Source organism: Alloscardovia sp. HMSC034E08 (assembly GCF_001813415.1).
GTDB classification, from domain to species: Bacteria; Actinomycetota; Actinomycetes; order Actinomycetales; family Bifidobacteriaceae; genus Alloscardovia; species Alloscardovia omnicolens.
Genome location: NZ_KV812468.1, coordinates 1,007,877 through 1,065,547, shown reverse-complemented (window position 1 = coordinate 1,065,547; position 57,671 = coordinate 1,007,877). Strand labels below are relative to the sequence as shown.

The following is a 57,671-nucleotide window of genomic DNA, read 5'->3' as shown; positions in this document are numbered from 1 at the left end:
GTTATTCGCGATACCATTACGAATATCGAAAATAACGGTAAACCAAGCTTTAATATTCAGGATGTTCCAATCGACGATAAGGAAACATATAAGCTTCTCTCTCGCGGCGATACGCTCGGCGTGTTCCAGCTTGATTCGGATGGTATGCGAAACCTCCTGAAATCTCTTAAGCCGGATAACTTTAACGATATTTCTGCTTTGATTGCTCTGTATCGTCCAGGTCCAATGGATGTGGATTCGCATAATAACTATGCGAAACGAAAAAATGGTTTACAGCAAATTACTGCTATCCATCCAGAAGTAGCAGAACCTTTAGCAGAAGTTCTTGATGAAACCTATGGTTTGATTGTGTATCAGGAGCAGGTGCAGTCTGCAGCACGTATTTTGGCAGGTTATTCTCTCGGTCGTGCAGACGTGTTGCGTCGAGCTATGGGTAAGAAAAAGCCGGAAGTGCTTGCCAAAGAGCAGGTGCCGTTCTTCGAGGGTATGGCTCAGCATGGGTATTCTCGAGAAGCAGCTCAAGCTGTATGGGATATTTTCGTGCCTTTCGCCGGTTATGCGTTTAATAAAGCGCATTCTGCTGCTTATGGATTGATTTCGTACTGGACGGCTTATTTAAAGACGCATTATCCAACTGAGTTTATGGCTGCTCTGCTCGAAAATGCTAAGAACGATAAGAATAAAACTGCGTTATATCTCGGCGAAGCGCGTCGCATGGGCATTCAGGTGTTGCCGCCAGACATTAACGAATCGCAATTGCAATTCTCTGCAGTGGGGGATGTGGTGCGTTTCGGTTTGGCTGCTATTCGTAATGTGGGTGCAGATCGCGTAACTGAGATTATTAAAGAGCGTGAGGGCGAGAAAGGCAAGTTTATTAACTTCCTTGATTTTGTTAATCGAGCTCCTCTCAACGCACTGAATAAGCGCATGGTTGAATCCTTGATTAAGGGTGGAGCTTTCGATAATACCGACGGCAATAGGCGAGCTTTGGTTACTATTCATGAGGAAGCTATTGATTTAGCTGCACCAATTAAACGAAAAGAAGCAGAAGGTCAGTTCGATCTTTTTGCCGATATGAGCGGCGACTCCGATATGACGGGCGTAGAAGTAACCGTTCCTGATATTGAAGAGTGGGATAAATCCACGAAACTCAACTTTGAGAGAGAAATGCTCGGTTTGTATGTGTCCGATCATCCGCTCTCAGGTATGGAAAGTGTGCTAGCCGGATTGCGTGATATGTCGATTGCTCGACTGCTGAACTCTGTGGCGACTTTGGAGCCTCGCACTGTGGTTACTATAGCGGGGTTGATTACTAACGTGGAGCGTAAGATTTCCAAGAAAGGTAATGCCTGGGCAATTATTACCGTTGAAGATATGGAAGCTTCTGTGCAATGTCTCTTCTTTGGTAAAGCATATGAGGAGAATGCGTCGAAGCTCAATATCGATACAATTGTGCGTGTGCGAGGTTTTGCTGAAGCCCGCGAAGAGGCTGTATCTATTCGCGCTCAAGAATTGGAAGTGCCACGCATTGAAGATGCGGATACGTCTATTCTTCTGGTGCGCTTGCCTGAAGTGGCGTTAGTGGCTAGCCGTATGCAACAGTTTGCTGAAATTCTGCACATGCATCCAGGCTATAGCGAAGTGCAGCTGATGGTTGTGCGTCAGGATGGGTCGTGTGCTGTGGTGACAATGGGAGATAATTTCCGCGTGAAAAAAGATGCCTCCCTCTTTGGCGATATTAAAGCGATGTTTGGTCCGCATTCTATTGCATAAACCCAGGAGCGGGAGTGCAGTTCAGAGTGCGTGCTGAACTGCACTGAACCGTCTCCCGTTTCGTTTAATGAGATGTTTGTGTCTGCTCGTGCGTATTTAGTTGGGCGTTCCTATTACACTCAAACTATGGTAGAACAAATTATTCGAACAATTGATGTGCGCGGAACATCTCTGTCTCGCGCTGAACTTCTCGAAACCGTTCCTCGTGCTCAGATGGGCGTAAGCCAAGCAGAAGAACTGGTTGCCCCAATTTTGGAAGCAGTAAAAACACGTGGCGCTGCAGCCTTGCGTGATTATGCTGAAAAATTTGACCATGTTCGTCCTCGCAATCTTCGTGTTCCGGTAGAAGCAATGCAGCATGCTCTGGATACGCTTGAGCCACACGTACGTGCGGCTATTGAAGAATCGGTATCCCGTATTCGTGCTGTGTGTCAGTCTCAGGTGCCTCAAGACTTTTCCACGCCGTTGGCTGATGGTGCTCGAGTTTCTCAGCGTTGGATTCCAGTTGAGCGCGTAGGTCTATATGTGCCGGGTGGCAAGGCTGTATATCCTACATCCGTGATTATGAATGCGGTTCCAGCTCAGGCCGCTGGCGTGGAATCATTAGCTATTGCGACTCCACCATCTGCAGACAACCCCGATGGGCTGCCAAATGCTACGATTTTGGCGACGTGCGCAATCTTGGGCGTCGAGGAAGTTTATGCTGTGGGCGGTGCTCAGGCTGTTGCAATGTTTGCTTATGGTGCCAAGGGTAGTGAACCTCAAGATGGCGAAGTGCTGTGTGAACCAGTAGATATGATTACTGGTCCTGGAAATATTTTCGTGGCCACAGCAAAGCACATGATTTCGGGTGTATGCGGCATTGATGCTGAAGCTGGTCCATCAGAAATCGGCATTATTGCTGACTCTACTGCTAATCCTGCATGGCTAGCAGTAGATCTTATGGGTCAAGCTGAACACGACGAGCTGGCTGGTTCCGTGCTCATCACTGATGATGAAGCATTAGCACAGAAGGTTATTGCTGAACTGGAAGAGCGCGTTCCTCACACGAAGAACAGCGAACGTATGGCTACAGCTTTGCGCGGCACGCAGTCTGCTATTGTTCTGACCGATAATCTTGATCAGTCTATTGATGTAGCTAATGCATATGCTGCAGAGCATTTGGAAATTCATACTGCTCAGGCTGACGATGTTGTGAAGCGTATTCGCAATGCCGGAGCTATTTTCCGTGGACCATACTCTCCAGTTCCTTTGGGCGATTATATGTCTGGTTCAAACCACGTTCTGCCAACAGGCGGCACGGCTCGTTTCCAGTCAGGCTTGGGCGTGCACACCTTTATGAAGGCTGTTGAAGTTATTGAATATGACGAGCAGGGTTTGAAAGCACTTGCTCGCAAGGTCAATGATTTTGCAGTTAGCGAGGATCTTCCAGCTCATGGCGAATGTGTGCTGACCCGTTTTATCGACGATCCATATAATAAGGAGACCCTGGCAGCTCAGGAAGACGCTGCCGGATTGTAGAACAGTGCCATGTGTGGGGTTCATGCAACCCTACACATGGTTGTATTGTGGCATACACACATCTCAAGGAGAATTATGAGCTCAAGCATTTCACGCACAATTCCACTGCGTAACGATTTAGCAGGGGAGGAGCCTTATGGTGCTCCACAATTAGATGTTCCTGTATGTTTGAATGTGAATGAAAATCCATACGAACCAAGCCCACAAGTTATTGAGTCTATTGTTGAACGCATTCGTCAGATTGCGCCTACACTCAATCGCTATCCAGACCGTGAACACATTGCTTTGCGTGAAGCTCTGTGCACGTATCTGAAGCGTGAAACTGGCGTGAGCTTAGAAACCGAGCAACTATGGGCAGCAAACGGTTCGAATGAAATCATGTTGCAGATTTTCCAAGCTTTCGGCGGTTCTGGACGCACTGCTCTAGGCTTTGCTCCAACCTACTCCATGTATCCTGAATATGCACGCGATACCTTCACCACGTGGACAACGGTAAACCGAGCTGATGATTTTACTGTAGACGTAGAAGCTGGTATTGCTGCCATTAAAGATATTCACCCAGCGATTGTTCTGATTACCAGCCCAAATAATCCAACAGGAACACCTATAGATGTCGATGATATCGCCCGCATTGCTGAAGCGTGCCAAAACGTGGAAGTAGTTGGTGCTGCAGAGGGCGCACATCCTATCGTTATTGTGGACGAAGCATACGCAGAGTTTCGGCGCGAAGGCGTTCCTAGCGCGCATACGCTCATCGAGCGTTACGATAATATCGCTGTCAGCCGCACGCTATCCAAAGCTTTTGCATATGCGGGCGCTCGCGTAGGTTATATTGCAGGCTCTCAAGGCGCTATCGATGCGTTACGTATTGTTCGCATGCCATATCATTTAAGCGCGCTAACTCAAGCAGCTGCTCTAGCCGCGCTCGATCATACTGATGAACAGCTCAGCCAGGTACAGCACTTACGACAGACGCGCGATGAAACTGCCCAATGGCTATCTGAGCAGGTCTATCATGGCAAAAAACTACAGGTAGCCGCCAGCGATTCAAACTTTATTATGTTCGGTCGTTTCGATAACCGTCATCTTGTTTTCGAAAAACTGCTCGAACGCGGAGTACTTATCCGAGAAGTCGGTCCAGACGGATTTATGCGTGTATGCATGGGAACAGACGAAGAAATGGAAACGTTTAGAACAGCTTTTCTGCCGGTTCTTGACGAGTTAAATGCTTCAGGCTTATAAAGAGCATAGCACTCGCACGAGGAAAGAGGACGGATATGGTACGTACCGCAACAATTACACGTACAACAAGCGAATCATCAATTGAGTTGAGCCTTAACTTAGATGGCACAGGAAAAACTCAGATTGATACCTCTGTACCTTTTTATGATCATATGATGACTGCTTTGGGTAAGCATTCGTTGATAGATTTAACGATTAAGGCTACAGGTGATACACATATTGACGCGCATCATACAGTAGAAGATATTGCTATCGTTTTCGGTGAAGCTCTTAAGCAGGCTTTGGGAGATAAGCGCGGGATTACACGCTTTGCTGATTGTCTTGTGCCTTTGGATGAAGCATTGGCACAGTGTGTTGTTGATATTTCTGGACGTCCTTATGCACAGTGCTCAGGTGAACCAGAAGGTTTTGAATACGCTATGATTGGCGGACACTTTACCGGCTCCTTGGTTCGCCACGCACTGGAATCAATTGCCTACCATGCAGGTATCTGCTTGCATATGCGCGTGCTATCCGGTCGCGATCCTCACCATATTGCAGAAGCTGAGTTCAAAGCTCTTGCGCGAGCTTTGCGTGCTGCTGTCAGTATCGATCCGCGCGTCGATGGTATTCCAAGCACTAAGGGAACTCTCTAAATGACTAATAAGAAAAAAGACTCCTCTGATGATTTGAGCGATGCTCAGGTTAATGCTGCTTTTGCAGACATAGAGAAGCAGTTCTCTGATGATTTTGGCGCTCAACTCGATGATAATCTGATTGACCCACATTTTAATGACGAGCTAGAAGGAATTCTCGGTAATAAAGCGAAGGTAGCTCTTTTACTAACGAATGTAGCAAAAGCTGGTATTTTGGCGGCATTTTGTAAGGGCTGTGGAATTGACGCACATTGTGTGGAATACAATCAAGGTAGCTTTGCCATACTGCGCGATCTTGAAGACGATGGTCCAGAGCAGACAGCATCCATTATTTCACGAGCAATGGAAGGTGTTGGCGCTATTCTGTGTGTGAATCGTGCTGATAGGTTGAAGATTACAATCTGGTTCGCCGGTGAGTGCCATCCGGAAGAACAGATTGCACCTCTCTTCCTCGAAGCTTTCGACCCCACTATTGAAGATTTGCTGATTGGAGCTCAAAAAATCGAAGATCTCGATGTAGCAGGGTATGTGCAGGCAGATTCGCGTGACTTCCGTACTAATAAAGAAGCAAAAGAATTCCTTATGCCTTATATGGAATTCTTAGAAGACCACAACGATGAAGACGAAGAGTAGGAGAGCGTGTGCCTTCAGTAGTTGTTTTTGATTATGGTTTTGGAAATGTGCGCTCCATGGTGCGCGCTATCGACAATATTGGCGTAGACGTAGAACTTACAAGCAATCGCCAAGCAGCCTTAGACGCTGATGGTCTTGTTGTTCCTGGTGTAGGCGCATACGCCGCCTGCATGAAGGGATTACGTGCTGCTGGCGGTGACGATATTGTCTATGAACGTATTGCTCACTCTCAGCCAGTATTAGGTGTATGCGTGGGCGAACAGGTTATGTTTAACGAAGGAAACGAACGCTCAGAATATTGCGAGGGTCTAGGTTTAATCGCAGGATCAGTCAACCTCTTGGATGCTCAGGTCGTTCCACATATGGGATGGAATACTGTTCAAGCACCAGATTCCAGCAGCCTCTTCAACAATATTGCCTCTGAGCGTTTCTATTTTGTACACTCCTACGCTGCTCACGCTCATGCTGATGGCTCCCCAATCGGCGTGGCTACACATGAGGATGCCTTTACGCAGCCAGTGCAGGCGTGCATAACTACTGCATCATACGTTAACGATACTTTTATTGCGGCTGTAGAAAAAGGCTCGTTGACGGTCACACAATTCCATCCAGAAAAATCAGGTGAAGCCGGAGCACAACTTCTGAAAAACTGGATATCTACTTTTAACGAAAAACGATAAACGAGGGGGATTTCTATGCTCACTCTTCTTCCTGCTGTGGACGTGCGTAATGGCAAAGCCGTGCGCCTGCGTCAAGGTGAGTCAGGTTCGGAAACTGATTACGGCAGCCCTTTTGATGCTGCTGTGCAATGGGTAGATCAGGGCGCGCAATGGATTCACATGGTGGATTTAGATGCTGCTTTCGGAACAGGCAATAATCGCGCACAAGTCCATGATATTGTGGAACAGCTTGGATCGCGCGTTCATATTGAACTCTCCGGAGGTATTCGCGATGATGCGTCTCTTGAAGCCGCTTTTGAGGCTGGAGCTGCTCGTGTGAATATTGGTACTGCTGCATTGGAAAACCCTGAATGGACAGCGCAGGTTATTTCTCGTTACGGGGAGAAAGTTGCGGTGGGCTTGGATGTGCGTGGCACTACTTTAGCTGGTCGTGGGTGGACAAGCCAGGGTGGTGATTTATTCGAGATGATTAATGTGCTTAATCAGGCTGGCTGCTCACGCTATGTAGTAACTGATGTGAACCGCGATGGCATGATGTCTGGCCCGAATGTTGATTTGCTGGCTCAGGTTGCAGATCATACGGATGCGCGTGTAACGGCTTCCGGAGGTATTTCCACGCTTGACGACTTGAAGACACTGTCTACAATAGGTAAAGGTGTGGATGCTGCAATTTTAGGTAAGTCCTTGTATTCTGGCGCTTTTACCTTGCCAGAGGCTTTGGAATTGACACAGAACTCCTGAACACATAATAGAAACATTTGATTGAGATAATAGCGATATGAATAAGCAACAAGAATTCGCATTACGTGCTGTAGAAGAACGAGATATACGTTTTATTCGTTTGTGGTTTACCGATGTTTTGGGGCAGCTCAAGTCGGTGGCTATTGCTCCAGCAGAGTTAGAAGATGCTTTTGAAGAGGGAATTGGTTTCGACGGTTCTGCTATTGAAGGCTTAACACGCGTATCTGAAGACGATATGATTGTGCGTCCAGACCCAACCACTTTCCAAATTCTTCCATGGCGTGGCGGCCCACAAGGAACAGCACGTATGTTCTGCGATGTGCTCACACCAGAAGGTCAGCCATCTTTGGGTGATCCACGATATGTGCTTAAGCGCACATTGGATCAGGCGAAGGAAATGGGCTTTACCTTCTACGTGCATCCAGAAATCGAATTCTACTTATTTGAACATCAGGATGATTATTCCAAGCCTCCAGTACCTATTGATTCTGGCGGTTATTTCGATCATGTGCCACGCAGCTCGGGAATGGATTTCCGTCGTGCAGCAGTGAATATGCTTGAACAGATGGGTATTTCTGTTGAATATTCCCATCATGAGGCAGGTCCTGGTCAAAACGAGATTGATTTGCGCTATGCCGATGCTTTGGCTATTGCCGACAATATTATGACTTTCCGCACCGTGGTGAAGGAAATTTCCTTGGAGCGCGGTATTCATGCCAGCTTTATGCCGAAGCCATTGGTTGATCAGCCAGGTTCAGGTATGCATACACATTTGAGCTTGTTTGAAGGTGACGCTAACGCTTTCTATGAGGCAGGTCAAGAATTCAATATGAGCACAACAGCACGTCAGTTTGCTGCTGGTTTGATTTATCATGCTGCAGAAATTACTGCTGTTACTAATCAGTATGTTAATTCTTATAAGCGTTTGTGGGGCGGGGCAGAAGCTCCAAGCTTCATTTGCTGGGGACATAACAATCGTTCTGCTCTGTTGCGCATTCCACAGTATAAGCCAGGCAAAGGTAATTCCGCACGAATGGAGTTCCGCGGTTTGGATCCTGTTGCTAACCCATATTTGGCTTATTCTGTGCTTTTAGCTGCTGGTTTAGATGGCATTAAGCAGGGCATGGAGTTGGGAGAGCCAACCAGTGATGATGTTTGGGAGCTGACTGATTTAGAGCGTTTAGCTATGGGTATTCAGCCTCTGCCAGATTCCTTGGATACTGCTTTAAAGGTGATGGGAAAGTCCGACTTTGTAGCATCTGTGCTTGGCGAGCATGTTTTCGAATACTTCTTGCGCAATAAGCGCAAAGAGTGGGAGGAGTACCGTATGCAGGTTACTCCATATGAGTTGCAGAAGTATCTGCCTCGCCTGTAATTATTATTAGGGCTGTAACACGAACAGTGTTACAGCCCTTTGCTTTCGATTTCGAATATAACGCATGCAGTAGAGGTAACTCCTGCTGAAATCCGAAGTAGCTATTAATCCATAGCTTTGCGCAATCTCTTCAAACTGACAGGATACGCTGTTCCATATTCCTGCGCCCATAAGGATACAAGGAATTCTTCATACATCCAACGCACCTGTTCAGCAGTATGTTCAGCAGAATCATGAACAGGCCCTGCCGGGGTTTTATCAGCCCGAGCTCTGGCAGACTGAACAAGCTGATACGCTTCATCTGCCTGCCAAGCCCACTGCACATCGCGGTCTTTATTAACCTTCGCTTTCTCTATACGCAAGCAGTCAGCCTTCAAATAGCGAGCGATACGCGGCAAAGAGTCAGCAGGAGTACGCGCAATAAAACCATCATTAACCAGAGCATGAGCATGAGCGCGCACAGACTGCAGAACAGATAAAAGCGGTAAATCTGCCGTATCAGATACTAACTGCTCAACAGCAGCAAAGGACTGCAAAATCTGCATAACATCGCGTGCAACTGCATAAACAGTATCCTCAAATACGTTGATAATACCGGAAATATCTTCAGCTAAAGCACGGTCTGAATCAATAGACTCAATATGTGGCAGTAAGCGCTTAACCGCAGCCATCTGCATATCATTTATGCAAGCGTCTATAGACGAGTACGGCGCAGACGCCAAAATCAACGCTTCTGTGCCGAGCCAACGTGAGCGAATACGATCTGCAGGAAGTTTTACAGCATCGAGAGCGCTTGACCATAGCATATCTTGACGTAACTGAGTTGTTACGCCTGCGTTATGGAGCAAATCAACACGTTTGACTTCTTGACCGGCTTGGCTTGCCTGCTGAGCTTGACGAGAAATCGTGTGTCGCGCTGATTTTTGCGCTTGAGGGCTAAAACGTTGCTGCAGATCGCTCAAACTTTTTGACGTGGCAAGAACCTGAGCTTTCCTTTTGATTTTTCCGCGTGCAGAACGTACAGGATCTGACTCCACGGCAAAATTCAGGCGCACAAAACCAGGCAAACGTTCAATTTGATCTCGACTAAAATCTTCAGGATGCAGTTGCGCATTAGTCACAGAAATCGCAGCCTGAGTAAAAGCATGCGTAAAGTCAGGGATTTGCTCATCTAAAGCCTGCTCGCTACCTGGAAAAGCAGTAAAACGTTCATCTAATACAGCACGAATTTTCTGTGCGGTTTGGGGAGCAGGAACGAACTGCACGCGCAAAGCTTTAGGAAGCGACTTAATAGTGTGCACAATCAAATCGTCAAGAATTCCGGGAACAGTCCATGTAAAATCACTGTCTTGCACACGCAATAAAGCAGACAGAGGAATATGCACGGTTACGCCATCATCTTCAGCATGCGGATCATATTTATAGCTTAATTTAAAAGCAAAAGCAGTACCATCACTACCGCGCACATGCCAGCGGTCTGGATAATCCGCTAAATCCGTTGATTGAGTGTTTTGTAAACGCTCAACTTTATCAGGATTAAAAGTCAAGAGATGAGGATGCTCATGACGTTCCGTTTTCCACCAATGAGCTAACTGTGCGACGCTCGTAATAGTGGAAGGAAGAACATGATCATAAAAATCGTAGAGATCTTGATCAGAGACTACATCAGCAATTACGCGCGTACGATGCGTTTCTTCTTGAGCCTGCTCCAGCACATCCATATTCGACTGAATAAACTCGTCTCCAGCGAAGCGGCGCGTAATATCGACTTCAATCAGACCCTGACGAATTAATAGGTCGCGAGCTTCAGCAGGGTTAATACGACCCCATTGCACAGTTTTATCGGTAATAATCGGTAAACCATACAAATGAATTGTAGACGATGCTACAGCACTGCCAGCCGAACCAGACCAGTGAGGAGCTCCATACGAGGTGCGTGTTAAATCTTTAGCAAGATCATACGCCCAAGCAGGATCAATCGCAGCACAGGAACGCGCCCATAAACGCGAAGTTTCAACAAGCTCAGCAGCCATAACCCATGCTGGGGTAGATGATGCTACAGAAGAAGCAGGGAAAAGAGCAAAATGCGTTCCACGCGCACCCTGATAATCGTTCTTCGCCATCTTTGCTGCTCGTTTCATAGCACGAGCCCGAGCAGCGCCCTTTAAGCCTGCAAACTGTGAAGCTTTCGGCTCCCTCACCACCTGCATACCCATGCTCGAAAGTAAGCCAGCAAGCATAGCGCGGTGAATAGAATCACCATCCCACGAGTAGGCTAGCGCACCGGAAGCCTGTTGAGCCTGAGGAAGAGCAAGAATCTGCTTACTTGGTTGCCTAAGTGGATGAACTGTACCAACAGTCCACTTCATCTCCTTGCATACGCTACTGAGCTGTTCATACAAGTCATGCCATTGCCTCATGCGCATAAAATGAACAAACTCAGAGCGGCACAGCTTACGCATGGACGAACTCGATAGCTTGTGCTCAGGGTTATAGAAAAATATCCACAAATTCAAAGCAGTGAGGAAGTCGGAAGATGCATCTGTAAAACGCTTATGAATGCGGTCTGCTTCCTCTCTTTGCTCTTCAGGACGTTCACGCGGATCTTGCACGCTCAAAAAGGCCACAATAACCAGAATAGCGGCAAGTGTATCTGGGGTGGAACGGCTCGCCTCAATAATCATGCGTGCTAAACGCACATCTACAGGAATACGTGCCAACTGTTTACCAATACGCGTGAGAACCACAGAAGTGTTCGAACGCTGTGAAGTTTGCGAACGTGAACGCCGAGACGTGACGCGCTTAATGGCGCGCAACTCTAACAGTTCATTAAAACCGTCGCTTACCGCGCGCATATCGGGCGAATCAATAAAACCAAAATGAGTCACATCATCTGCTGTATGAGCTACGCCCACAGCCAGCATCTGCAAAACAACTGATCCCAAAGAGGTACGTACAATCTCAGGATCGGTAAAAGCAGGACGCGACTCGAAATCTTCAGACGAATACAAACGAATTGTTAGACCATCAGCAATACGACCGCAACGTCCAGAACGCTGATTAGCGCTCGCCTGAGAAATCGGTTCAATAGGCAAACGCTGCACTTTCGCAGTCTTCGAATAACGAGAAATACGAGCAAAACCAGGATCAACCACATAGCGAATTCCTGGAACAGTTAAGGAGGTTTCCGCCACGTTCGTCGCCAAAATAATACGTTGATGCGTATGCGCTTCAAAAATCTTATGCTGTTCTTTCGCGCTCAATCTAGCGAAAAGAGGCACAATCTCAATGAAATCTGAACGTTTAGCATCACTAGCTCGTGCGCCAAAAGCGCGACGAATAGCCTGCTCATACTCACGTATATCGCGCTCGCCAGCCGCGAATACCAAAATATCGCGTGGACCATTAGTATGAGTGGAATGAACAACCAGCTGAGCGCAGGCGCGTGCTACAGCAGTTGAAACCATCATATCGTCATCGGAAGAGTCAGCATCAGTGGTATTGTTCAAACCATTGAAAGCACTGAGGTTACGCACAACAGAGGGGGCAGAGCCCACAGGTTCATACACAATCTGAACAGGGTAAGTACGTCCGCTTACCTCAATAATCGGAACGTTTTTGCCTAAAACCGCAGCAAAATGTTCCTGAAATTTCTGCGAATCGATGGTTGCTGAGGTAATAATAAGCTTCAAATCAGGGCGTTTTGGAAGCAAAGCGGTAATATAACCAAGCAAAAAATCAATATTTAAGCTACGCTCATGTGCCTCATCAATCATAATGGTGTCGTAGGCACTTAAAAGCGGATCATGCTGAATATGAGCGAGCAAAATACCGTCAGTGGCAATAACCAAGCGGGTTTGAGCTGAACTTTCATCGGTAAAACGCACGCGGTAGCCCACCTGATCGCCCAGCTTAGTGTGCAGTTCCTCGCTAATGCGTTCGGCTACAGAACGCGCAGCAATACGGCGAGGTTGGGTAACGATAACTTTTTTACCATGCGAACCGCGACCCATATCCAACAGCATTTTCGGAATTTGTGTTGTTTTACCCGAACCAGTTTGTCCTGAAACAATAACAACCTGTGAGTTGCGCACTGCCTGCGTAATCTCGGACAAGCTGTGAGATACTGGCAGAGCATCGGGATAGCTAAAGTGCAGTGAATCCTTGGCTACTGATGGTGTGCTTATATTATCGTTCATAGTGGTATTCATAGTGTGTGCTTAGTGCGAGCGGTTATCTTGTTACTTAACTTGCCGCTTAGCGCGGGCGTTTGGTGCGGTGGAGTATCGCGAGCGTTTTGTATGAGCACTTATCCTGCCGTTTAGTGTGGGCATTTAGTGCGGGTATTTAGTGTAGGTGCTCCACCTCAATAATGCGGTAGCCCTTGGCAGAAGCGAATTTCGAAACTGCAAATGCAGGGCGTTCTTCTGTTGCAGTTGATGTTCCTGTCGACGTTCCTGTCGATTCGGTTGCGTTGAGATTCTCGTCGAGCCACGACATCAGCGAATCAGCGCCCAAATGTTTTTGCACCACCATAAAAGCATGACCGCCCACAGTCAGGCGTGGCAGATAAGTGAGTAGGAGAGTGTGTAAATCATTCTTTCCAATGCGAATTGGCGGGTTAGACCACATAAGATCGAAAGTAACGTTGCTCCACTCTTGGGCATAAGATGCAGCGAAACTTTCTGCTGTACCTGCTCGCACGTTGGTATACCCGGCGCGTTTTGCGTTGAGATCCGTAAGCTCTACGGCACGCTCATTGACGTCAAGAGCCCATACCACAGCGTTTTGTGGAGCTTCGGCTGCGGCTGCGATGCTGATGGGACCCCAACCGCATCCGATATCAAGGATGTGTGGCGTGTGCTGTGCACCTGTATCGCCTAGATAATCCGGTGAAGGAATGCGGTCAAGCAGCACCTTCGTTCCCAAATCAAGACGACGTGTGGAGAAAACACTGCGAGATACGGTTACCTCGTAGTCAGTTCCGCGTAGAGAAACAGTTATGTTTTTGCGCTCATCTTCGGTTGATGGTTGTGCGCTAAAGTACTGTTCGTTTGGCTTGTTCAGACTGTTTTTCGTGCTCACTGAATGTCCTGTCTATTCTGCTGCTTGCTGCTGTTTTCTACTGCTATGCGCTGCTTTTTGCTTTTTACGCATTTTACGGACTGCTTTCCGCGCTAATCTCTGTGTTGCGTTTGTGTTGCGTTTGTGGCGCCCCTTTAGCGCACGGATGCATATGATAACCGCAGTACTTCTCTGTGAAAATTGTACAAAATCCGGGCGAAATATCGTTATGCGAAGAGCTGTGAGAGAACATAATAGGGTTTAGGCGATGATAAGCGGAGCACGTATTTCGCGTTTGGATTGAGTTGTTGTGCTCAGGGGCAACTTAAGCGATTAATGCACCTGCTATGCCACGTATGAAGCCATTTTTGTGCATCAAAACTGGCATATCGGATGTATTAATCGCTTAAGTAGAATGTGGCTCCTGCATTTGGCTCTGTATTGACCACCTGCATTCGTCACCTGTATCCCGACACGTGTCCCCACCTATCAAAAAACGTGCTATGCTATACACTTATCCGATTGATTAAACGCTTAACCAAAGATGGGGAGCGTTGCGAGTAGGTTTATCGATGGAGGGCCTGCACAGCGACACATACGAGATGCGCGTGAAGCTCGTTCGGCATGGATGCGGTGATGAACGGTGATGAACAATTATCGTGACGCATAAAGAACGACATGAAGGGAATATCAAGTCCCGCCATGAAATCTCGCAGTGCCAGCAAACTCGCCGTTGATCGGATACTCGGCAGAACCGAAAGGCGATATTATGTCTCAGAAGATGATTTTGGATCTCGATACCGGTGTGGACGATGCTATGGCGATTGCCTACGCATTGGCAAGTCCAGAAGTGGAACTTATCGGTATTACCGGAACCTATGGCAATGTACTTATGGATCGAGGAACCCGTAATGCTTTAGCTATCACCGATATTTTAGGGCATCCAGAAGTTCCTGTATTCCGCGGTATTGATCACTCGCGCTCCACAGAATCTTTCGAAGTCCTCGACATCTCGGCATTTATTCACGGAAAGAATGGCATTGGAGATGTTGACATTCCAGATTCTCCACGTCACATTGAGCAGCAAGATGCTGTGGATTTCATTATTGAATCTGTGCACAAGTATGGCAAAGATTTAGTCTACGTACCAACAGGGCCTGATACGAATATTGCTGCGGCAATAGAAAAAGACCCGAGTATTATCGATGAAATTGGCAATATCGTGATTATGGGTGGAGCTCTTACTGTTCCAGGCAATGTGAATGCATGGACTGAGGCAAATATTTCGCAAGATCCTGAAGCTGCCAATATTTTATTCCGCTCTGGTGCTCCAGTAACGATGATTGGCTTGGATGTGACACTTCAGACCTTGCTGCGTTATGAAGATACGCAAAAGTGGCGCGATATCGGCACAGATTCCGGTAAATTTTACGCGGATATGGTTGATTATTACATTAAAGCTTATGAAACTACATCTCCACATTTGGGTGGCTGTGGTTTGCATGATCCTTTGGCTGTGGCTGTTGCTATTGATCCGAGCTTGGTTACTTTGATCGACATCAATATGAAGGTAGATGTTGAGGGTGCTACACGCGGTCGCACTATTGGTGATGAAACGCGTTTGAACGATCCAGTTAAAACCATGAAGGTTGCTGTGGGGGTGGATGTTGAGCGTTTCGTTCATGAACTGATGACGCGAATTGGCACTCTGGTTGCAGAACATTAAGGAGTAGGAGAGAAGATTATGGCACTTTCGAATGCATTTGTGGAGAAGAAATCTCCCGCTATGACGAGCGAGCAGGCTGTTACTGCTTTGATTCCTCTGTTGATTACTTTTATTTTGGGAACTTTGTGCTTGCAAGGATTTAACCTCGTTTTCGAACAGGTTGGACAGGCTGTGGGTGCTGGAAGTCAAGCATCTATGATTACAGCAATTCCAGGTATTGTTCTGGGGATTGTGTGCTTCGTCTATGGTTCTTTGGGTGACTTTGTTTCTTTGAGAAAGCTCGTAACCATTGGTATTGTTACGCTTTTTATTGGTTCGGTTTTCGGCTTTGTTGCTGGATACTTCTTCCATCCTAATGTGTGGATTGTTATTTTTGCTCGCGTCTTGCAAACCGCAGGTGAACAGGTTGCGGGTTCTGCATTCCTTGTTGTAGCAACCAAATATCTCAAGCCATCGTTAAAGGTTGTTTTCTTTGGTCTGTTTACTGCTGGTTATCAGTTCTCTGCAGCTATCGGCGTTTTTGCGGCCGGTTTCTTTAGCTCCATTCACTGGTCCTATCTCTTCCTGATTCCAACTGTTACCATCTTGCTCCTGCCAATTTTGCTGAAGAATCTTCCTGACGCATCCGGCACGGGAGAGAAAGTTGATGCGTGGGGCTTTGTTATTTTCGGATTAGGTGCAGCCTTCTTAGCTCTCTTCTTCTCTGATATGAAGTGGTGGTATATGGTCGCTGCTATTGCTGCTTTCCTTATTTTTGCTGTGTATATTAATAAGGCTAGCCATCCTTTTGCTACACCAGAGTTCTTTAAGAATACAAATTGGTTGATTGCTACAGGCTATATTTTGCTGTTCTACTTCCCAAATTACTTCTACTCACCAATGTTCAACAATGTGGCAGCAGGAGTATATAAGATGGATACCAGCACAGCCTCTCATTACATTGTGTGGGCATTTATTGTTGCTGCAATTGTGGGCACAAGTTCCGGCTGGATTGTTGGAAAAATTGGACGTCACGCCACGATGATTACTGCATGCATTTTGATGGCTTCAGGCTTTATTATCGGCGCTTTTGTTTTGGCGATGGGACCTTTGGCTCTGACTGCTTCTGCCTGCTTGTACTACGGAGGCGCAGGTATGCTGTATTCTCCAGTCGTTTCCCTCGTTTTGGGAACTCTTACGCAAGATGAGTCCGGTCGTGGTGTGGGTATGAACGATCTGTTTATGAACACCACAGCGTCGATTGGTATTGCGATTTTGGGTACTCTTATGGGGTCGAATGCCTTGTCTCATGTAGGTTTGATCGCTAACGGCTCTGTAGCAGCAAATATGTCAACGTTGTTCTTATGTGCTGGCGCAGTAGTCGTTATTGGCTTCATTGTTTACATGTGTACGCATAAGAAAATTACTGCATAGTTTCTTGCATTATTCCCTCAGCTAAGCCACTCGTATTCTTGTGATACGGGTGGCTTTATTATAGAGGGAGTAGGTGTGCGTTGTAACGGAAAGGATTTATGGAAGACAAGGTCTTAGAACCCACTTCTTTCTTAGGGGAACACTCTGAAGTTCTGCTCGACCAACATCGTGTCGATGAAGCTGCGCGTGAAGTTCAAGGACTGTCAGGCGAACAAATTTGGGAAGAGCGCGAAGGGCGTAACAAACTTCGTCACGTAACAGGTCTCGGTGAGCTAGAAGATATTACTGAGGTTGAATATCGTAAGGTTCGCTTGGAACGTGTTGTGCTCGTGGGAGTGTGGTCGAACCGAGAAACTACCTTGGCACAAGCTGAGGAATCACTACGCGAGTTGGCTGCTCTAGCGCGAACAGCAGGTGCAGACGTCGTTGATGGCGTACTGCAACATCGTTCACGTCCAGATAAAGCTACATACATCGGTTCAGGTAAAGCAAACGAAGTAGCTGGAATTGTTGCTGCTACACAGTCAGATACGATAATTGTGGATGCTGATCTTCCTCCAAGCCAGCGTCGCGCTTTAGAAGATGTAACGAAAGTGCACGTAGTTGATCGTACCGCTGTTATCCTCGATATTTTCGCTCAACACGCAACCAGTCGTGAGGGAAAAGCTCAGGTTGAACTCGCTCAAATGGAATACATGCTTCCACGTTTGCGCGGTTGGGGTGGCTCGCTGTCTCGTCAGGCTGGTGGTCAGGCTGCTGGACAAGCTGGCGGTATCGGTTCGCGCGGTCCTGGTGAAACAAAAATCGAAATGGATCGTCGAGTTATTCGCACGCGAATGGCGAAGCTACGTAAACAAATCGAACAGATGGCTCCTGCTCGTGAAGTCAAACGTGGCTCTCGTCGTCGTTTTGGTTTGCCTTCAGTAGCAGTTGTGGGGTATACGAATGCAGGTAAATCGTCACTGATTAACCGTTTAACTGGTTCAAGCGAGCTCGTAGAAAACGCTCTGTTTGCCACTTTGGATACTGCTGTGCGCGGTGCACAAACAGCTCAAGGGCGAAACTTTACGTATGTGGATACTGTTGGCTTCGTGCGCAAATTACCTACTCAGCTTGTTGAGGCTTTTAAATCAACGCTTGAAGAGGTTGCTCAGTCGGATGTTATTGTGCATGTTGTTGATGCTTCTCATCCTGATCCGTTCTCGCAAATCGATGCCGTCAATGATGTTTTAGAAGATATTGATTCTATAGCAGGCATGCCTACGGTTATTGTTTTTAATAAGATTGATTTAATTGATGACGCTGCTTTAGAACGTTTACGTCAGTTAGCTCCTGAAGCTTTCTTTGTATCTGCTGCAAGCAGTGACGGCATAGAAGAACTCAATAATTATGTGGAGTCTTTGCTTCCTACCCCAAGTGTTCGTGTAGAAGCAGTCATACCGTATAATCAGGGACAATTAATCTTTCAAGCTCGAGAAAATGGCATAGTTCACGAGATTGAGTATCGCAATGAGGGAACATATATCGTGTGCGAAGTAGATAACGTTTTAGCTGCTGCTTTACTTGCCGCACATGCGCAACACGGTATTTCTGAGCTTTAGTGATATCAGTCACAAGAGCAAAGAAAAAACTGTTTTTCGTAGAGAGCTATCGCTAATCTAAGTAATGAAGCTTTCGTATGGAATACACATAATCCATCATGAAAAAATAATGAAAGAAGGGTTAGTAATGGCAGTTTCGCCAGTTAAGCCAACTAAACTTGCTATCGTCGGTGCAGGTGCTGTTGGTTCCACAATTGCATTCGCAGCAGCTCAGCGTGGTATTGCACGTGAAATCGTGCTTGAAGACCTTAACCTCAAAAAGGTGGAAGCTGAAGTTCTCGATATGCAGCACGGTTCTAGCTTCTATCCAACCGTTTCTATTAGCGGTTCTGATGATCCAGAGATCTGCCGCGATGCGGATGTAGTTGTTATTACTGCTGGTGCTCGTCAGCAGCCAGGACAGACTCGTCTTGAACTTGCAGGCGCTACCATCAACATTATGAAGTCCATCATTCCTAACTTGGTTAAGGTGGCTCCTAATGCAATCTACATTCTCGTCACCAACCCAGTAGATGTTGTAACTCAGGTTGCTTTGAAGCTTTCTGGTCTTCCAGCAAACCAGATGTTCGGTTCTGGTACTAACTTGGATTCTGCTCGTTTGCGTTTCTTGATTGCAGAGCAGACTGGTGTAAACGTAAAGAACGTTCACGCCTATATTGCTGGTGAACACGGTGATTCCGAAGTAGCATTGTGGTCGTCCGCAACTATCGGTGGCGTACCGATGCTCGAGTGGAAAGAACTTGAAGGCCATGCTCCTTTGACTGCAGAAGTTCGTGAACAAATTCACCAGGACGTGAAGAACGCAGCATATAAGATTATCGATGGTAAGGGTGCAACTAACTACGCTATCGGTATGTCTGCTGTAGACATCGTAGAATCTATTTTGAAGGATTCTAACCGTATTCTTCCAGTATCTTCTTTGTTGGATAACTTCCACGGTATTTCTGACGTGTGCATGTCTGTGCCAAGCGTTTTGAACCGTGAAGGTGTGAATACTCGTTTGAACACCCCATTGAATGATGTTGAGCTTGCTGCTTTGACTCGCTCTGCTGAGACATTGCGTGCAACAGCTGCTGAGTTCGGTTTCTAATAACTGATACTTTCAGATATGCAAAATGCTCTCCTTCGGGAGAGCATTTTGCATTCTTCGTACTGTACGTTAACGACGAAGAAGACTAGATTTTTCTCAAAACCGTTACGACTTTACCCATAATGGTGGCATGGGTGCCATCAATAGGAGAGAAGGCGGGATTATGAGGCATAAGCCATACGTGACCGTTATCTTTACGGAAAGTTTTAACCGTGGCTTCGTCGTCGAGCAAAGCAGCCACAATATCTCCGTTATTCGCTGTGGATTGTTCGCGCACAACAACAAAGTCACCATCGCAAATAGCAGCGTCTATCATTGAGTCACCGTGAACTTCCAGCATAAAAAGATTTCCTTCGCCGGTAAGACGTTGCGGTAAGCGCATAACATCGTCTACATGTTGTTCGGCGGTAATAGGTGAGCCTGCTGCAATACGACCGACTAAAGGAATATCGTGTGATTGAGCAATAGAATCGCTGATATCTTCACTAGATGCAATGCGCTGTGGGAATGGATAAACAGTAGCTTTTGCAGTCGGTACATTATTCTTCTGATCTTCCTGCTCAGTGGTAGTAGCGTCTGGGGACGTAGAAGAAGACTCAGGTTCAATAAGCTCTATTGCACGCCCTTTACCGGCGTTAATGCGCAGAAGTCCTAATTCTTCTAAACTGTGCAGTTGATGCTTAACCGATGAAGGACTCTTAAGACCAACCAATTCACCAATCTCTCGCAATGTTGGCGCAAAACCGTGCTCTGCAACATGAACGCGAATAGCCTCATAGACTTGAAATTGACGTGCAGATTTCACGCCTAAGTCGGCTGCGCGTTGCGCATCTGAATCACTAGAAAAAGCATGCAGGGCAGTGGTAGTCATAAGTGTCCTTCCGTATGTAATGTCCACTCTATCGTGAAAATTCCGTAAAATCAAACGGATGTTCGAAAATCATCTTGAATTTGTCGAACATATGTGCGACTATTAGAACATGCGTTCGATAGAACAAATGTTCGAAAGGGATTGAGATGAATACAACATCAGTACGTAGTCAGGGTATAGGGCTAGGTAGCGTACGTTTGAATCGTCGTGGAAAAATTGTTGTGTGGGCTTTAGGTATTGCTCTTGCTGTTGGTTTTGCGGGCATAACCATACCTTTTGCAACAGCTCAAGATGAAGTAGTGCACACAGTCAGTTACACTGTGCAACCACACGATACCTTGTGGAACTTCGCAGCAGATATCACTCCACGGGGAGGAGATGTGTATGAGGCAATGGAATATATTAAAAAATTAAACCATTTAGATACGGATCAATTGACTGCTGGGCAAACACTTATTGTACCTGAGGCTTAGTCTCTGTTATTGTTAAGGCATGCATTGTCCTTTTTGTCAAAGTCAAGAGACCAAAGTTATAGACACGCGTGTAAGCGAGGATTGTTATTCTATTCGTCGCAGACGTGAATGTATTGTATGTTCTAAACGCTTTACCACCCAAGAATCAATGGTGCTTATGGTGGTTAAGCGCGATGGGAATGCTGAACCATTTAATCGAGAGAAAGTAGTATCGGGTGTACGCAAAGCCTGCAAGGGAAGACCTATTGATGAAGAGGAACTCAAGCTCCTAGGAATTCGCGTTGAACGAGACCTGCGTTCGCGCGGAGTTTCGGAAGTAAAAGCTGAAGAAGTTGGTCTGGCTATTTTGGAACCTCTGCGTCAGCTTGATGAGGTTGCTTATATGCGATTTGCATCTGTGTATCAGCATTTTAACTCGTTAGATGATTATTCGCAGGCTATAGATTCCTTAAAGAAAGCACGTTCGCAGGAATAGTAGCATTTAACTTAAATTGAGGTGTTTTGCTATCTACGTAGATAGCAAAACACCTCAATTGCATGTAGGCCGCAAAGATGCGAGAAATGTGCTACAGATTTTACATAATATGTACACGCACAGTGCCGTTAATTGCTTCTACTGCAGCAATATCCTCGTCATGCAGCGTGCCAGTAATATCTGTTACTACGTAACCAAGATCGCCCTCAGTTGCCAAAGATTGAGCAACAACATTGAGGTTCTTAGCAGACAAAGCATTGTTAAGCTGTGCGAGCATACCTGGCAAATTGGTGTGCAGATGAGCAATACGTGTAATCTTCTCACTTGTGCTTGTGGCTTCACCATCACGTGTTTTGCGTGAATTACGTGCCTCCACATTAAGTTGTGGCATATTTACCGACAGAGAGGTATTGCCTTCGGTATAGTAGTCATAGAGTTTGTGTGAAACGAATTCGCCAATGGCTTCTTGAGCTTCCAATGTAGAGCCACCCACATGAGGAGTGAGAATAACATTGGCAATCTCTGTTAATGGAGTAGAGAATTCATCGCCAACCGTTTTTGGCTCGGTAGGGAATACATCAACAGCTGCTCCACTCAAGTGTCCCGACTTAAGATGGTTATACAATGCATTGACATCAATAATAAAGCCGCGAGAGAGGTTCATAAACACGGCATCTTGCTTCATTAAGCTAAAATAGTGCTCGTTAAAGAAGTTTGTATTAGCCTTACGTCCATCAACATGAATTGTTACAGCATCAGAGATGCGTAACAATTCTTCCATGGAATTCATGCGTGTGGCATTGCCCAAAGCTAGTTTTTCTTCTACATCGTAGAAGACCACATTCATACCTAAAGCCTCAGCCAGAATGGATACTTGAGATCCAATATTACCGTAACCCACAATGCCCAAAGTCTTGCCACGAACTTCATGCGATTTCTTTGCAGTTTTATCCCAGGTATGCTCGCGAATAGATAAAGTATGCTCAGGAACTCGACGCATCAGCGCAATAATGTCGGAAATAATAAGTTCCACCACAGAACGTGTATTCGAGTAAGGTGCGTTGAATACGGCAATACCATGCTGTGCAGCATAGCTTAAATCAACCTGGTTTGTGCCGATGGAGAAGCAACCTACTGCGCGAAGATGAGGATGTGCTTCTAATACTCGAGCTGTAACAGACGTTTTAGAACGAATACCAAGTAAATCTACACCATCAAGAGCTGCAATAAGTTCATCTTCGTCTAAAGCTCCTTGAGCTGTCTGTACGTCAATTCCTTTGCTGCGCAGAAAATCAGCAGCGCATGGATGAATATTTTCTAACAATAATGCTTTGGTCATGTCTACTACCTTACAAAGAAATACGCTCAGTGTCTTCTTGAGTCTGAACTATGACTAATTTTTGAGTTGGTCGCGTCATAGCCACATATAAATCAGCAGCAGCAGTTAAACGCGATGGGCTATTTTCAGAAATCAAACCTGGCTCCATAAGAACCACAGCATCAAATTCTAAGCCCTTGACTTCAGTAGGTGTATAAACACCAATTTGAGCATCCCAACGAGGCTGTGATGTTAATCGATCAAACTCATTCTCAGAAATAGCATCAGTATTTTTCAGAGATAAACGCAACTGTTTATCTACAGCATCGCGCACACTCTCGTCACAAATAAGGGCAACGCGACCAGATCCATCACTAGATACATATTGAGTGAGTAAATCAACAGTATGGAAAATAGAGGAGCTGATAACAGCAGGCATATCGCTCAACTTTTTAATAACTACACTATCGTCTACCGCACGTACAGCTGACACAGTAGAAATATATAGTCCTTCAGAAGCAGCAAAACGTCCCGCAATATCAGAGACTTCTTGTGGATTACGGTAGTCAACGGTAAGCTCATGCATATCCCACCCATCAGCTCCGAAAATGCGGTCGAGCATATGGTTCCATGAGTGTGTTCCACCAAGAGCAGAGGTTTGTGCCACATCGCCTACAATCGTAAAAGAACGAGAAGGGCAGCGGCGCATCAGCATACGCCAATCCATTGCAGTAAGCTCTTGAGCTTCATCTACCACAATATGACCATACGTCCATTCGCGGTCTGCTCCAGCACGTTCTGCCAAACTCGAATCATCAGAGTTGTTCATATGAGAAAGCACCGTTTGAGCTGAAATGCCAGAATTCTTCAGGCCGAAAGAATCCATCATCTCATTCACATAGCGTTCTTCAGCACTCTGCGCTGAAGAACGCGCATTCGCCTTTTGCTGTTCGAGTGGATCTGGTCCCAAAAGTTCGTAGGCCTCATCAAGTAAAGGAATATCCGATACTGTTAAAGCGGAACCTGATGGTCGAATCAAAGCTGCAATATCGGTGTCGGTCAGCCATGGAGCACACTGCTTAAGGCGGTGAGGCTTGGAGAATAAATCATTAATCAGCCATTGTGCGTTCATTGGCAGCCATGCGGTATTCAGCGTGCGCTTCACGCATTCACTCATGCGAATAGTTTCATGCGCATTTTCAACCTCAGAATATTCGGGCTCATAATCCAACTGTTCCTTAAAACGATTCGTTAACAAAGAAATCATGGATTTTACAAAAGTATTGCGTGCAAGATTATGCGGTTGGCGCGAACGATGAGCATTGCCTTGAGCTTCTTCAATATCTGCACGGGTAATTGGCACACGAACACCATTAATTTTCAACACTGGCAACTGTGAAGGAATACGCACGCGCATAGATACTGCATGAGCAATAACATCGGCCATGCGGCAATCGCCTTTAAGCCTGGCGGCAAAAGGATTATCAGTTACATCAGTAGATATACCTGGTAGAAGATTTCCTAAAGTACGCGAAATAACGCCAGTTTCACCCAATGATGGTAAAACCTGATCAATATAGTGCAAAAAAGCAGGGGATGGTCCAACAACTAAAACACCAGAACGTTGCAAAGTAGAACGATGTGTGTATAGCAAATAAGCAGCACGATGAAGAGCAACTGCTGTTTTACCTGTTCCTGGTCCTCCCTGAACAACAAGAGGGCGTTTGGCAGAACTGCGGATAATGCGGTCTTGCTCACCTTGAATAGTTGCTACAATATCACTCATTTTCCCTGTGCGACGTGTGGCAAGGGAAGCGAGCAAGGCACCTTCACCTGTTAGTGTGCCGCTTGCAGACGCTTGTGAAACTTGACTTGAATCTATATTTAAGACTTCGTCTTCTAAAGCAATAACATCACGGAACTTCAATGTAATATGGCGACGCATGGCAATATTGCCACGGTGTAAAGGAGTTGCCTCATAAAATGGACGTGCAGCTTCAGCGCGCCAGTCCACCACAATGGCCTCATGATCAGTGCTTTGTAAACCGATTCGACCAATATGCAAACGGGTGTCATCATCGGTATCTATGCGCCCAAAAACAAGCCTATCTTCCACTAAACGCAACTGGTATAAGCGATCTTCATACATAGTGGCAAAAGAGTCACGCTCAGAACGCTGTGTAGGTGAACCATGCGCTCCTCGTGAACGTACCTCGCTTAATCGATCTTGAGTTTGCTTGCGGATTTCATCGAGCCTGGCATAGGCTACATCCACCATGGATTGTTCTTCGCGGAGTTGTTCTGAATAATCGGACACGCGTGCATTTCCTTGTGTTGAGTACGAGTGGCTTGACTCGTGTACAGAGTCAAAAACTGCCCTATAAGCATACTCAAAAGGCTCTACATCAAGATGATACATAGCGAGCGAATGCCTCATTCTCTCTCGCTATTCCTTCTCTTTCTTGCATTTTGTGCGAGTTAATCATAAGCAGTATCCACGGGCGGATATTTATCGACTTTTTTCAATTGCTCCTCAGTTTTTATTCAGCACAGCCTCATTAATCCTTAAATTCTTAAAAATTTTGTGTTTTGTGGGGAAAAGTGGAGAGAAGTGGAGTAAAGTGGGGAACATTGTGAGTGTATTTTCGCATACCTGAAGATGGTTATCTGGTTGAAAGGAGGGGAGAATGCCTGAAAATACTGGTGTTGGCGATGTTTTTGCTACTCATGGCGGCTCTGCTGAGTTTGGCGAGCCTATGGGTAATGGAGCACAGAACACGCAAAATGAAGGGAAAAATCTCCCTCTACCAGATTTGCTGCTCGGTACGTACACTCCAAAAATCGATGCGAAGGGTCGTGTAGCTATTCCGGCTAAAATGCGCAGCCAGCTTGGAGAAGGTTGCGTGTTGGCGCGAGGTCAGGAACGATGCGTGTACATACTTCCCAATGATGAATTCCGTCGCATTGCTCAACAAATTCAACATATTTCATTGAGTAATAAGGCTGCACGCAACTATTTGCGTGTTTTTCTCTCTGGTGCTGTGGATTTAGAACCAGACAAACAGGGGCGAGTAATGGTGCCACAGATGCTGCGTTCTTATGCCAATTTAGGCGATGACGTTGTGCTTATTGGCGTGGGAACTCGTGCAGAACTATGGAATCGTGAAGATTGGGAGAAGTATTTGGCTGATCAAGAAGATGACTACAGCAATATGGCTGACGATGTGCTTCCGGTAGGTGATTTTGCATGGTAGATTCTCACAACTCTAGCCAGAACAATTTAAGTGCTCTGAGCGCTATTCACAAGCCAGTGCTTTTTGACGAATGTGTTGAACTTGTTACTGCACATGCCGAGGCTTCGGCACGCGCCGATGGACGTGATGTTCCTGTGGTTGTGGATTGTACTTTGGGCTTAGCAGGTCATACCAGTGGCTTCCTGCAAGCAGTTCCGAATCTTCGCGTTATTGGCATTGATAGAGATGAACAAGCTTTGAGCTTGGCTACTGAGCGTATTACTAAGCTGGGGCTAAGTAATCGTTTTACTCCGGCGCATGCAGCTTTTGATGATTTTTCGGATGTTCTTGAGCGTGCAGGCGTTACGCATGTTGATGCTGTATTTATGGATCTTGGCTTATCGAGTTTACAGATAGATGAAACAGATCGTGGTTTCTCCTACTCGCATAACGCTCCGTTAGATATGCGTATGGATACATCCCAAGAGCTAACAGCTGCCGATATTTTAGCGACCTATGATTACGCTGATTTAGTACGTATTTTTAAGGAGTATGGTCAAGAGCGCTTTAGCGGATCTATTGTGCGAGAAATTATTAGATTGCGTGAATCTCAGCAGGCAATTGAGACCTCTTTTGAACTTTCAGAATTAGTTGATCGCGTGGTACCCAAGGCAAAACGTCCAGCAGGAAATCCAGCGAAGCGTGTTTTCCAAGCCTTGCGTATTGAAGTCAACGGTGAGCTTACGAAACTTGCGCAAACTCTACCACAAGCCTTACGCGCTCTGTCGGTAGGAGGGCGATTAGTAGTGGAGTCCTACCATTCATTAGAAGACATGTGCGTGAAGAAATTCTTTATGCGTGGTCTGGTAGCACATGTCCCTCCCCATATGCCCGTTATTCCTCCAGAAGCTCAGCCATATCTTCGTGATTTAACGCATGGTGCTATGAAAGCCGACAAAGCAGAAGTAGAACGTAATTCTCGATCCGCTTCAGTGCGTTTGCGCGCAGTAGAGCTAACTCGTAATCCTCCTGCTTGGGCTTTTGAACAAGAGCCTTCACGCGCCGTCAATCGCTCAAAGCAGACAAAGCGCGGAACAAAAACAGCGCAACAATCACACTTCACAAATAACCGTCGTAACTCTCACAGTAAGGAACACTATGGCAGCCGCTGAAGCACGAAGCATTCGTTCATCGCAATCACGTCAATCCACGGTGCGTTCTACCCGTCCTGGCACGCGCTCTGCAGCTCCAGAACGTCCACAGCTGCGTGTGAGTTCACGTGAGAACCGCTTACGTCAATCTGCTTTTATGCAGCAAGTGCAGTCAGTGTATCACAGTCGTCAACGGTCTATGGCTATGATGATGACGTCAATTGTTTTTCTCGTAATGAGCTTAGGAGTAACGCTATTTTTGCGTACAGAAATGACTAAAAATGCTTATAGTATTACGGAAACTCAAAACACTGTGGTGCAGCTCAAACAAGATGTACAGCAAGATAGAGCTAAACTAAATGAACTAGAATCACAGCTGCCACAACGAGCAACCAATATGGGAATGCAACAGGGCTCGAGCAGCATGACTATTGATTTAGGGAATGCACAGTAATGGTCAAAAATGCTTCGCAGAATCGCTATGCTACCGCTGTGGCGCATGCTATTCGTCGTCGCACCATTGTAATTATCGTCTTATGGGCATTTTTGCTGGCTACATGCGTTGTTCAGCTAGCTAGACTGCAAATAATTGATGCAGCAGAGATTGCTCAAGAAGCTCAGAACTCCCGCACTGTTACTGCACGTGTGCAGGCGATGCGCGGTGCAATCGTTGATACGAATGGGGAAGTTCTCGCTCAAAGCGTGGAAGCATATAAGATTTATGTGGATCAAGTAGGGGCGAAAAATTTTACTCCCACATCCTGCACTGTTACGCGCACACGTTCTATGACGGATGAAGAGTATAAAGCCAAAGTTGCAAGTCGTAAAAATTCGTGTCACAGCATAGATGGTAAGGATGTTCCGGGTAAAGGCGCATCTGCTGTTGCACGTATTTTAGGTCCTGTTTTGCACCAGAACGTGCAGGAGCTCGGCGGTAAAATTGCTGGAAATACACGTTATGTGGTTGTAGCAAAAAGCGTAACTCCGAGCGTAAAACGTAAAATCGATAAGCTACATTTATCTGGTGTGGTTGGTGCAGAACTCATTAGCCAGAGGGTATATACGAATCCTACGCTTATCGGATCAATCTTAGGCGGTGTGAACGAACAAGATAAAGGTGTTGCCGGCGTTGAAGCGATGCAAAATGCATCCTTGCAGGGTGTTGATGGTGTAGAAAACTATCAGCAAACAAATCCTGCTTATGGTACGGCAAAAATTCCCGGAACCGAAGAAGTGAAATCTGTAGCAACACCTGGTGGCACGGTAAAACTCACTATTGATGCAGATGTACAGTGGTACCTCGATAAAGTACTCAAAGCCCGCGTTGATGACCAAAAGGCTCAATGGGGTATTGGTGTGGTTCAGGAAGTAAAAACAGGTAAGATTCTTGCCATCGCAGATTCAAATCAGTATGCTGCCAATTCCACCGATGCATTAACAAAGGGATCCATAGCCATGGAATCCACCTTCGACCCTGGTTCTACGGGAAAAATTATTACTGCTTCCGCTGTTCTTCAAGAAGGACTGCACAAGGCAACAGATCATTTTACTGTGCCGTATTCCTTGGAATATGAAGGACAGAGGTATCATAATGCTCTTCCTCATCCTGATGAGAATTTAACTCTTGCAGGCATCTTGTATCACTCATACAATACCGGCACTATTATGACCGCTTATAATTTGTCTGCGCAAAAGCGATATGACTATATTACAAAGTTTGGTTTAGGTCAGCCCACAGGTATTAATTTCCCAGGTGAGTCCAATGGTTTGCTCACGAATTATAAGAATTGGGATACTCGAACTCAGCAGACTGTGCTTTTTGGTCAGGGATATACAGTTAATGCTTTACAGATGACCAACGTTATTGCCGCCATTGCTAATGGTGGAGTGCATATGGGGCAGCGTCTTATTGAACAATCTACAGATGCACAAGGTAAAGATACAACACCAACTGTAACAAAATCTGAACGTGTGGTATCGAGTGAAACAGCAGCCACAGTTCTTAATATGATGGAGAATGTTGCTGAGGCATCTCCTGATTATGAGATTGATGGATACCGTATGGCTGGTAAATCGGGTACTGCAGAAGTTCTAGGAGAAGACGGTAGACTTACCAGTATTGTGGGTGACTATATTGTGGCTTTGCCTGCGGATAATCCTCAGTTTGTTATTTCGGTATTCCTTAAAGATGCTAGAGCGTACTACGGTGCTGCAACTGCTGGTCCTGTGGTTAAAAATGTGGCACAATTCCTTATTCAGAAGTACCAGATTGCGCCATCCGCACCGCGCACCGATGCTATTCCTATTACATGGTAGTACTCAGTGGTAATGTGATATAGATATGTCTAGCGTAAGTGAATCAATAACAGAGCACATCACTATTGGTGATATTCGACGTCGATACGGTATAGCTACCGCAGGGTCGCGTCACGATGCTGTTACTTTAACCTCCGTGGCTGATGCTTTAGAAGACATCACGCCAGGTGCATTGTATATTAGTGCAACTTCACAATACGATGAGCGCATCGTACATGCTGCTGCAAAACGTGGAGCATACGCCATTGTTTTTATGGTCTCTGATTTCTCTGAGACTGTAAAAACTCATGCTTTGCCCGCAAATACAGAAATACCTGTGCTTTTTGCTCAGCTGAATAACGATGCTCGTGCACGCATTGCCTCAGATATGGCAGGTCATCCGGCTTCTGCTATGGCTATTTTTGCTGTGCAAGGAGACCGAGATGGCGCGGTTATTGAGCAGTTGCACGATATTTTGCATTATCTTGGAAATCCTATGGGCGTTATTGATGGGCGCGGAGGAATAAGTCTCGATCGCAACATAGGGTTGCACACTCCTTTTTCTCCTTTAGATGTTCAGCGCATGCTGTCGATTATGGCTGAAGATGGAGCGACCTCAGTTATTATTCATATTGATGATGCAGTGCTCGAATCTTTGGCTCTCACACAAGTCAGCGTTGATGTATATACCAACACCATTCATGAATCATTGAATGTGCCTGAAATAGAACCTCGCAGAGCTTTTCTTAACCGCAAGCAAGCTGAGGAGAAGAAAACTGAGCTCAAAAAAATAGCCGAGCAAAATTTGCACACTTATGGAGCTGAAATAAGCGATGCCACGATGTGCGTAGAAACCACCGAAGAAGCACGCCTTCTAGTGAATGAAACACTGGGAGAAAAAGTGGCAAAGCAGCATAAGAGCATTGCAACTGCAGTAACTATGATTATGGCTGCAGGTGTAAAAAAGACGAGTATTAAAAGCGCTTTGCGCTTATCTCAAGAAATGAAAGCAGAGTAAGCATGATTTCTACACGCATCAGCGAATTGTTGGCTCATGATGTGGGGCAGCTTGTGCTCCATGGTCAGACAGTTCACATTGTGCCAGAGAATGACGATAAAGCGTTTGACCATGTAACAACTGATTCACGTGAAGTTCAAGAATCAAGTATCTTCGTTGCTATCGCAGGCGAACATGTAGATGGTCATGATTTTGTTGCTGATTTGCCAAGTAGCACTTTAGCCGTTGTTGATCGAGCAATTGAAGGCGCACAGTGTGCTCAGATTATTGTGCAGAACACGATTAAAGCTTTGGGAGAAATTGCTCGCTTGAATATTAGCAAGCGTAAAGCTTTGGCTGCACGAGGATTGAACGAGTTTACTATTATTGGTATTACTGGTTCGGTAGGAAAAACCACCACCAAAGATATGCTTCATGCGGTTCTTTCGCGTTTAGCTCCAACAGTTGCTCCTCAAGGCTCTTTTAATAACGATATTGGGTTGCCTCTTACCGCTTTGAAAGTTAATGAAAAAACACGTTTCTTTGTGGCAGAAATGGGAGCTTCAGCAGTGGGGGAAATTGAATACCTCACCACTATTGCACCTCCAGATATTTCTATTGTTCTTAAAGTTGGTGTGGCTCATCTTGGTGGATTTGGCAGCGTAGAAGCAATTCGCGATGCAAAATCTGAAATTGTACGTGCCTTAAGCAGCTCTGGCGTTGCAGTTCTCAATGCAGACGACGAGTATGTGCGCACTATGGCATCCATGACGAAGGCATCGAGCATTATTTGGTTTAGCCGCCACAGCGAGAATGAACAGCCTAAACCAAGCGTATCGGGTATGGTTTCTTCCGTTATTCTGCGTGGAACAGATACGATTGCAGATTCCACGAATCGCCCTAAATTTACTGTGCATCTGCCTGATGGCACAAGCTTTGACCTGCGCCTAGGTATGAGCGGTGAGCATAATGTTTTCAACGCTCTAGCAGTACTCAGCGTTATTTACAGTCTGGATATTCCAGAACATATTGCAGCAAGCGTGCTTTCGCAATTAGCCACAGTTAGTGCACATCGCATGCATATCGTGCCTGTGAATATAGATAATAAATCTTTTACTCTTATTGATGATTCTTTTAATGCTAATCCAGATTCTATGCATGCTGGTTTAACTGCATTAAGTCATTACCAAGCGGACGTGCCGAATACACGCAGAATTGCTGTGCTTGGTTCCATGTTAGAGCTGGGTAGTAGTGAGGATGAGAAACACCGCGCTATTGGTGCGTACGCTGCACAGATCAGTGATGTGGTAATTGCTGTGGGTTCTCAAAGCGATGGCACGCTTATGCATTTAGCTAGCTGCATTGCTCAGGGAGCGCAGGAAGAGATTGATCAGACACAGCACATCGCTGAGGTGATGGTGGTGAACAGTCCTCAAGAGGCTCAAGCACGCGTCTCTCAGCTTGCACATGAGGGTCACAACACAGAGAAGGGTAACAATACAGAGAATACGGTGGTTTTGCTCAAAGGTTCGCATGCTTCAGGTTTAAGCACGCTTGCTGATATATGGTTAGAGCACGCTTGCGCAGATGCGAATAAATGAATTGATCCAGTAGCACATCACATATTCTGCACGTACACGTGTGTACGTAAAAAGTAGCTAGACACTCAGAATTAGGGGAGTTAACTCGACATGATTGCCGTACTCATTGGTCTTATAGTCTCTTTGGTTGTCACTTTTGTGGGCACGCCAATAGTCACTCAGGTCATCCATAAACTGCATTATGGACAGTATATTCGTCAAGATGGTCCTCAGTCTCATCTCGTTAAGCGCGGAACCCCAACTATGGGTGGTATTGCTATTAACTTAGCTATTGTTCTGGGGTGGTTGGCTTCAGCAGCCTATCGCTATTTTTCTTTCGGAACCCCGTTCTCTCTTAACGCTTTACTCGTTTTGTTTATTATGCTCTCCATGGGAGCTCTTGGTTTTATTGATGATTTTGCCAAGGTCGCAAAAAAGCAGAATGAAGGCTTAAGCATTCCGGCAAAGTTTACGGGTCAGATTATTTTTGCCACAGCTTATGCCATTCTTTCTCTTACTCTGAAAGCTCCTGATGGTACGGTTTCTGCCCACTCAGGTGTTACTTTTATTGAAAAACCTTTTATTAACTTTGAATCTTTGGGCTTTATGCTCTCCACTATTTTGTTCGTTGTGTGGGTAAACTTCTTACTTGCTGCATGGACCAATGCTACGAATTTGACTGACGGCTTAGACGGTCTTGCCTCAGGTAGCTCTATGGTTGCTTTTATTGGTTTTGCTTTGATTAGTATGTGGCAAAGCTATCATCGCGTTCCAGCTCCTAGATCCTACAGTTATACTGTGCAGGATCCGAAAGATCTTGCCATTATTGCTTTGTGCGCAGTAGCAGCCTGCTTTGGATTCTTATGGTTTAATTCCAATCCAGCCACGATTTTTATGGGAGATACAGGTTCTTTAGCTTTGGGCGGTTTATTTGCTGCTCTGTCTATTGCCACGCATACAGAGGTTTTGGCAGTTATTCTGGGCGGATTATTCGTGTGGGAAGCTGCATCCGATGTTATTCAGATTTTCTCTTTCAAAGTCTTCCATAAACGTGTGTTTAAGATGGCTCCTATCCATCATCACTACGAGCTTAAAGGCTGGTCAGAGAATAAAGTGGTAGTGCGTTTCTGGATGATTGAAATGGTCTGCGTTATTATCGCTTTGGTTATTTTCTATATGGATTGGGTCATCCGTTCAGGCATATAATCAGCACAGCTAACGCAACTATATGCGCGCATAATCGTTAAAGCTTCTCTAATTTTCTTCGTAACAGCTAAGGCATGAAGGTAAGTATGAAAACGTATTTAGTAGTAGGTTTAGGAGTTTCAGGTGCCAGTGTTGTAGAAGTACTGCGCGCACAAGGAGAGAAAGTGCTGACTGCAGACGATAAAAAAACTGCAGATTATTCTTTAGCTCAGATTGGCAGCCCTGATTTTGATTACACGCCTATAGATTGCGTAATTACTTCGCCAGGATTTAAGCCTACGACTGATTTTATTGTACGGGCAACGGATGCTTCGGTTCCTGTTATCAGTGATGTGGAGCTGGCATGGCGCTTACATGAGCAGGCCGAGCAGGCTCAACGCTCTGGTCAGCAGTGGATTGGCATTACCGGAACGAACGGTAAAACAACGACCACAGAAATGACCGAAGCTATTATGCGCTCTGCAGGGCGTGCAAGCGCGGCTGTGGGAAATATCGGAAATCCTATCGTTCCTGCAGTAGCGAGCAATCAGCTCGATACTATCGTTGCCGAGCTGAGTTCTTTCCAACTGCACTACACAGACTCTGTGACCTTAGATTGCGCGGCAATAACCAACTTAGCTGACGATCATTTGGATTGGCACGGCGGTTTCGATAATTATGCTGCCGATAAAGCTAAGGTCTATAACGGAACACGTTTAGTCATGGTCTACAATGCAGATGATGAGCGCGTTACTCAATTAGCTAAACGCGCGTGGGCTAATCGTCAGGTTGATAGCTGTGCTCTCGTTGGTTTTACGCTTAAGCAGCCACGTGAAGGTCAAGTGGGTATAGAAAACGGCTGGATTGTTAACCGCAGCAGTCTTCCTACTCAAGGTCTAGAAAAACTTGCTCCTGTCAGTTCTTTCACACACTTAACAGAACCTGATGGCAGTGTTTATCCTCACTTACTTGCCGACGCTTTATGCGCTCTATGTTTAAGCGTGGGTGCGGGCGTAGATGTTGAGCACGCACTCGAAGCTCTCCAAGCTTTTGCTCCTAGCGGTCATAGAATTCAAACCGTTGCTGTTGCAGATACGCCACATGGGGATATTCGTTTTGTTGATGATTCTAAAGCAACGAATGCTCACGCAGCTGCTGCATCGTTAAGCAGTTATGGGGATGCATCCGTAGTATGGATTGCCGGAGGTCTTGCAAAGGGCGCAGAGTTTGGTCAGCTGGTGCGCAATCAGCATCATGTTATGGCTGCAGCAGTTATTATTGGTCGCGATCAAAAACCTATGCTTGATGCTTTTGCACAGTATGCTCCACAGATTCCACTAGCTGTTATCGATCCTGATTCATTGGACAATGAGCCTATTATGCAACAAGCAGTGCAAGCAGCGGCGCGCTATGCGCAAGAAAGAGCTCAAGAAAAAGCGCAAGAAAAAACTCAGCAAGAAGTGAAACAGGGTAAGCAAACGCAGGAAGCGCACGAAGCGAAGCAGCAAACGAAGCAAGAAGTCCAGCAGGAGAAGCAACAAGTAGGGCAGAGCATGGTTGTTCTCATGGCTCCTGCCTGCGCTTCTATGGATCAGTTCGTTTCATATGCAGATCGCGGTGACCAATTTGCTCATTATGCTCACGAATGGGTGAACTCTTATGGCAAGTAAGCGTATGTCTTCTTCTTCTTCCTCCTCTTCTTCGTCTTCGCTGTTTTCGACATTGGTGAGGGCAAGGCAAGCGTCAGGGAAATCTTCAGGGCAAACTTCAAGTAAACCTTCTGCTGAACGCGATCCTGTTCAAGTAGCTACTCGAGCATGGAATACTATTATTGACCGTATTGTTGGTTTCTTTACTGTGGGCTCGCGTTTAGAGCATGGAGATAATACGAGTCCGGCGCAGTATGACCGATGGCGCATGATTTTTAATCCAGTATATAGTTACTGGGCTTTAGGCGCTTCGACGGTATTTTTGACCGTTATTGGTTTAGTGATGGTTTTTTCTAGCTCCACAGCCAAGCTCGTGGGGACTAATCAATCCATATGGGCAACTCTTGCTCGTCAAGGTGTTTTTGCTGTTTTGGGTTACGCTGCTTTTATAGCTGTGCAAGTTGTGAAGCCAAGTATTATTGAAAAAAACAGCAGGTACTTCTTGGGGATTGCTATTGGTCTGCAAGCTTTAACTCTTTCAGGTTTGGGATCGAGTGCAGGTGGAAATGCAGGATGGATTGTTGTAGGTCCTTTGCGTTTTCAGCCAGCAGAAATCTTGAAGTTCGCCTTGTGCATTTGGCTACCGGCTGCGTTGTTAAATATGAAAAAAGCAAACAGGACCCCTCTTAAAGGAATTAAACAAGTTATTCCGTATCTGGGGCCTGCTCTTATTTTCGTCTTAGCCTTGGGGCTGGTTATTTTAGGCAAAGACGTAGGTACCGCCATGATTGTGGTGATTATTGGTGTATCTGCTTTCTTTGTTGCAGGTTTTCCTGTGCGTTATATGACAATAGCTGGGTCGTTTTTTGCCTTCCTGTTTTTCATGATTTTCGTTCGAGGTAGCGCCAATCGTTGGGCACGTATTCAAGCGACTTATGGAGGCTGTTCCACGCGTGAAGCTGCACAATCAAAAGCTATTTGTTTCCAGGCATTGCATGGAGATTACGCTTTAGCTACCGGTGGCATAACAGGGATAGGCTTAGGTAATTCGCGCGAAAAGTCATATCTTCCTGCACAAGATAACGATTATATTTTTGCCATCATTGGTGAAGAAATTGGTTTTATTGGAGCGCTTGTTGTTATTGTGCTCATTATGGTGATGGCTTGGTCTTTGATTAATCTGTCGATGCGTCACCAGGATATGTATATGCAAATGGTATTACTCTGCTTTGGAGTATGGTTCGCTGCTCAATCATTTATTAATATTTTTGTTGTGCTCGGCGTTTTGCCTGTTATGGGTTTGCCGTTACCGTTTATATCTTCTGGCGGTTCTGCGCTGATTATGTGTTTAGCTGGGGCAGGTGTTTGTTTCAAGATGGCGCGAGAACAGGAAGATGTGCGTGCAAGTCGAGGACGTGGGTAGGGCGGTCGCGTCATAATGGAATCTATGAATCAATCGGAAACTCTTCATATTGTTTTAGCAGGTGGCGGAACCGCTGGACACGTTAATCCTTTGCTCAGTATTGCTCGCAGTATTGAACAATTAAATCCACAGGCTCAAGTTTCTGTGATTGGAACTGCAGAAGGATTGGAATCACGCTTAGTTCCGCAGGCAGGTTACGAACTCGATACGATTGATAAAGTTCCTTTCCCGCGCTCTGTGAAGCCATCTACTTTTGCTTTTCCTGTCCGTTTTATGAAGCAATTGCGCATGGTTAAAGAGATTTTTACCCGCCGTCATGCCGATGTTGTTGTGGGCGTGGGCGGTTATGCTGCTGCTCCTGCGTATGTGCAAGCGCATGCTATGCGTGTGCCTATTGTAATTCATGAACAAAACGCTCGTGCAGGCATGGCGAATAAATTGGGAGCACGGTGGGCAAGTTTTGTGGGAACCACATATGATGAGTGCGGTTTATCCGTGCGAGGTACTGATGCTCGTATGGAGCGCGTGGGTTTGCCATTACGCACAGTTATTGCCAAGCGTGCTGAAGCATTGCGTAAAAATCGCGAAGAAGCTAAACGTCAGGCAGCTATTGAGATTGGTTTAGATCCAGATATTCCTATTATTGCTATAACAGGTGGCTCTTTGGGAGCTGTGAACGTCAACACAGCTGTTGCTAATGCGTGTAGAGAGCTTTTAGCTTGCGCTCAGATTGTTCATTTAACGGGCAAAGGCAAGAGTGCTTCTGTGCGTGCTGTGGTATCTACCTTGGCAGGGGAGCAGGCTCTGAGCAGTCTTGGTACTTCTGAAGATTCTGCGCATACTGGAGCAGGCGATTACCATATTGCTGAATATTGGGAAAATATGGATGCGGTTATGGCAGCAGCAGATCTCGTCTTATGCCGTTCAGGTGCTGGAACAGTAGCTGAGCTTACTGCATTAGGCGTGCCAGCAGTCTATGTGCCTCTTGCGATAGGCAACGGAGAACAAGTTTTTAATGCTCAACCTGTTGTTAATGCTGGCGGCGGCATGATTGTTCATGATGATGATTTTACTGCTGACTGGATTAAAGAGCACGTAGTGCCGTTAATTACGGATGAAACAAAGCTTTCCGAGATGAGCGCTGTGGCGTGGGAGTATGGCAGGAGAGATGCGGCAGAAAAGATGGCACGCATTATTCTTGACTTAGCACAAGCAGCAGTATCAAAAGTATCAGAGGCGAAAACAGCAGAGGCGAAATAATGAAACAGATTGTATTAGACCCAACCCATCAGCCAATTGACTATTCCCAGGTCGATATTACGAAATGGGAGCACGTGCATTTTATTGGCATTGGTGGAGCAGGCATGAGCGTGCTGGCAGAAATGCTTCTCGAAGAGGGTGTATCTGTGAGCGGTTCCGATGCACATCGCAATGCGAAAACTGATAAGCTCGAATCTTTGGGTGCCACGATTTACGAAGGGCAAGAGGCGCAGAATGTGGATGGTGCGTCAATCGTAGTGTATTCGTCTGCAATTAAGCCTAACAACCCTGAGATTGTGCGAGCTTTTGAACAGGGTAGCTTAGTGATGCATAGGTCTGATATTTTGGCTACTTTGATGGCGCATAAGACCTCTATTACTGTGGCGGGAGCGCATGGCAAAACCACGACAAGTGCCATGATTACGCAGATTTTTGCTAGCGCCGGGCGCGCAGATTTAGCTGATCCGAGCTATGCGATTGGTGGGTCTATTCATACGCCTGAGGGGTTGCGTGATGGTGGTCATGCTGGGCATGGCTCAATTTTTGTAGCAGAGGCAGATGAATCTGATGGCAGCTTCCTGAAATATAGCCCAAGTCTTGCTGTTATTACCAATGTGGAACCAGACCATTTGGATCATTATGGTGATGCTCAAGCTTTTGCTCATGCTTTTATTGAGCATGCGCAACATGCTCAGCAGCATGTTATTGCTTGTGGTGATGATGAGGGTGCTCTTAAGGTAGTGCGTTCTTTGAATGATCAGGAACGTAAGCGTGCTATTGTTTACACGACTAATCCAAATCTGAGTTTGCAGTATGCGCAAGTCGTGCGTATTCATACGGATAATGAGAGCACGTTTGATGGTGGACAAGATTTTTCTATTCAATGGTTGGAACGTTATGGTGAAGAGATGCTTCACGCTCATATCCGTGTTCCTGGCGAGCATAATGTGCGCAATGCTACGGCAGCTTTGATTGCAGCGCTTGTGGCTGGAGTGCAACCTCTTGATGCGGTGCGTGCGCTTGATGATTTTCGTGGTGCGGCTCGCCGTTTCGATATTAAGGCTGTTATCCAGGGTGTAACAGTTGTTGATGATTATGCTCATCATCCAACTGAAGTGAATGCTTTGATGGATGCTGCTCGTGTGCGTTATCCACATGAGCGTATTCGTGTCCTTTTCCAGCCGCATCTGTTCTCGCGTACTCATTTTTTTGCCAATCAGTTTGCTCATGCTTTAGCTAAGGCCGATGAAGCAATTGTTACTGGTATTTTCCCTGCTCGAGAGCTTGAGAAAGATTGGCCAGATATTTCATCTCAGACTATTCCTGATGCTGCTGTTGGTCTTCACACTCAGATTCGTGCTATTGATGATATGAATGAGGCAGCACGGTATCTGGCTGATTCAGCGCAGTCAGGAGATGTTATTTTTACTGTTGGTGCAGGCTCTATTACCACGATGGCAGATAATATTGCAGAACGCTTATCTGAGCGCGAGGTTGAACAGTGAGTTCTGAAAACTCGAAGAATTCGAAACGTCAGCCACGTATTATTCGTGCATCAAGCTTAAGTTCTTCAGCACATCGCGCGGTTTCTGAGAATGTGAGTATCGATGCGCGAGATGAGTTACGCATACGTACCAAAAAGATTGATTTTGAGGAGCGTAAGAGAGAGCAACGCGCAGCTCATCGCCGTTATTGGTTTATTCGCATAGGCATAGGAATAGTGAGCTTTTCGCTCGTGTCTTTTATTCTATGGGCTCTTATTTTTTCGCCATGGTTCAAGATTCGGTCGCAGGCAGTTCGTATCTCTGGCGTAAATAAGTGGGTGTCGGTCACAACAATTGAGAAATATACGAATCCGCTTATTGATTGTTCTCTTATTACTACCTCGGAATCGCAGCTTGAGCAACAACTCGATAATATTCCAGGTATTGCTGCAGCAAAAGTTACAAAAGAGTATCCGCATGGTTTGATTGTGAAGCTGACCGAGGAAACTCCTACAGCTTTGTTGTATACGGAAGACAAGAAAAACTACGTTCCGGTTGATTCCCAAGCTAGACGTTTACGAACAGTCAAGCAGGCTGAAGCAGGAATCCCGATTATTAATGTGCCGACAGTAAAAAGTGGTTTACGCAATGAAACGGTACAGCAAAGCATTAAAGTTTTGGCTGCTCTCGATAAAGATTTGCGTTCACATATAACCTCTACTGAAGCGAAAACACAAGACTCTATTACCACCGTTTTGGATTCAGGATATACCGTGGTGTGGGGTAATGCTTCGTCCATGAGTACAAAGCAGAAAATCGTTACGGCAATTATTGCGCAACTACAAGCCGAAGGAACCGCTACAGGAACCATCGATGTATCCGCTCCATCACGACCAATCGTGAAGTAGGGATGAGAGTTACTAGGAAAAAGAGCAGGCGAAAGTTGTGCTCAATTGTGCGATGCTTGTGAAATCTTATATTTTATTGCCTGTTTGAGGATAATCGTTGAAAGACAAAACGCTCAGATAGAAAGCTGTCGAAGAAGTGTGGTGGTTGATGATGGTACGTGGTCGTGGCGGTCTTGGGATAAGGATTCGAAGACTGTTGAGGGTGCGGACGTGACGTTCACGGGTACATGGGTGTTCACACCGAAGCCGGAGCCGAAGACACAACCTAAGGCTCAAACAGTAAAACAAAAGATAACGCCTAAACTGAGTCCTGTTATGGTACGCCATACACTTGCTAAAACTGGATTTACAGGGGGGTTGAAGCACTTGTATTATCCGTCTTGGTTATGAGTGCTGCAGGATTACTCTTGCTACTTCATAAGAGAGAAATTGAATAATAAAATTCACTGAATTTTCCGAGAAGTAGTTCAGGAGTAGCCCTTTTCAAGGCAAAATCTAACGGGATCGGGTGTAACAGTTGTAATAATACAGCCAATGCACCCGATCCCGTTTTTATATATAAAATGGGGACACACAAACATGTGTCCCCATTGAATTCGTGGAGCCGCCGGGAATTGAACCCGGGTCCGATGACCGTACCTCTAGCCTTCTACGTGCGTAGTTTGCTGACCTTATGGCAATTTGTCTTCCTCAAACATCGTCGCAAACCACGGTTTGCAGGAATAGTTGCAGTAAAAGTCCTTTATATGCCCTGAAACTCAGCACATAAAGCAAGTCTTTACATGACGTTCAGCATCTCCCCAAAGACATGAGAGAGTGAACGGAGTTGAACACTCAGCTGGTTAAACCCTAGCGCGAAGCTTAGGCAGCGAGTGCAAACTCAGTGCGATTAGATTTAGCACTTATTTTTTACGGGTGGCACGTTAACGAGTGGACCCCGCGTTCTCGGCACGCTTCTCTACAGCGAACAGATCACCGTCGAAACCAATCGACCCCATATTCAGTTGTAAAACCTTGTATACGTAGATGCACACAAGTCTCTAGTATACACAGAAAAACTGTTATCTCCTCTCTCAGAGCAAAATAATGCCGATAAATAACGTATCAGCGCAAAAATCCCGTGTCTGAGTGCGCTACAATAGTAGGAAAGCTCTCGCGTGAGGCAAAGGTGCTCTCGTGAAGTTTTTTCAACGCTGGAGGGGGCGTGTGACTACCACACAAACGCACACGAAGAAAAGATTTTTTAAGATAACCGTTCTGTTTATCTTACTGTGTTTGCGCACACATATTTTTATGCCTCGAAATGTTGATTTCACACGAATCAATCCTGCTGATTATCGCTGGGTTTTGCTGTCCAAGAAATATCGGAGCGGCTCTATTGCTCCCGAAAACGAACAGGGATATCTTTTCTTTGTGACAGCAGATGGTCGCTCGACTTCCGTAAAAATAGAAGATGCTTATAACGGTAATGTCGTGTGGTCTTCTCAGAGCTTTTTCTATAGTGATAACCATGTTCAACGTTGGCTGAGTAATCAACGTAATTCCCTGCGAGTTAGGCAGGCAACAGCTTCACCGCTCGGCATTGTGCCTTTAACAGATGGTCTAAGTCAAGCAATTCTCTACGAGAATTATTCCCAATCATCTGGTAACAACTATCAGCTGATGATTGCGAATCCGCACAAGATAAGCACACATAATATTCGTTCGGATCAACGCTACAATGCCATGAGCGGGTGTGGGAACAATGTTTTTGCTGTAACAGCAGAAGCCCCAGATGCTACTTCTCATGTGCAGCTATCTTTTGACCGTGTTCTTAAAGAAGAGCAGTTCGATTCTTCACGAATAGCCTCTCAATCCACACAGTTTGACGCAGCTTCTCTCGGACAATCAGTATTACCGTGCTACAAGTCATCTATTATTATGCTCGCTCATTTCTCTGTGCACTTGTTGAATAAACAGAGCGACTTAAATATAGATCCTTCTTTAATCCGCACGGATCAGCGAGGAAGCGAATATTTTCTTGCTCTTGTAACAATGAATACTGTGACGGGAGATATTGCTGTACATCCGGTAACTGATTCTCAGGGAGCAGCGTTAGGTGCGGATATGGTCAGTAACTTTCTCATGCAATATGATGCGCATTCCGTAACCGATGACGGCTCGCTTATATGGGTGGCAGACAACGGATCTGTGCTGAAAACACGTATTGCGGATGGGCAGACTACCATATTTTCTGATTCCATACGAGATAGAACATACTATTCTCATAACCAGAAGTACTTTTATTGTGTGTCGGGCACGGATGCAACGCTTGGGGTGCTCATATATGAGTCAGATTACGCATTACATAATCCGCATATAGTGAGTTTGTCTAAACAGAATGGTCACACGATACGCGATATAACTATTTTGAGCAATGCGCAGTTGGGAGCGAATTTTTATCTTCAAGACCTCGTCACTAATCCCTCTAATCCCTCAAACAAAGAATAAGTAATATAGTCATCTGCGTAATTTTCTACTTATAGTGTGCTGCCGTGCTAGCATGAGTGGCGAAAGAAAATAAGGGAGTTTTACGTGAACGACACATCTCAAAAATCGAGCGGATTAGCTCTTCTACCCATTATCGTCTTCCTCGTCATCTACTTAGGTGCGGGTATTTACTTTGAATACATCAACCCTACACATGGGCAAAAGGGCTTTTACGTCATGTCCGTTGTTGTAGCCTTCTTTGTAGCGCTTATTGTGGCGCTTTTACAAACGCGCGGCAGCAGTTTCGACGAGAAAATCCGGTTATGCGCTCGTGGTATTGGCGATGAAAACATTGCCATTATGATTTTTATTTTTATTGTAGCAGGATGTTTCAGTGGGGTAGCGCAGGCTGCAGGTGGAGCTGAATCCACAGCGAATATGTTGCTCACTATTTTACCAGGACGTTTTGCTCTGCCAGGACTTTTCCTTATTGCCTGCTTAATTTCCATGGCTATGGGAACGAGTGTAGGAACAATTACAGTTTTAGCTCCTATTGCGATGAACGTTGCTCAAAGCACTGCGTTATCTGTTCCTTTGAGCATTGCCACGGTTGTGGGTGGCGCTATGTTTGGCGATAACCTCTCCTTTATTTCCGATACCACGATTGCTGCTACAAAAACTCAGGGCGTGGCAATGATTGATAAGTTCATTACAAACTTTAAGATTGCTCTGCCAGCAGCTATCGGTTCCTTCGCTATCTTAGTAATTATCTCTTTTCGCACTCCAATGAACGTTGTTTTACACTATGACTTCAACGTGTGGCAAGTGATTCCATACATTGTTGTGCTCGTCGCATCTTTGTGTCGTTTTAACGTCTTCGGTGTGCTGTGTGCAGGCGTTGTGCTGTTCTCTACCGTCGGCTTAGCTACTGGCTCTCTCGATACCATTAGTATGCTCACGGCGTTTAAAGACGGAACAGCGGGCATGAACGAAACAATTATCGTCGCTATACTGGTAGCCGCTATCGGCGCGCTGATTAAAAATAACGGTGGCTTCGTGTGGATCGTAGAAAAAATCAAAAAGCATTTTAACGGTCGACGTGGTGGAAGCTTCGGAATTGGCTTGCTCACCCTGTTTATGGACATTGCCACAGCAAACAATACGGTGGGTATCGTTATGGCAGCGCCGATTGCGCGCGATATTAGCAAGGAATTCGATATCGAGCCACGCCAAACGGCGTCTTTGCTCGATACCTTTTCCTGCATCGGTCAAGGTATTATTCCATACGGCGCTCAACTGCTTATCGCGTCAAGTATCGCCAACATTAGCGCCGTAGCTATAATCCCGTTCCTGTTCTACCAGTTCTTGCTGCTCGTGTGCGTCGTTATTTCTATCCTCGTTATGCACAAAAAGCAAGCGAATTAGCCGCGCATAATTGCTGAATCAACGATAATAGTTACTGGACCATCGTTAGTAAGCGACGCGTGCATATGCGCGCCAAAAATACCGGTTTTCACCTCAATGCCATACTCCTGCTCGAGTGTGGCATTGAAGTGTTTCCACAGCTTATGCGCATAATCAGGCGCGCCAGCCTCGGTAAAACCAGGACGATTACCTTTGCAAATATTTGCATACAAGGTAAACTGCGAGACAGATAAAATACTGCCGTTCACGTCGAGAAGAGAGCGGTTCATCTTACCGTTCTCGTCCTCGAAAATACGCATATTCGCAATCTTTTTGGCAGTCCACGCCACGTCTTTGTCGGTGTCGGCATCTTCCACACCGACGAGCAGTACAAAACCGTGCTCAATACTGCGCTCGCTCAGCGCTTTCGCATTAAAATCGAGAGTTTCGGGCAACTGTGCGTCCGGATCGATGGTTATGGACGCGTCGGATACTTTTTGTAAAACAATTCGCATAACACTCAAGCTTAGCTTGAGCCCTGAAAAGCCGTGAATATCGTAGAATATTCATATGAATCGACGAGAGTTATGGTTCTTTATCGAACCGGACGCAGACGAAGATGTGTCGTCATACGATAAAACCATGCTAGTGGTTATTGCCGTCAGCCTTATACCGCTGATGGTAGTTACCCATATTCCGCTGTGGATGCAATGGTTCGACGGCATCGCCACTTTCATTTTTGTGGTCGACTATATTTTGCATTGGATCTGCGCCGATCTCTCCGAATCGCCACAGCATCAGGGCAGGTCACGCTGGAAGAGCTTCCTTCTCTACCCGTTCCGCCCGATGGCGATTATCGATCTGCTCTCCATTCTGCCTGGTTTCTTCCCAATAAATCACGGGTGGCGTGCTTTCCGTCTTATCCGCTTGCTGCGTATTATTCGCGGCATGATGGTGTTTAAGAACCTACGCCGACGCCATTCAGTCGATTTGATTGTGACCGCGCTTAAAAAGCAGCGCGAACCTTTTACGATTATCTTCTGCATAGCGGTAGGCTATATTTTCATCTCTGCTCTGATTGTGTACAACGTCGAACCAGGAACGTTCAAAAACTTCTTTAACGCTTTGTATTGGGCGACTGTATCGCTCACTACGGTAGGATATGGCGATTTGTATCCGGTAACGGTAGTGGGCAAGATCTTTACGATGTTTTCGTCTATTTTGGGTATAGCCGTTATCGCACTACCATCGTCGATCCTTACTGCAGACCTTATGATTATTCTCAACGACAGCGATGACGACGATTCCAACGATGTGAGCGCACCGCCAACACACCCGGCGCATCATGCGATGTCGCAGATAAAACTAGAAGCGCCGTCCCAGCCAGACCAGAACGACGCTTCACAAGGAAAGTAAGAAAACTTACTTCTGTGGCTTAACCATAGTGTAGGAAATAATCAAAGCTACACCATACAGGGCTGCCACAATAAGGAAGACAAGGTTATACGAACCTGTTGCATTCAAAACTGCAGCAGTAATCTGGTTACCTGTTAAACCTGCGAGAGCCCATGCAGACAGTGCTACATCGTGAATTCCAGAAATCTTATCCATACCGAAACGGCTGGAGAGAAACGCTGGAAGGGTGCTAAAGTCGCCGCCGTAGCTAGCGTTAATAATAGCCGCGGCAAGCTCACTTTTACCCATCTTCTTAGGTATCTCAATATAAGCAGTATTAAACTGACGGTAACCATTCGGTTTAACCACGCCAAACAAGTCCCTGATAATCTGCTCCTGCCAGTCAAGGAGCTTAAAAGGCTTACCGGCCCACGTGCCTTTCGTGTGCGTTAAACATTCAATAAAACTCACAGCATAATCCGCTAAATCCTTACTATAAGTTGAATCTTCTTTTTTAAACTTAGTAACCTCATACGCTTGCAACCTAAGCTCCTCCTTCCTGTAAGCATAAAAAAAGACGCTTCAAGCGCCCACATCATTTCCTTATCTTTCCTACGAGAAACAGAGCCTTTAAAAGCCCTGCTGCTTTTAATAAAACTTCAGTTTTTAGTTTCGAGCGTCAAGGATCATTTCTAAAGCCTCGTTTGCAATCTTATCTGTTGGCATAATATCCCAGCCTCTATCATAGTTTGCGATAACCTTGTTATTGTTTTTCAAAGTAAGCTTGGAAATTCTGCCCTTGTTAATCCCATAATCGCTTGCCTCTTCAAAAACTTTCATGCTATAGCTAATAACCTGATCTTCTACTTCAAATGTGCCTTGTTCCCACATGGTTTTACTCCTTTGCGTCTGTGCTTTTTTGCTAGTACTATATATCACTCTAAAAGCACATAATATCAAGCAATAAACGTGAAAAAATCGCAGGTAATTCCACGATTTTTTCTTTAGGTTTAACCAATTTTGATTTCTTAGTTTCTTGCTTGTTTAATAGCATAGTAGGCTTTTTGAATATCATCGTCTAAGGTTTCAGCACCCTGGAAAAGCTCTAACTCTTTACTGTTGAGTTTTCCTTCGCTTACCTCCCAAAGCTTGTCATGGTATTGGTTGGCGCAGGTTTTTGCTGTTTGCGCAATGTCGAGCATGCTGATTGCTGAACTAATTTTTCCTTCTTCAGCTTTTTTGACCGCGTTTAGCGCGTAGCGTCTGCAGGCTTTAACTTCGTTTGCGAGTCTTTGCAAGGTTTCTTTTTTCATGGTTTTTCTCCTTTGCGCATGTGCTTTTTGCTAGTACTATATATCACTCTAAAAGCACATGATATCAAGCAATAAACGGGATAAAACCGCTGGTATTTCTGCTAATTATTCTTCTTATAAGCCACCGATTTTTCGGCATTTATCCACGCCATAAACAACGTTTAATCTGCTTCCTGTTTCCCAAGAAACCATGATTAAACCCATATCATCTATCATCAACGCCTTGTACTCTGCCTTTAGTGCCAGGAGGAGGCGCTCGAACATCATCCATTAAAATAAGTTCTACCAAACAACCTTTAGGATAAGTTTTTCTAAGCTCTTCAACCTGTTTTCTAACTTAACGTTCTCATCATTTAGTCCTTTCGTTTCTAAAAGCACAAGAGCCTTGTAAACGGGAAAGCAGAATCTTTCTATCCTTTTTAAACTCGTCTCCAATAAACCCGAGCCTGAGAAGAAAACATCTAAAAGCATACTTATCGTTAGGGCAAGAGTCTCTATATTTTTGTAAGCTTATTCGTCCAGTTGGTATGCTTTAGGGAGGAATATCACTTGTATTATTGAATAAAAGTATGAGAGGAGCTAAAGGTTTTTGTACTATTGGAAGGGAGTAATTTTAACCCTATCCCAATATTTAGATATAGATTGGATAAGGATAAGTGTATTAATTGTGGAAAATGTAAAAAGTTTGCCAAATGAATATAGATCCATTTGAGAATTGCAATCATCTGGAGTGTATCAGGTGTGGACGATGTAAAAATGCTTGTCCAGTGAATGCAATTAGTTATGGAGTAAGAAAATAGTGAGGAGTAGTTAGAAAAGTGATAAAAAATGCTATAGCATATATTACAAGAAAGAGAAATAGAACTTTAATAATTTTTATCATATTAACTATAGTTCTTTCTTGCTTGTATTCTTGTTTAACAATAATGAAATCAAGCAATGGAATAGAAAAGGCTTTATATGAAAGTTCTAATTCTTCAATATCAATAACAAAAAAAGATGGTAAATATTTTAATGTTAATCAATTTAAAGATATTGAAAAATTAAAAGAAATTGAAGAAAAAATAATTCAATATGATGGATTAGCAAAACTAAAAGATGCTAAAGTAGTTAGCGGAGAACAAAGAATAAATAGAGAAGATTTATCTGACGAATTTAAGAATGTTGTTTCACTCGAAGCTACAAATAATACTAAAAGAAATATTTTATTTAGTAGTGGAGTATTTACAATTAAAGAAGGTAAAAATATAGGAGAAAATGATAAGAATTCAATTATTGTTCATGAAGAATTTGCTAAACAAAACAATCTAAAATTAGGTGATGAAGTTGATCTTGAATTACTAGATATTGAAAAAAGTGGAAAAATAAAAAGTCATAAATTTAAAATTATAGGGATCTTTTCTGGTAAAAAACAGGAAACATATACAGGATTATCTTCTGATTTTAGTGAGAATATGGTGTTTGTAGATTATTCAACAAGCCAAGAGATATTAAATAAATCAGAAAATAATAAAATCGCAAATAAAATTTTAATGTATTCTGGTAGTGCAGAATCTACAGACTTAGCCTTAAACAAATTGAAAGAGCTCAAAATTGATGAGTCAAAGTATTTTGTTGAAAAAGATTCTAAAGCGTTTGAAGAGTCTTTAGAGTCAGTGAGTGGAATAAAACATATAATAAAAATAATGACCTATTCTATTATGTTAGGCGGGATGGTTGTTCTTTCATTAATCCTGATTCTATGGTTAAGAGAAAGAATTTATGAAATAGGTATATTTTTATCTATTGGAACATCTAAGATACAAATTATGATGCAATTTATATTCGAGTTAATATTCATATCGATACCAAGTATAATATCTTCCTTATTTTTAGGAAATGTATTACTAAAAGTAATTGTAGATGGATTCATTAACTCAGAGGACTCAATGATTTCCGGTGGAAGTTTAATAAGCAATAGTAGTTTTATGCCAAATATAACAACACTTGGACAGAGTTATTTAATATTAATAAGTATTATTGTTTTATCAGTTGTATTTGCTTCTTCATTAATATTAATCAAGAAGCCTAAAGAAATATTATCAAAAATAAGTTAGGAGGAAATAATGGATATATTAGAAATAAAGAATGTAGCATATAGTTATGCAAATTCTAAAGAAAAAGTTTTGTCAAGAGTAAATCAAAAATTTGAACTTGGGAAGTTTTATGCGATAGTAGGAAAGTCAGGAGCAGGAAAATCTACACTTCTTTCCTTAATTGCTGGACTTGATAAACCTCAAACAGGAAAAATATTGTTTAAGAATGAAGATATAGAAAAGAAAGGATATAGTAATCATAGAAAAAATAATATATCTTTAGTATTTCAAAACTATAATTTAATAGATTATTTATCACCAATTGAAAATATTAGATTAGTAAATAAATCAGCAGATGAAAGTATCTTGTTTGAACTAGGCTTAGATGAAAAACAAATAAAAAGAAATGTTATGAAATTATCTGGTGGACAGCAACAAAGAGTAGCTATTGCTAGAGCATTGGTATCAGATGCTCCAATAATACTAGCTGATGAGCCTACTGGTAATTTAGATAGTGTTACTGCTGGAGAAATAATTAATATATTAAAGACATTAGCTAAAGATAGAAATAAATGTGTAATAGTTGTAACACATAGTAAGGAAGTAGCAGATTCTGCGGATATCGTTTTAGAACTAAGTGGTAAAAATTTGAAAAAAGTAAATAAAATGAATTTGGAGGTTGAATAGTGATAAAAAATGCATTTGCTTATGTAACTAGAAAAAGCTTAAAATCATTAATTATTATATTAGTTATTTTATCTATGTCAACTTTCGGTCTCATTAGTTTATCTATTAAAGATGCTACGGACAGAGCTTCAAAAGAAACATTTGCTAATATAACAAATAGTTTTTCTATGGAGATAAATAGACAAGTAAATCCAGGAACACCTAGAGGTGGGGGGAATGTAAAAGGTGAAGATATTAAAAAGATATCTCAAAGAGATAGTATAGACTCCTATGTAAAAAGAATAAACAGTGTTGCAGATTTAGTTGATTATGATATTGTTGAAACTCAAGAGACTCTTGCGAATCAATCACCTGAAAGAGCGAAGAATTTTAAAAGAACAGTTATGTTAACTGGGGTTAATGACTCATCAAAAGAAACAAAATTTGTATCAGAAGCATATAAATTAGTAGAAGGAAAGCATTTAAAAAATGAAGATAAAAATAAAATCTTAATGCATAAAGATTTAGCTGAAAAAAATAACCTTAAAGTTGGAGATAAGATAAAAATAAAATCTAATTTATTTGATGCTGATAATGAGAAAGGTGCAGATGAAACAGTAGAAGTAGAAATTAAAGGTCTATTCGATGGGCATAATAGCGGTGGAGTAAGTGCAGCACAAGAACTATACGAAAATACATTAATCACTGATGTTCATACAGCTGCTAAAGTTTATGGTAATACAGAAGATACAGCTGCATACCAAGATGCAACATTCTTTGTAAAAGGTGATAAGAATCTTGATAGTGTAATAAAAGATCTTGGGAAATTAGATATAAATTGGAAAGAATATAATTTGATTAAAAGTTCATCAAATTATCCTGCATTACAGCAATCTATATCAGGTATCTACTCAATTTCGAATAAATTATTTATTGGCTCATTAATATTTGCAGGAGTTGTAGTTTCATTATTATTATTCTTATGGATGAATGCTAGAAAGAAAGAAATAGCAGTATTACTATCATTAGGTATATCAAAATTAGAAATTTTTGGTCAATTCCTAATTGAGATGGTATTTATATCAATCCCCGCATTCGTTGGTTCTTATTTCTTAGCTCAATATACAGCTGATAAGCTTGGGAATAATATATTGAATAAGGTTACTGGTGATATAGCTAAACAAATAGCTAGACAATCTGCATCTAGCCAATTTGGTGGTGGGGCAGAAGCTGAAGGATTTAACAAGACATTATCAAGTTTAGATATAAATGTATTACCTAAATTCATAATTTATGTAGTTATATTTATGAGTTTAGTACTTCTTGTATCATTGATTATTTCTTCATTCAATATATTAAGAAGGGATCCAAAAGAATTATTAATTGACAATAATTAAATTTTCGGTGCTTTTTAGCACCGAAAATTTTTTGGCTTTAAGTATCAAATAATATGCTGTATAACATAAGTGTATAGGCTTGAGTGGAGGTATATATGAAAATATTAACTGTTGAAGATAATAATATGATAAGAGAGGGAATAAGTGAATATCTTTCAGAATTTGGAGATACTGTTATTCAAGCTATAAAGATGGAAGAGAAGCCTTGTCAAATTTAATAGCGAAATAAATTTGGTTATCTTAGACATTCAGATACCATTTTATAAATGGTTAGAAGTTTATAAATGGTTAGAAGTGTTGAAAGAAATTAGAAAGAAAAGCAATTTACCAATTCTAATCTTGACTGCATTTAGTGATGAAGAATATAAAATTGATGCATTTACTAATTTAGTAGACGGATATGTAGAAAAGCCATTTTCATTGCCGATCTTAAAGGCTAGAATAGATTCTTTAATTAAGAAGAATTATGGACATTTAGAGAAGTTTGAAGATAAGGATCTATCGGTTAATTTTAATAGCTATACAGCTAAAATAAATGGTGAAGAAATAGATGTAAATGCAAAAGAACTAGAAGTATTAAAATGTTTATTGGGTAATAATGGACAAGTGTTAACAAGAATGCAAATTATTGATTATGTATGGAAAGATAGCGCAGAAATTCCTTATGGTCGAGTAATAGATGTATATATGAAAGAATTTAGAAAAAAATTACAATTAGACCGTATGAATACTATAAGAATGTAGGATGTAAACTGAAGAGAAAATGAAAAATTAAAGATATTTCCCAAAATGTTCATACAAATATTTTCTGTTCTTGGAATAATAATTATATTAGTTCATTCATTAGTTTTTTATCTTTCCTTAAAAATATTTGGCGGCGAGAAAAGAAAAGATTCATAATATGGCAAATGAAATTTCTAGTAATATGAATGGAAAAGAAATAAAATATATAGAACAAACTTTGGAGATTTATTCTAAGAGTAGTGAAATAAAAATATTTATAAAAGAAAAAAATAATAAGAATGAAATACAAATCAAAGATAACATAAATGCTAATTTAGAAAGTGATAGTAATTCTTTGATAATTGAAGAAAGAGAAATAAAGCTTAACGATGGTAAAAAACAAATCTACAATTTGTTTCTACAGCTGATATGCAAAAAAGATGCGAAAGATTTAAGCTTTAGATTTTACCATATTCTTTATTAATATCAATTTTATTTTCTACTATTATTTCTTTAATTTTATGCATAATCAATAAAAAATAATATACAAGAAATAAAAATTGCTACTGATAAAATGATGAAACTTGATAAAAACGCGTTTAAAAGTTAGCTCTAATGATGATGTTGGATAATTAAAACAACAAATTAATGATTTGTATTCTACTTTATTAAGAACAATTGACGATTTGGAACTTAAAAATAAAGAAATTTTAAAATTAGAAAAGTTAAAATATGACTTTTTTAATCCCATGAACTTAAAACTCCTCTTGCTAGTCTTAAAATAATACTGGGAAACATGAAATACAATATTGGAAAATATAAAGAAAGAGATATTTATATTAATGAATGTATTGAAATCGTTGATAGTTTAACAAAAAATATTTTTCAAATATTATCAGTTCATTCTATAGAAAATTTGAATAATGATGAAGAATATTTGAAAATAAATGATACATTAGAAGACATATTAAAAAATTGTGCAATATTAGCAAATCAAAAGAAAATAACTGTCAACAATTATATATTAGACGAGAATGTTTATATAGAAAAAACAGCTTTAAAGATTATTCTATCTAATTTGATTAGTAATGCGGTAAAATATACTGATATAAATGGGGTAATTACTATTGGGATAGTTAATGGTTGGTTATATATAGAGAATTCATACGGTAATAATAAAGTTTCGAATATGGATAAAATATTTGATGTTAAATTTGATTCAAATAAGGAAAATAGTAACGTGCTGGGTTTCTTTTCGCCCAGACGGCCGGCTTTCTAGGGCTGTACTCCCTGTGGTTAATCCACTTCCGTCAGTCATATAACACGATTAGCTTAACAGAGTAGATCGAAAGCGGGCAAACTGAGAAATATGAGCTTCGCCACGTCTTCGCTGATGGCGAAGGTGTGCGGTTCGCGCGCTCGCATACAATCGACAGTATGAGTTTTAATGTAGCAGCTTTTGGTGTTTTCGATGTTGACGGTTTAGACGCGCGCATGGAGGCGATCCGCGCCCAGTTATGGCCTTCTTTTGAGCGGTACGGCGCGCGCATTGCCGAGCGTGTGCAGGAAAGTTAGGTCTCGAGCAGCCGCTGTTTGTGCATGTGGCTAAGCATGCGCGCCGCACCGCGTACGCACCGGAGAGCACGTGGGTGGCCATTGGCGGCAATAAGTGCGGGTATAAAAAGTATCCGCATTCCCAGATCGCTATTAACGCGCAGTATGTGGCGATAGTGCTTGCCTGCATCGATAACCCGTTGCACGAGAAAGAGATAGCTGCTGATTTTTCTGCTCACGCTTGTGATTTTGAGGCTCTGCCTGTTGAGTATATGCTCATCCCTGACCATGCGAGCTTCTTTTGAGCCGCTTGCTCAGGTTGATGGTGAGCGCTTTTTTGAGCGGGTAGCGCGCGTAAAGAAAGCCGAATGGATAATAGGCAGGGTAGTCCAGCCGGGTTCTACTGTTCTTGCCGGCGATAACTCGACTGAGCAGTGGCTGCTCGAGACCGTAGATGCTCTGCTGCCGTTTTATGAGCGTGCGATAAGCTTCTATGAATAATTTACCTCGTACTTTATGTTGTAGTACGAGGTGAATTGATGGAGATCTTAGTGAGCGAGCATTTCGGTGATGATTTCCTTCGTGCTTAAGGATTGAGGATAATAAGTTGGCCAATTACCCATTTCCTTGAGCGTTTCGTCCTGAGATTTATCGCTCATAAAGATATGGAAATGAGCAGCATTGCCAGGCTCAATACTGTGATCGGAGAACTGCACGGTTTTCGGTGCACCTTCTGGCACATTTCCCGTGGAGTAATCCAAAATACGGTAGCCTTCATAACGATATGTTGCGGTTACGGTTTTACCATTACGGGTGAAGCTCATACGATTGTTATCGGTAGAAATCTTCTCCACATCAGTTGCATAACCTGTTTCGTAATACTTTGTGTATTCGTCTACAGTTTCGTCGCCCTTCTTAGCTTTTGCTTCCATAACTGGCTTGAGCGTTCCGTCTTTAAGCAGAGGATATACAGACTGCCACTGGCCGGCATAATCAGACAGCGTTCTATCTTGTACATCTTGAGTGAGGAAGAAGCCGTTCATGGTGTCTGATGCTAGCGCTTGCTTAGTGATGAGGGTAATCCAATCGAGTAGAGATTTTTGATTTTCAGGTAACTGCTCGGTAACGGAAATAACTGTTTGATTCGCTTTTACCGCGGCATCCTTGAGCTGGGTAGAAACCGGTCATTTCTTGTGGATTGACCACCAGAAGATCTACATTCTTGCCAGCTACAGTATTTAAGGCGCTGTTAAAATCGTTTGCAGATGGCTCAGAGCCGTTATTCATAGCATTCGTGCAGGTATCAGGCGTGAGATCAGTGGCTCCAATATAGTCGAGCAGATAGCTCACGATTGATTCTGTTGCCACATAGGTACGCTTTACACCGGAATTGCGAGCTTTATTAACCATCACGACGAAAGAAGCGTATTCACCATTCCATGCATTGAAATGACGTTGTGCTGTTGCTGCTGTCTTTGAGGAATCCCCAGCCTTGCGCGCATATGCAGAATTAATAGCATCTGCTGCCTTCAATACTGCTTCAGGGCTGAACCACAGATGAGGATTAGTGGAACCATGATGATGGTGGTGATGCCTCGATGATTCATCATGACTATACTCATGTTCCTCAGAAGCGGTAATGCCCATAAGATCGCCAACGTTAACAACTGTTTGGCGTTTATTATTCAGCTGTGCCTTCTCAGCCCAACTATCGTAGCCAGCTCCGTTAAGAACAACAATATCTGCACCTGCCAGTGTTGCTAAAATACTAGCAGTGGCTTCATAATCGTGAGGTTCCACGGAGGTGGAGTTAATAAGTGACGTAACTTTTACGCACGATCCGCCAAGCTGCTGAGCAAGAGAACCCTCATTGGTTCACAGAAGCAACCACTGTAAGAGTGGTATCGCATATGTCTTGCGTTTGCGTGGAACTCGAAGAAGTAGTTCGAGATGTAGCGGAGACATTATTGCCATGCATAAGACCGTACATACTAAAACCAATAGTGGTGCACACGCAGCCAATAATGGAAGCCACAACTATTGCAAAAATCGCTACACGCTGTGACATATAGTCTTTTTTATTGAAATTATTACCCTTGTTATTATCAGGGGTGTTCATGAGATGAACTTTCTACCTTAGATATGTGGTCATTAGTGTCCTTTCCCTAACGACCACATAAATATACCATAGCGTTTAATGTTTTAAAACAGAGGAGCCATTAAACGCAAAACAATATCGCTGAACTTAGTAAGCGAGGTTTTGTCAACATGCTCTGCCGTTACATCTGCGCTGGCAGCAAGCGTGCGCTCAAAATCATCTTTCACATCTCTAATCGCGTCAAATCCATAGAGGAGCACAGCATTCTCAAAGTGGTGATACAGACTGCGATAGTCAAAATTAATTGTGCCAACAATAGCAAGTTCGTCATCAACCAGTACTTGCTTCGCATGAATAAAACCGGGTGTATATTCATGAATGTGCACGCCTTTGTGTGCTAAACGTCCATAGTACGAGCGGGTAACCCGGAAAATCAGTTTCTTATCAGGAATACCTGGCGTAATAATATGCACGTCCACGCCGCGCTGAGCAGCAAGAGCAAGCTCACGGTTCATTTCATCGGAAATAATAAAATATGGAGTAGCAATATAAACGCTGATTGTAGCATTCTTAATCGCATTTAGATACACATCTTCAGCAGTTTGCTCGTTATCTAAAGGAGAGTCAGCAAAGGGTGCTGCGTAGCCATGCTCACGAGCCGTGTGCTGCGGTAACTGGAGATACTCGGAGAAATCTTCATCATCCTTATGCTCGTAATGCCACATTTCTAAGAAACTGGCAGTAAGGCTTTGAACGGCATCTCCTTCAAGACGAAGACCTGTGTCTTTCCAATGACCGTACGGACTATCAATATTAAAATATTCGTTCGCGAGGTTATAGCCGCCAGTAAAACCGACACGACCATCGATAACGGTAATTTTGCGATGATCGCGGTTATTAACGAAAATATTTAAGAAAGGCAGTAAAGGATTAAATACTTTGCATTGAATGCCCAGCGAGCGCATCTTTTTTATGAAAGAGCGATTGATAAAACTGACTGATCCAACATCGTCATACATAAGACGTACTTCAACGCCTTGCTGAGCTTTGCGTGCAAGAATACGGGAAATGCGTTGGAAAGACTCGCCGTCCTCGATGGCATGATAATCCATAAAAATAAAATGTTCTGCTTTATCTAAATCCCGTAACTGGGCTTCTAAACCGTCACTTGCGTCGCTGTAAAACTGCACGTCTGTATGAGTATACGTAGGGTAGGAGGCTTGTTTTTGCAGATAACGGAACTGATTAGCAATGCCTTTATCCGTTTTATCGAGTTGTGTGAGAGTGGCGTTTGACCGCTGAAGGAACTGCATAAGCGTGCGATGATTCTTATTGAATGCTTTCTTGCTTATGCGTGTGGCATTAGGATTTCCTAAAAGAAGGTAAACGATTAAACCAACCACAGGGGTGAGACCAATAAAAACGAGCCATGTGATTTTGAATGCCGAATTTGAATCTGAGCCAACAATAAAGAAGGTAACAATAAGTGCGAGCAGTTGAAGTACGCCACTTGCCCACACTATATGCTCTTGAAAACGAAGAACGAAAAGAATAGCTACTGATAACTGCAGAAGAAAAGCGAAACCGACTAAAATCATGCGAAACTTGCTGTGTGCTGTATCTGATTGCACAGTGCGTGAATGAGTATCGCTCATGTCTTCTCCTTCTTTTGGTTTACAGCGTTCTCGTTGCATCGCTTGACGTAATTTGCGTTGCTATCTCTATCTATCCCTATAGTAAATCAGCGCAATAATTTTGCTGTACATACACGTGTTCCGCGCTGAGTTTTTTACTATCAACGCGGAACGTATGGTGCTTGTATGGTGCTTGAGACGAGAGGCGGGTTTGCTGGGGTAGCTAGGTTATGCGCGCGCTCGCTTCCCACCTTTCACTTCTTACTGAGAGCACCTAGTTGAGCTGTTTAGGCAGCTAAGGTATGAGGATGCTTGCATGTTGCGCAGGTGCAGTCTTCGCAAGTGCAATGTGCGCAAGAATCGGAGCAATGCTCGCAAGAGCACGTGGTGTGATTGCAGTTTTCACATGTGCAATCTGCGCAGGTGCATGTTGCACAGGAATCCGTGCAATGCTCGCATGAGCAGTGGGAACACTCATCGTAATGACCGTCATGCTCGTGATGAACATGCCCGTTATGCAGATAATCTACATGATCTAAGTGGATAATAGCTTCGTGTCCGCAGGCAGGTCCGTGAGTGTGTGCGTGATCTTCTGCAATTGTGTGCTTAAGGTCTTTCATTGTTATATCTCCTTTGTGTGGGCATATACATCCACCACAATATGGCGAATATGCATGTCCGAAATGGAATATTGAGTTGTTCTACCATGAGATTGTGCAGACACAATATGAGCATTGCGCAAAATCATGAGGTGGTGAGAAACAAGTGGCTGGGAAAGACCAAGTTTTTCTTGAATCTCACGTACAGTAAGCGGTTGTCCAATGAGAAAATGGCAGATTGCAACACGTGCTGCATGCGATAAAGCAGAGAAGAGCTCTGTTGACGCTGCATATTGCATTTCCCAAGGCTTAGCTTGCGATGGGGTGGCTTCATGTGCAGCGTTTAATGCGCTGTCTGTAGCGTTGTTCGTAGCATTGTTCAAAGCCTCACGTGGTGCGTTGTTATCCACCGTACTCATAAAGAATATTTTATATAAAAAATTCTTTATATGCAAGCTGTGGGAGGTGCGGTGAGGGATTCGAGTGGGTGAGGTGGGGGGGGGCGGTGTGAGCAGTCGATACGCGCAACCGATATGCCACTTTTGAAG

The 57,671-nt window shown here is 43.8% G+C and carries 56 protein-coding genes, 1 other RNA gene, 1 pseudogene and 1 riboswitch (1 of these 59 only partly in view); of the genes and pseudogenes, 41 read left to right on the top strand and 17 right to left on the bottom strand.

All coding sequences use genetic code 11. The features are described from left to right. From dnaE to glnA, 8 genes are all read left to right on the top strand, one after another. On the top strand, window positions 1–1,773 hold the 3' portion of the coding sequence (gene dnaE, locus HMPREF2909_RS06205) for a DNA polymerase III subunit alpha (protein ID WP_071415615.1). It extends 1,776 nt beyond the left edge of the window; 1,773 of the gene's 3,549 nt are visible here — the last part of the coding sequence; its start codon lies off the left edge, out of view; the stop codon is at window positions 1,771–1,773. Between the two features lie 126 nt (window positions 1,774–1,899). After that, window positions 1,900–3,294: a histidinol dehydrogenase gene (gene hisD, locus HMPREF2909_RS06200; RefSeq protein ID WP_071416005.1), complete on the top strand. Its 1,395-nt coding sequence runs from the start codon at window positions 1,900–1,902 to the stop codon at window positions 3,292–3,294. 75 nt (window positions 3,295–3,369) lie between these two features. Beyond that, window positions 3,370–4,536: a histidinol-phosphate transaminase gene (locus HMPREF2909_RS06195; protein WP_071415614.1), complete on the top strand. Its 1,167-nt coding sequence runs from the start codon at window positions 3,370–3,372 to the stop codon at window positions 4,534–4,536. A 35-nt stretch (window positions 4,537–4,571) separates the two neighbouring features. Further along, window positions 4,572–5,171: an imidazoleglycerol-phosphate dehydratase HisB gene (gene hisB, locus HMPREF2909_RS06190; protein WP_071415613.1), complete on the top strand. Its 600-nt coding sequence runs from the start codon at window positions 4,572–4,574 to the stop codon at window positions 5,169–5,171. Beyond that, window positions 5,172–5,804, top strand: a complete 633-nt coding sequence (locus HMPREF2909_RS06185) for a hypothetical protein (RefSeq protein ID WP_021618130.1) — start codon at window positions 5,172–5,174, stop codon at window positions 5,802–5,804. 8 nt (window positions 5,805–5,812) lie between these two features. Further along, window positions 5,813–6,484 (top strand): imidazole glycerol phosphate synthase subunit HisH, encoded by a 672-nt coding sequence (gene hisH / locus HMPREF2909_RS06180; RefSeq protein ID WP_071415612.1) that lies wholly within the window; start codon window positions 5,813–5,815, stop codon window positions 6,482–6,484. 15 nt (window positions 6,485–6,499) lie between these two features. Beyond that, the gene (gene priA, locus HMPREF2909_RS06175; RefSeq protein WP_071415611.1) at window positions 6,500–7,225 is read left to right on the top strand and encodes a bifunctional 1-(5-phosphoribosyl)-5-((5-phosphoribosylamino)methylideneamino)imidazole-4-carboxamide isomerase/phosphoribosylanthranilate isomerase PriA; all 726 of its coding nucleotides are present in this window, start codon (window positions 6,500–6,502) and stop codon (window positions 7,223–7,225) included. Between the two features lie 37 nt (window positions 7,226–7,262). Then, window positions 7,263–8,600: a type I glutamate--ammonia ligase gene (gene glnA, locus HMPREF2909_RS06170; RefSeq protein ID WP_071415610.1), complete on the top strand. Its 1,338-nt coding sequence runs from the start codon at window positions 7,263–7,265 to the stop codon at window positions 8,598–8,600. A 104-nt stretch (window positions 8,601–8,704) separates the two neighbouring features. On the opposite strand, the gene hrpA is transcribed toward glnA, so the two are convergent. Then, window positions 8,705–12,757: an ATP-dependent RNA helicase HrpA gene (gene hrpA, locus HMPREF2909_RS06165; protein WP_071416004.1), complete on the bottom strand. Its 4,053-nt coding sequence runs from the start codon at window positions 12,755–12,757 to the stop codon at window positions 8,705–8,707. A gap of 190 nt (window positions 12,758–12,947) precedes the next feature. Continuing rightward, window positions 12,948–13,685: a class I SAM-dependent methyltransferase gene (locus tag HMPREF2909_RS06160; protein ID WP_148130811.1), complete on the bottom strand. Its 738-nt coding sequence runs from the start codon at window positions 13,683–13,685 to the stop codon at window positions 12,948–12,950. Between the two features lie 748 nt (window positions 13,686–14,433). Here HMPREF2909_RS06160 and HMPREF2909_RS06155 point away from each other — a divergent pair. From HMPREF2909_RS06155 to HMPREF2909_RS06140, 4 genes are all read left to right on the top strand, one after another. Beyond that, window positions 14,434–15,390, top strand: a complete 957-nt coding sequence (locus tag HMPREF2909_RS06155) for a nucleoside hydrolase (protein ID WP_071416002.1) — start codon at window positions 14,434–14,436, stop codon at window positions 15,388–15,390. 18 nt (window positions 15,391–15,408) lie between these two features. Beyond that, window positions 15,409–16,803, top strand: coding sequence for an MFS transporter (locus HMPREF2909_RS06150; RefSeq protein WP_071415609.1), 1,395 nt, complete (start codon window positions 15,409–15,411; stop codon window positions 16,801–16,803). Window positions 16,804–16,901: 98 nt separating this feature from the next. Then, the gene (hflX, locus tag HMPREF2909_RS06145) at window positions 16,902–18,404 is read left to right on the top strand and encodes a GTPase HflX (RefSeq protein WP_071415608.1); all 1,503 of its coding nucleotides are present in this window, start codon (window positions 16,902–16,904) and stop codon (window positions 18,402–18,404) included. A 127-nt stretch (window positions 18,405–18,531) separates the two neighbouring features. After that, window positions 18,532–19,494: an L-lactate dehydrogenase gene (locus tag HMPREF2909_RS06140; protein WP_022856371.1), complete on the top strand. Its 963-nt coding sequence runs from the start codon at window positions 18,532–18,534 to the stop codon at window positions 19,492–19,494. Window positions 19,495–19,579: 85 nt separating this feature from the next. On the opposite strand, the gene lexA is transcribed toward HMPREF2909_RS06140, so the two are convergent. Beyond that, entirely contained in the window at window positions 19,580–20,365 is a 786-nt protein-coding gene (gene lexA / locus HMPREF2909_RS06135) for a transcriptional repressor LexA (RefSeq protein WP_071415607.1), read from the bottom strand. Between the two features lie 146 nt (window positions 20,366–20,511). Here lexA and HMPREF2909_RS06130 point away from each other — a divergent pair, with 146 nt between their 5' ends. After that, a complete protein-coding gene (locus tag HMPREF2909_RS06130) occupies window positions 20,512–20,838 on the top strand; it encodes a LysM peptidoglycan-binding domain-containing protein (RefSeq protein WP_071415606.1) in 327 nt (108 codons plus the stop codon). A 19-nt stretch (window positions 20,839–20,857) separates the two neighbouring features. After that, entirely contained in the window at window positions 20,858–21,313 is a 456-nt protein-coding gene (gene nrdR / locus HMPREF2909_RS06125; protein WP_071415605.1) for a transcriptional regulator NrdR, read from the top strand. Window positions 21,314–21,413: 100 nt separating this feature from the next. Here the strand turns inward: nrdR and serA are convergent, their stop codons facing one another. Together serA and HMPREF2909_RS06115 are read right to left on the bottom strand one after the other, a co-directional pair. Further along, window positions 21,414–22,652: a phosphoglycerate dehydrogenase gene (gene serA, locus HMPREF2909_RS06120; protein WP_071415604.1), complete on the bottom strand. Its 1,239-nt coding sequence runs from the start codon at window positions 22,650–22,652 to the stop codon at window positions 21,414–21,416. Between the two features lie 10 nt (window positions 22,653–22,662). Continuing rightward, window positions 22,663–24,948 (bottom strand): HelD family protein, encoded by a 2,286-nt coding sequence (locus HMPREF2909_RS06115; protein WP_071416001.1) that lies wholly within the window; start codon window positions 24,946–24,948, stop codon window positions 22,663–22,665. 439 nt (window positions 24,949–25,387) lie between these two features. Here HMPREF2909_RS06115 and mraZ point away from each other — a divergent pair, with 439 nt between their 5' ends. The 13 genes from mraZ (at window position 25,388) to HMPREF2909_RS09890 (ending at window position 40,186) form a co-directional block, all read left to right on the top strand. Beyond that, on the top strand, window positions 25,388–25,885 hold the full coding sequence (mraZ, locus tag HMPREF2909_RS06110; protein ID WP_026472494.1) for a division/cell wall cluster transcriptional repressor MraZ: 498 nt from the start codon (window positions 25,388–25,390) through the stop codon (window positions 25,883–25,885). Continuing rightward, window positions 25,879–27,036 carry a 16S rRNA (cytosine(1402)-N(4))-methyltransferase RsmH gene (rsmH, locus tag HMPREF2909_RS06105; protein ID WP_071415603.1) on the top strand — a complete coding sequence of 386 codons (1,158 nt, stop codon included), beginning with the start codon at window positions 25,879–25,881 and terminating at the stop codon, window positions 27,034–27,036. Before mraZ ends, rsmH begins: the two co-directional genes overlap by 7 nt. Further along, window positions 27,023–27,469 (top strand): hypothetical protein, encoded by a 447-nt coding sequence (locus tag HMPREF2909_RS06100; protein ID WP_071415602.1) that lies wholly within the window; start codon window positions 27,023–27,025, stop codon window positions 27,467–27,469. Before rsmH ends, HMPREF2909_RS06100 begins: the two co-directional genes overlap by 14 nt. Next, window positions 27,469–29,331: a peptidoglycan D,D-transpeptidase FtsI family protein gene (locus tag HMPREF2909_RS06095; protein ID WP_071415601.1), complete on the top strand. Its 1,863-nt coding sequence runs from the start codon at window positions 27,469–27,471 to the stop codon at window positions 29,329–29,331. The genes HMPREF2909_RS06100 and HMPREF2909_RS06095 overlap by 1 nt, the downstream gene beginning before the upstream one ends. 25 nt (window positions 29,332–29,356) lie before the next feature. Continuing rightward, a complete protein-coding gene (locus tag HMPREF2909_RS06090) occupies window positions 29,357–30,328 on the top strand; it encodes a hypothetical protein (RefSeq protein ID WP_071415600.1) in 972 nt (323 codons plus the stop codon). A gap of 2 nt (window positions 30,329–30,330) precedes the next feature. Beyond that, complete coding sequence (locus HMPREF2909_RS06085; protein WP_071415599.1) at window positions 30,331–31,908, top strand: UDP-N-acetylmuramoyl-tripeptide--D-alanyl-D-alanine ligase; 1,578 nt, start codon at window positions 30,331–30,333, stop codon at window positions 31,906–31,908. 90 nt (window positions 31,909–31,998) lie between these two features. Next, window positions 31,999–33,093 carry a phospho-N-acetylmuramoyl-pentapeptide-transferase gene (mraY, locus tag HMPREF2909_RS06080; RefSeq protein ID WP_071415598.1) on the top strand — a complete coding sequence of 365 codons (1,095 nt, stop codon included), beginning with the start codon at window positions 31,999–32,001 and terminating at the stop codon, window positions 33,091–33,093. An 86-nt stretch (window positions 33,094–33,179) separates the two neighbouring features. Next, window positions 33,180–34,742 (top strand): UDP-N-acetylmuramoyl-L-alanine--D-glutamate ligase, encoded by a 1,563-nt coding sequence (gene murD / locus HMPREF2909_RS06075; protein WP_071415597.1) that lies wholly within the window; start codon window positions 33,180–33,182, stop codon window positions 34,740–34,742. After that, complete coding sequence (locus HMPREF2909_RS06070) at window positions 34,732–36,144, top strand: FtsW/RodA/SpoVE family cell cycle protein (RefSeq protein WP_084797282.1); 1,413 nt, start codon at window positions 34,732–34,734, stop codon at window positions 36,142–36,144. The genes murD and HMPREF2909_RS06070 overlap by 11 nt, the downstream gene beginning before the upstream one ends. Window positions 36,145–36,168: 24 nt before the next feature. Beyond that, window positions 36,169–37,404 (top strand): UDP-N-acetylglucosamine--N-acetylmuramyl-(pentapeptide) pyrophosphoryl-undecaprenol N-acetylglucosamine transferase, encoded by a 1,236-nt coding sequence (locus tag HMPREF2909_RS06065; protein ID WP_071415999.1) that lies wholly within the window; start codon window positions 36,169–36,171, stop codon window positions 37,402–37,404. Continuing rightward, window positions 37,404–38,909, top strand: coding sequence for a UDP-N-acetylmuramate--L-alanine ligase (gene murC / locus HMPREF2909_RS06060; protein ID WP_071415596.1), 1,506 nt, complete (start codon window positions 37,404–37,406; stop codon window positions 38,907–38,909). The genes HMPREF2909_RS06065 and murC overlap by 1 nt, the downstream gene beginning before the upstream one ends. Next, window positions 38,906–39,796: a cell division protein FtsQ/DivIB gene (locus tag HMPREF2909_RS06055; RefSeq protein WP_049188526.1), complete on the top strand. Its 891-nt coding sequence runs from the start codon at window positions 38,906–38,908 to the stop codon at window positions 39,794–39,796. Before murC ends, HMPREF2909_RS06055 begins: the two co-directional genes overlap by 4 nt. A 138-nt stretch (window positions 39,797–39,934) precedes the next feature. Then, entirely contained in the window at window positions 39,935–40,186 is a 252-nt protein-coding gene (locus HMPREF2909_RS09890) for an SHIRT domain-containing protein (RefSeq protein ID WP_210387878.1), read from the top strand. Between the two features lie 206 nt (window positions 40,187–40,392). On the opposite strand, the gene ssrA is transcribed toward HMPREF2909_RS09890, so the two are convergent. After that, window positions 40,393–40,792: a transfer-messenger RNA gene (gene ssrA / locus HMPREF2909_RS06045) on the bottom strand. Window positions 40,793–41,089: 297 nt separating this feature from the next. Between ssrA and HMPREF2909_RS06040 the strand changes: the two genes are divergently transcribed. After that, the gene (locus tag HMPREF2909_RS06040; RefSeq protein ID WP_148130810.1) at window positions 41,090–42,286 is read left to right on the top strand and encodes a hypothetical protein; all 1,197 of its coding nucleotides are present in this window, start codon (window positions 41,090–41,092) and stop codon (window positions 42,284–42,286) included. 84 nt (window positions 42,287–42,370) lie between these two features. Next, window positions 42,371–43,690 (top strand): Na+/H+ antiporter NhaC family protein, encoded by a 1,320-nt coding sequence (locus HMPREF2909_RS06035; RefSeq protein ID WP_071415593.1) that lies wholly within the window; start codon window positions 42,371–42,373, stop codon window positions 43,688–43,690. On the opposite strand, the gene dtd is transcribed toward HMPREF2909_RS06035, so the two are convergent. Then, the gene (dtd, locus tag HMPREF2909_RS06030) at window positions 43,687–44,184 is read right to left on the bottom strand and encodes a D-aminoacyl-tRNA deacylase (RefSeq protein ID WP_071415592.1); all 498 of its coding nucleotides are present in this window, start codon (window positions 44,182–44,184) and stop codon (window positions 43,687–43,689) included. The genes HMPREF2909_RS06035 and dtd overlap by 4 nt on opposite strands. Before the next feature lie 55 nt (window positions 44,185–44,239). On the opposite strand from dtd, the gene HMPREF2909_RS06025 reads away from it, so the two are divergent. After that, window positions 44,240–45,085, top strand: coding sequence for a potassium channel family protein (locus tag HMPREF2909_RS06025; RefSeq protein WP_071415591.1), 846 nt, complete (start codon window positions 44,240–44,242; stop codon window positions 45,083–45,085). Window positions 45,086–45,091: 6 nt separating this feature from the next. On the opposite strand, the gene HMPREF2909_RS10060 is transcribed toward HMPREF2909_RS06025, so the two are convergent. From HMPREF2909_RS10060 to HMPREF2909_RS09690, 5 genes and pseudogenes are all read right to left on the bottom strand, one after another. Next, a complete protein-coding gene (locus HMPREF2909_RS10060; protein WP_246815522.1) occupies window positions 45,092–45,535 on the bottom strand; it encodes an MFS transporter in 444 nt (147 codons plus the stop codon). Window positions 45,536–45,730: 195 nt separating this feature from the next. Continuing rightward, entirely contained in the window at window positions 45,731–45,955 is a 225-nt protein-coding gene (locus HMPREF2909_RS06015) for a DUF7678 domain-containing protein (RefSeq protein WP_071415589.1), read from the bottom strand. A 137-nt stretch (window positions 45,956–46,092) separates the two neighbouring features. Continuing rightward, window positions 46,093–46,377, bottom strand: coding sequence for a transcriptional regulator (locus HMPREF2909_RS06010; RefSeq protein WP_071415588.1), 285 nt, complete (start codon window positions 46,375–46,377; stop codon window positions 46,093–46,095). 114 nt (window positions 46,378–46,491) lie between these two features. After that, window positions 46,492–46,581, bottom strand: coding sequence for a DUF4314 domain-containing protein (locus HMPREF2909_RS09695; protein ID WP_441294131.1), 90 nt, complete (start codon window positions 46,579–46,581; stop codon window positions 46,492–46,494). 1 nt (window position 46,582) lies between these two features. Beyond that, window positions 46,583–46,699, bottom strand: a pseudogene (locus tag HMPREF2909_RS09690) (DUF4314 domain-containing protein); the annotation flags it as partial. Between the two features lie 370 nt (window positions 46,700–47,069). On the opposite strand from HMPREF2909_RS09690, the gene HMPREF2909_RS10055 reads away from it, so the two are divergent. The 11 genes from HMPREF2909_RS10055 to HMPREF2909_RS09630 all read left to right on the top strand — a co-directional run bounded on the left by HMPREF2909_RS10055 (window position 47,070) and on the right by HMPREF2909_RS09630 (window position 53,293). Next, window positions 47,070–47,177, top strand: a complete 108-nt coding sequence (locus tag HMPREF2909_RS10055; protein WP_441294128.1) for a 4Fe-4S binding protein — start codon at window positions 47,070–47,072, stop codon at window positions 47,175–47,177. A gap of 18 nt (window positions 47,178–47,195) precedes the next feature. Beyond that, window positions 47,196–48,473 (top strand): ABC transporter permease, encoded by a 1,278-nt coding sequence (locus HMPREF2909_RS05995; protein WP_071415586.1) that lies wholly within the window; start codon window positions 47,196–47,198, stop codon window positions 48,471–48,473. A gap of 6 nt (window positions 48,474–48,479) precedes the next feature. Beyond that, window positions 48,480–49,139 carry an ABC transporter ATP-binding protein gene (locus HMPREF2909_RS05990; RefSeq protein ID WP_306722553.1) on the top strand — a complete coding sequence of 220 codons (660 nt, stop codon included), beginning with the start codon at window positions 48,480–48,482 and terminating at the stop codon, window positions 49,137–49,139. Then, window positions 49,139–50,515: an ABC transporter permease gene (locus tag HMPREF2909_RS05985; RefSeq protein WP_071415584.1), complete on the top strand. Its 1,377-nt coding sequence runs from the start codon at window positions 49,139–49,141 to the stop codon at window positions 50,513–50,515. The genes HMPREF2909_RS05990 and HMPREF2909_RS05985 overlap by 1 nt, the downstream gene beginning before the upstream one ends. 95 nt (window positions 50,516–50,610) lie before the next feature. Then, window positions 50,611–50,733 carry a response regulator gene (locus tag HMPREF2909_RS10050; protein WP_441294127.1) on the top strand — a complete coding sequence of 41 codons (123 nt, stop codon included), beginning with the start codon at window positions 50,611–50,613 and terminating at the stop codon, window positions 50,731–50,733. Window positions 50,734–50,746: 13 nt separating this feature from the next. Further along, on the top strand, window positions 50,747–51,259 hold the full coding sequence (locus HMPREF2909_RS05980) for a response regulator transcription factor (protein WP_441294126.1): 513 nt from the start codon (window positions 50,747–50,749) through the stop codon (window positions 51,257–51,259). Window positions 51,260–51,416: 157 nt separating this feature from the next. Further along, a complete protein-coding gene (locus tag HMPREF2909_RS10045; protein ID WP_441294125.1) occupies window positions 51,417–51,722 on the top strand; it encodes a hypothetical protein in 306 nt (101 codons plus the stop codon). Window positions 51,723–52,034: 312 nt separating this feature from the next. Then, window positions 52,035–52,517, top strand: a complete 483-nt coding sequence (locus HMPREF2909_RS10040) for a sensor histidine kinase (RefSeq protein WP_441294124.1) — start codon at window positions 52,035–52,037, stop codon at window positions 52,515–52,517. Continuing rightward, window positions 52,489–52,566, bottom strand: a riboswitch (ZMP/ZTP riboswitch). Its footprint overlaps the gene before it by 29 nt. Window positions 52,567–52,675: 109 nt before the next feature. Continuing rightward, on the top strand, window positions 52,676–52,813 hold the full coding sequence (locus HMPREF2909_RS09640) for a DUF1054 family protein (protein ID WP_148130809.1): 138 nt from the start codon (window positions 52,676–52,678) through the stop codon (window positions 52,811–52,813). Window positions 52,814–52,839: 26 nt separating this feature from the next. Beyond that, entirely contained in the window at window positions 52,840–53,097 is a 258-nt protein-coding gene (locus tag HMPREF2909_RS09635) for a DUF1054 family protein (protein WP_168165270.1), read from the top strand. Further along, the gene (locus HMPREF2909_RS09630) at window positions 53,081–53,293 is read left to right on the top strand and encodes a DUF1054 family protein (protein WP_084797279.1); all 213 of its coding nucleotides are present in this window, start codon (window positions 53,081–53,083) and stop codon (window positions 53,291–53,293) included. Before HMPREF2909_RS09635 ends, HMPREF2909_RS09630 begins: the two co-directional genes overlap by 17 nt. A 47-nt stretch (window positions 53,294–53,340) precedes the next feature. On the opposite strand, the gene HMPREF2909_RS09490 is transcribed toward HMPREF2909_RS09630, so the two are convergent. From HMPREF2909_RS09490 to HMPREF2909_RS05940, 5 genes are all read right to left on the bottom strand, one after another. Next, complete coding sequence (locus HMPREF2909_RS09490) at window positions 53,341–53,835, bottom strand: ZinT/AdcA family metal-binding protein (RefSeq protein WP_071415583.1); 495 nt, start codon at window positions 53,833–53,835, stop codon at window positions 53,341–53,343. Window positions 53,836–53,899: 64 nt separating this feature from the next. Continuing rightward, window positions 53,900–54,607, bottom strand: a complete 708-nt coding sequence (locus HMPREF2909_RS09485; protein WP_246815555.1) for a metal ABC transporter solute-binding protein, Zn/Mn family — start codon at window positions 54,605–54,607, stop codon at window positions 53,900–53,902. Between the two features lie 52 nt (window positions 54,608–54,659). Next, window positions 54,660–54,911 carry a hypothetical protein gene (locus HMPREF2909_RS09480; protein WP_071415582.1) on the bottom strand — a complete coding sequence of 84 codons (252 nt, stop codon included), beginning with the start codon at window positions 54,909–54,911 and terminating at the stop codon, window positions 54,660–54,662. Between the two features lie 83 nt (window positions 54,912–54,994). Further along, a complete protein-coding gene (gene cls, locus HMPREF2909_RS05950) occupies window positions 54,995–56,545 on the bottom strand; it encodes a cardiolipin synthase (protein WP_071415581.1) in 1,551 nt (516 codons plus the stop codon). A 601-nt stretch (window positions 56,546–57,146) separates the two neighbouring features. Further along, complete coding sequence (locus HMPREF2909_RS05940; RefSeq protein WP_021618167.1) at window positions 57,147–57,542, bottom strand: ArsR/SmtB family transcription factor; 396 nt, start codon at window positions 57,540–57,542, stop codon at window positions 57,147–57,149. Between the last annotated feature and the right edge of the window lie 129 nt (window positions 57,543–57,671).

What these genes read in the sequence shown, in the direction of transcription:
- hisD (WP_071416005.1), top strand. Translation starts at nt 1,900, where the DNA reads ATGGTAGAACAAATTATTCGAACAATTGATGTGCGCGGAACATCTCTG.
- HMPREF2909_RS06195 (WP_071415614.1), top strand. Translation starts at nt 3,370, where the DNA reads ATGAGCTCAAGCATTTCACGCACAATTCCACTGCGTAACGATTTAGCA.
- hisB (WP_071415613.1), top strand. Translation starts at nt 4,572, where the DNA reads ATGGTACGTACCGCAACAATTACACGTACAACAAGCGAATCATCAATT.
- HMPREF2909_RS06185 (WP_021618130.1), top strand. Translation starts at nt 5,172, where the DNA reads ATGACTAATAAGAAAAAAGACTCCTCTGATGATTTGAGCGATGCTCAG.
- priA (WP_071415611.1), top strand. Translation starts at nt 6,500, where the DNA reads ATGCTCACTCTTCTTCCTGCTGTGGACGTGCGTAATGGCAAAGCCGTG.
- glnA (WP_071415610.1), top strand. Translation starts at nt 7,263, where the DNA reads ATGAATAAGCAACAAGAATTCGCATTACGTGCTGTAGAAGAACGAGAT.
- HMPREF2909_RS06155 (WP_071416002.1), top strand. Translation starts at nt 14,434, where the DNA reads ATGTCTCAGAAGATGATTTTGGATCTCGATACCGGTGTGGACGATGCT.
- HMPREF2909_RS06150 (WP_071415609.1), top strand. Translation starts at nt 15,409, where the DNA reads ATGGCACTTTCGAATGCATTTGTGGAGAAGAAATCTCCCGCTATGACG.
- hflX (WP_071415608.1), top strand. Translation starts at nt 16,902, where the DNA reads ATGGAAGACAAGGTCTTAGAACCCACTTCTTTCTTAGGGGAACACTCT.
- HMPREF2909_RS06140 (WP_022856371.1), top strand. Translation starts at nt 18,532, where the DNA reads ATGGCAGTTTCGCCAGTTAAGCCAACTAAACTTGCTATCGTCGGTGCA.
- lexA (WP_071415607.1), bottom strand. Translation starts at nt 20,365, where the DNA reads ATGACTACCACTGCCCTGCATGCTTTTTCTAGTGATTCAGATGCGCAA.
- HMPREF2909_RS06130 (WP_071415606.1), top strand. Translation starts at nt 20,512, where the DNA reads ATGAATACAACATCAGTACGTAGTCAGGGTATAGGGCTAGGTAGCGTA.
- nrdR (WP_071415605.1), top strand. Translation starts at nt 20,858, where the DNA reads ATGCATTGTCCTTTTTGTCAAAGTCAAGAGACCAAAGTTATAGACACG.
- serA (WP_071415604.1), bottom strand. Translation starts at nt 22,652, where the DNA reads ATGACCAAAGCATTATTGTTAGAAAATATTCATCCATGCGCTGCTGAT.
- mraZ (WP_026472494.1), top strand. Translation starts at nt 25,388, where the DNA reads ATGGGTAATGGAGCACAGAACACGCAAAATGAAGGGAAAAATCTCCCT.
- rsmH (WP_071415603.1), top strand. Translation starts at nt 25,879, where the DNA reads ATGGTAGATTCTCACAACTCTAGCCAGAACAATTTAAGTGCTCTGAGC.
- HMPREF2909_RS06100 (WP_071415602.1), top strand. Translation starts at nt 27,023, where the DNA reads ATGGCAGCCGCTGAAGCACGAAGCATTCGTTCATCGCAATCACGTCAA.
- HMPREF2909_RS06095 (WP_071415601.1), top strand. Translation starts at nt 27,469, where the DNA reads ATGGTCAAAAATGCTTCGCAGAATCGCTATGCTACCGCTGTGGCGCAT.
- HMPREF2909_RS06090 (WP_071415600.1), top strand. Translation starts at nt 29,357, where the DNA reads ATGTCTAGCGTAAGTGAATCAATAACAGAGCACATCACTATTGGTGAT.
- HMPREF2909_RS06085 (WP_071415599.1), top strand. Translation starts at nt 30,331, where the DNA reads ATGATTTCTACACGCATCAGCGAATTGTTGGCTCATGATGTGGGGCAG.
- mraY (WP_071415598.1), top strand. Translation starts at nt 31,999, where the DNA reads ATGATTGCCGTACTCATTGGTCTTATAGTCTCTTTGGTTGTCACTTTT.
- murD (WP_071415597.1), top strand. Translation starts at nt 33,180, where the DNA reads ATGAAAACGTATTTAGTAGTAGGTTTAGGAGTTTCAGGTGCCAGTGTT.
- HMPREF2909_RS06070 (WP_084797282.1), top strand. Translation starts at nt 34,732, where the DNA reads ATGGCAAGTAAGCGTATGTCTTCTTCTTCTTCCTCCTCTTCTTCGTCT.
- HMPREF2909_RS06065 (WP_071415999.1), top strand. Translation starts at nt 36,169, where the DNA reads ATGAATCAATCGGAAACTCTTCATATTGTTTTAGCAGGTGGCGGAACC.
- murC (WP_071415596.1), top strand. Translation starts at nt 37,404, where the DNA reads ATGAAACAGATTGTATTAGACCCAACCCATCAGCCAATTGACTATTCC.
- HMPREF2909_RS06040 (WP_148130810.1), top strand. Translation starts at nt 41,090, where the DNA reads ATGCCTCGAAATGTTGATTTCACACGAATCAATCCTGCTGATTATCGC.
- dtd (WP_071415592.1), bottom strand. Translation starts at nt 44,184, where the DNA reads ATGCGAATTGTTTTACAAAAAGTATCCGACGCGTCCATAACCATCGAT.
- HMPREF2909_RS06025 (WP_071415591.1), top strand. Translation starts at nt 44,240, where the DNA reads ATGAATCGACGAGAGTTATGGTTCTTTATCGAACCGGACGCAGACGAA.
- HMPREF2909_RS06015 (WP_071415589.1), bottom strand. Translation starts at nt 45,955, where the DNA reads ATGTGGGAACAAGGCACATTTGAAGTAGAAGATCAGGTTATTAGCTAT.
- HMPREF2909_RS06010 (WP_071415588.1), bottom strand. Translation starts at nt 46,377, where the DNA reads ATGAAAAAAGAAACCTTGCAAAGACTCGCAAACGAAGTTAAAGCCTGC.
- HMPREF2909_RS09695 (WP_441294131.1), bottom strand. Translation starts at nt 46,581, where the DNA reads ATGGGTTTAATCATGGTTTCTTGGGAAACAGGAAGCAGATTAAACGTT.
- HMPREF2909_RS10055 (WP_441294128.1), top strand. Translation starts at nt 47,070, where the DNA reads ATGAATATAGATCCATTTGAGAATTGCAATCATCTGGAGTGTATCAGG.
- HMPREF2909_RS10050 (WP_441294127.1), top strand. Translation starts at nt 50,611, where the DNA reads ATGAAAATATTAACTGTTGAAGATAATAATATGATAAGAGAGGGAATA.
- HMPREF2909_RS10045 (WP_441294125.1), top strand. Translation starts at nt 51,417, where the DNA reads ATGGCAAATGAAATTTCTAGTAATATGAATGGAAAAGAAATAAAATAT.
- HMPREF2909_RS10040 (WP_441294124.1), top strand. Translation starts at nt 52,035, where the DNA reads ATGAAATACAATATTGGAAAATATAAAGAAAGAGATATTTATATTAAT.
- HMPREF2909_RS09640 (WP_148130809.1), top strand. Translation starts at nt 52,676, where the DNA reads ATGAGTTTTAATGTAGCAGCTTTTGGTGTTTTCGATGTTGACGGTTTA.
- HMPREF2909_RS09630 (WP_084797279.1), top strand. Translation starts at nt 53,081, where the DNA reads ATGCGAGCTTCTTTTGAGCCGCTTGCTCAGGTTGATGGTGAGCGCTTT.
- HMPREF2909_RS09490 (WP_071415583.1), bottom strand. Translation starts at nt 53,835, where the DNA reads ATGAACGGCTTCTTCCTCACTCAAGATGTACAAGATAGAACGCTGTCT.
- HMPREF2909_RS09480 (WP_071415582.1), bottom strand. Translation starts at nt 54,911, where the DNA reads ATGAACACCCCTGATAATAACAAGGGTAATAATTTCAATAAAAAAGAC.
- cls (WP_071415581.1), bottom strand. Translation starts at nt 56,545, where the DNA reads ATGAGCGATACTCATTCACGCACTGTGCAATCAGATACAGCACACAGC.
- HMPREF2909_RS05940 (WP_021618167.1), bottom strand. Translation starts at nt 57,542, where the DNA reads ATGAGTACGGTGGATAACAACGCACCACGTGAGGCTTTGAACAATGCT.